This window comes from Stenotrophomonas sp. YAU14D1_LEIMI4_1, from assembly GCF_003086815.1.
GTDB lineage: Bacteria > Pseudomonadota > Gammaproteobacteria > Xanthomonadales > Xanthomonadaceae > Stenotrophomonas.
This window is the reverse complement of the sequence record NZ_CP025997.1, coordinates 2,534,906-2,586,537: the sequence shown is the minus strand read 5'-3', so window position 1 is coordinate 2,586,537 and position 51,632 is coordinate 2,534,906. Positions and strand designations below refer to the sequence as shown.

Annotated in this window: 71 protein-coding genes and 1 tRNA gene (2 of these 72 running past the window's edge); 52 read left to right on the top strand and 20 right to left on the bottom strand. The window is 64.9% G+C overall.

What is annotated here, in order from left to right:
- The 3 genes in view from hutC to C1932_RS12150 are tightly spaced (at most 17 nt apart) and all read left to right on the top strand, a layout consistent with a single transcriptional unit that may run on beyond the window.
- Window positions 1-566: the 3' portion of a histidine utilization repressor gene (gene hutC / locus C1932_RS12160; protein ID WP_108762356.1), read on the top strand. Its footprint begins 163 nt before the window's first position; the window shows 566 of its 729 coding nt (coding positions 164-729); its start codon lies off the left edge, out of view; it ends in the stop codon at window positions 564-566.
- A gap of 17 nt (window positions 567-583) precedes the next feature.
- Window positions 584-850, top strand: a complete 267-nt coding sequence (locus C1932_RS12155; protein WP_325051526.1) for a type II toxin-antitoxin system HicA family toxin — start codon at window positions 584-586, stop codon at window positions 848-850.
- A gap of 8 nt (window positions 851-858) precedes the next feature.
- Window positions 859-1,251 (top strand): type II toxin-antitoxin system HicB family antitoxin, encoded by a 393-nt coding sequence (locus tag C1932_RS12150; RefSeq protein ID WP_108756549.1) that lies wholly within the window; start codon window positions 859-861, stop codon window positions 1,249-1,251.
- 112 nt (window positions 1,252-1,363) lie between these two features.
- Here C1932_RS12150 and C1932_RS12145 read toward each other — a convergent pair whose 3' ends face one another.
- The 3 genes from C1932_RS12145 to C1932_RS12135 form a co-directional block, all read right to left on the bottom strand.
- A complete protein-coding gene (locus C1932_RS12145) occupies window positions 1,364-2,395 on the bottom strand; it encodes a restriction endonuclease (protein ID WP_108762355.1) in 1,032 nt (343 codons plus the stop codon).
- A 236-nt stretch (window positions 2,396-2,631) separates the two neighbouring features.
- Window positions 2,632-3,120 (bottom strand): phasin family protein, encoded by a 489-nt coding sequence (locus tag C1932_RS12140; RefSeq protein WP_108749972.1) that lies wholly within the window; start codon window positions 3,118-3,120, stop codon window positions 2,632-2,634.
- A gap of 80 nt (window positions 3,121-3,200) precedes the next feature.
- Window positions 3,201-3,476, bottom strand: coding sequence for a polyhydroxyalkanoic acid system family protein (locus tag C1932_RS12135; RefSeq protein WP_108749971.1), 276 nt, complete (start codon window positions 3,474-3,476; stop codon window positions 3,201-3,203).
- A 125-nt stretch (window positions 3,477-3,601) separates the two neighbouring features.
- On the opposite strand from C1932_RS12135, the gene C1932_RS12130 reads away from it, so the two are divergent.
- The 4 genes from C1932_RS12130 (at window position 3,602) to aroA (ending at window position 8,462) form a co-directional block, all read left to right on the top strand.
- Window positions 3,602-4,411: an FHA domain-containing protein gene (locus C1932_RS12130; RefSeq protein ID WP_108762354.1), complete on the top strand. Its 810-nt coding sequence runs from the start codon at window positions 3,602-3,604 to the stop codon at window positions 4,409-4,411.
- Window positions 4,412-4,760: 349 nt separating this feature from the next.
- Window positions 4,761-5,846, top strand: coding sequence for a 3-phosphoserine/phosphohydroxythreonine transaminase (gene serC / locus C1932_RS12125; RefSeq protein WP_108762353.1), 1,086 nt, complete (start codon window positions 4,761-4,763; stop codon window positions 5,844-5,846).
- Window positions 5,847-5,897: 51 nt separating this feature from the next.
- Window positions 5,898-7,082 carry a prephenate dehydratase gene (gene pheA / locus C1932_RS12120; RefSeq protein WP_108762352.1) on the top strand — a complete coding sequence of 395 codons (1,185 nt, stop codon included), beginning with the start codon at window positions 5,898-5,900 and terminating at the stop codon, window positions 7,080-7,082.
- A 72-nt stretch (window positions 7,083-7,154) separates the two neighbouring features.
- Window positions 7,155-8,462, top strand: a complete 1,308-nt coding sequence (gene aroA, locus C1932_RS12115; protein WP_108762351.1) for a 3-phosphoshikimate 1-carboxyvinyltransferase — start codon at window positions 7,155-7,157, stop codon at window positions 8,460-8,462.
- Window positions 8,463-8,625: 163 nt separating this feature from the next.
- Here aroA and C1932_RS12110 read toward each other — a convergent pair whose 3' ends face one another.
- Window positions 8,626-9,186, bottom strand: a complete 561-nt coding sequence (locus C1932_RS12110; protein WP_108762350.1) for an energy transducer TonB — start codon at window positions 9,184-9,186, stop codon at window positions 8,626-8,628.
- A gap of 118 nt (window positions 9,187-9,304) precedes the next feature.
- Window positions 9,305-9,943 (bottom strand): energy transducer TonB, encoded by a 639-nt coding sequence (locus C1932_RS12105; RefSeq protein WP_108763435.1) that lies wholly within the window; start codon window positions 9,941-9,943, stop codon window positions 9,305-9,307.
- A gap of 113 nt (window positions 9,944-10,056) precedes the next feature.
- On the opposite strand from C1932_RS12105, the gene serS reads away from it, so the two are divergent.
- Entirely contained in the window at window positions 10,057-11,337 is a 1,281-nt protein-coding gene (gene serS / locus C1932_RS12100) for a serine--tRNA ligase (protein WP_108762349.1), read from the top strand.
- 278 nt (window positions 11,338-11,615) lie between these two features.
- On the opposite strand, the gene C1932_RS12095 is transcribed toward serS, so the two are convergent.
- Both C1932_RS12095 and C1932_RS12090 read right to left on the bottom strand, forming a co-directional pair.
- Complete coding sequence (locus C1932_RS12095; RefSeq protein ID WP_108762348.1) at window positions 11,616-12,002, bottom strand: ligand-binding protein SH3; 387 nt, start codon at window positions 12,000-12,002, stop codon at window positions 11,616-11,618.
- Window positions 12,003-12,149: 147 nt separating this feature from the next.
- Entirely contained in the window at window positions 12,150-12,734 is a 585-nt protein-coding gene (locus C1932_RS12090; RefSeq protein ID WP_108753482.1) for an NAD(P)H-dependent oxidoreductase, read from the bottom strand.
- A 124-nt stretch (window positions 12,735-12,858) separates the two neighbouring features.
- Between C1932_RS12090 and C1932_RS12085 the strand changes: the two genes are divergently transcribed.
- Both C1932_RS12085 and C1932_RS12080 read left to right on the top strand, forming a co-directional pair.
- Window positions 12,859-13,851 carry a LysR family transcriptional regulator gene (locus C1932_RS12085; protein ID WP_079222336.1) on the top strand — a complete coding sequence of 331 codons (993 nt, stop codon included), beginning with the start codon at window positions 12,859-12,861 and terminating at the stop codon, window positions 13,849-13,851.
- 102 nt (window positions 13,852-13,953) lie between these two features.
- Window positions 13,954-14,043 (top strand) — tRNA-Ser (locus C1932_RS12080).
- A 77-nt stretch (window positions 14,044-14,120) separates the two neighbouring features.
- Here the strand turns inward: C1932_RS12080 and C1932_RS12075 are convergent.
- From C1932_RS12075 to C1932_RS12060, 4 genes are read right to left on the bottom strand one after another with little or no spacing between them, the layout of a single operon-like run.
- Window positions 14,121-14,324: an AlpA family phage regulatory protein gene (locus C1932_RS12075; protein ID WP_074724826.1), complete on the bottom strand. Its 204-nt coding sequence runs from the start codon at window positions 14,322-14,324 to the stop codon at window positions 14,121-14,123.
- On the bottom strand, window positions 14,311-14,622 hold the full coding sequence (locus tag C1932_RS12070; protein ID WP_108762347.1) for a hypothetical protein: 312 nt from the start codon (window positions 14,620-14,622) through the stop codon (window positions 14,311-14,313). The genes C1932_RS12075 and C1932_RS12070 overlap by 14 nt, the downstream gene beginning before the upstream one ends.
- Window positions 14,619-15,209, bottom strand: a complete 591-nt coding sequence (locus C1932_RS12065) for a hypothetical protein (RefSeq protein WP_108762346.1) — start codon at window positions 15,207-15,209, stop codon at window positions 14,619-14,621. The genes C1932_RS12070 and C1932_RS12065 overlap by 4 nt, the downstream gene beginning before the upstream one ends.
- The gene (locus C1932_RS12060; protein ID WP_108762345.1) at window positions 15,206-15,919 is read right to left on the bottom strand and encodes a hypothetical protein; all 714 of its coding nucleotides are present in this window, start codon (window positions 15,917-15,919) and stop codon (window positions 15,206-15,208) included. The genes C1932_RS12065 and C1932_RS12060 overlap by 4 nt, the downstream gene beginning before the upstream one ends.
- Between C1932_RS12060 and C1932_RS19845 the strand changes: the two genes are divergently transcribed.
- Window positions 15,900-16,274, top strand: a complete 375-nt coding sequence (locus C1932_RS19845) for a hypothetical protein (protein ID WP_159094546.1) — start codon at window positions 15,900-15,902, stop codon at window positions 16,272-16,274. The two genes, C1932_RS12060 and C1932_RS19845, sit on opposite strands and share 20 nt — an antisense overlap.
- Before the next feature lie 25 nt (window positions 16,275-16,299).
- Here C1932_RS19845 and C1932_RS12055 read toward each other — a convergent pair whose 3' ends face one another.
- From C1932_RS12055 to C1932_RS12030, 6 genes are all read right to left on the bottom strand, one after another.
- The gene (locus tag C1932_RS12055) at window positions 16,300-16,989 is read right to left on the bottom strand and encodes a hypothetical protein (protein ID WP_108762344.1); all 690 of its coding nucleotides are present in this window, start codon (window positions 16,987-16,989) and stop codon (window positions 16,300-16,302) included.
- Window positions 16,986-17,198, bottom strand: coding sequence for a hypothetical protein (locus tag C1932_RS12050; RefSeq protein WP_108762343.1), 213 nt, complete (start codon window positions 17,196-17,198; stop codon window positions 16,986-16,988). The genes C1932_RS12055 and C1932_RS12050 overlap by 4 nt, the downstream gene beginning before the upstream one ends.
- A 3-nt stretch (window positions 17,199-17,201) precedes the next feature.
- The gene (locus C1932_RS12045) at window positions 17,202-17,585 is read right to left on the bottom strand and encodes a hypothetical protein (protein WP_108762342.1); all 384 of its coding nucleotides are present in this window, start codon (window positions 17,583-17,585) and stop codon (window positions 17,202-17,204) included.
- Between the two features lie 82 nt (window positions 17,586-17,667).
- A complete protein-coding gene (locus tag C1932_RS12040; protein WP_108762341.1) occupies window positions 17,668-17,910 on the bottom strand; it encodes a hypothetical protein in 243 nt (80 codons plus the stop codon).
- Complete coding sequence (locus C1932_RS12035) at window positions 17,910-18,134, bottom strand: hypothetical protein (RefSeq protein WP_108762340.1); 225 nt, start codon at window positions 18,132-18,134, stop codon at window positions 17,910-17,912. Before C1932_RS12035 ends, C1932_RS12040 begins: the two co-directional genes overlap by 1 nt.
- On the bottom strand, window positions 18,131-18,358 hold the full coding sequence (locus tag C1932_RS12030; protein WP_108762339.1) for a hypothetical protein: 228 nt from the start codon (window positions 18,356-18,358) through the stop codon (window positions 18,131-18,133). The genes C1932_RS12035 and C1932_RS12030 overlap by 4 nt, the downstream gene beginning before the upstream one ends.
- Before the next feature lie 171 nt (window positions 18,359-18,529).
- On the opposite strand from C1932_RS12030, the gene C1932_RS12025 reads away from it, so the two are divergent.
- The 3 genes from C1932_RS12025 to C1932_RS20130 all read left to right on the top strand — a co-directional run bounded on the left by C1932_RS12025 (window position 18,530) and on the right by C1932_RS20130 (window position 20,178).
- Window positions 18,530-18,796 (top strand): hypothetical protein, encoded by a 267-nt coding sequence (locus tag C1932_RS12025; RefSeq protein WP_108762338.1) that lies wholly within the window; start codon window positions 18,530-18,532, stop codon window positions 18,794-18,796.
- Between the two features lie 752 nt (window positions 18,797-19,548).
- Entirely contained in the window at window positions 19,549-19,905 is a 357-nt protein-coding gene (locus C1932_RS12020) for a type II toxin-antitoxin system HicB family antitoxin (protein WP_108762337.1), read from the top strand.
- A gap of 3 nt (window positions 19,906-19,908) precedes the next feature.
- On the top strand, window positions 19,909-20,178 hold the full coding sequence (locus tag C1932_RS20130) for a type II toxin-antitoxin system HicA family toxin (protein WP_108762336.1): 270 nt from the start codon (window positions 19,909-19,911) through the stop codon (window positions 20,176-20,178).
- A gap of 67 nt (window positions 20,179-20,245) precedes the next feature.
- On the opposite strand, the gene C1932_RS12010 is transcribed toward C1932_RS20130, so the two are convergent.
- The gene (locus C1932_RS12010; protein WP_108762335.1) at window positions 20,246-20,926 is read right to left on the bottom strand and encodes a S24 family peptidase; all 681 of its coding nucleotides are present in this window, start codon (window positions 20,924-20,926) and stop codon (window positions 20,246-20,248) included.
- 73 nt (window positions 20,927-20,999) lie between these two features.
- Here C1932_RS12010 and C1932_RS19930 point away from each other — a divergent pair, with 73 nt between their 5' ends.
- From C1932_RS19930 to C1932_RS11970, 8 genes are all read left to right on the top strand, one after another.
- Complete coding sequence (locus C1932_RS19930) at window positions 21,000-21,452, top strand: hypothetical protein (RefSeq protein ID WP_199911961.1); 453 nt, start codon at window positions 21,000-21,002, stop codon at window positions 21,450-21,452.
- A gap of 110 nt (window positions 21,453-21,562) precedes the next feature.
- Window positions 21,563-22,093: a phage regulatory CII family protein gene (locus C1932_RS12000; protein WP_108762334.1), complete on the top strand. Its 531-nt coding sequence runs from the start codon at window positions 21,563-21,565 to the stop codon at window positions 22,091-22,093.
- On the top strand, window positions 22,090-22,401 hold the full coding sequence (locus C1932_RS11995; protein ID WP_108762333.1) for a winged helix-turn-helix domain-containing protein: 312 nt from the start codon (window positions 22,090-22,092) through the stop codon (window positions 22,399-22,401). The genes C1932_RS12000 and C1932_RS11995 overlap by 4 nt, the downstream gene beginning before the upstream one ends.
- 1 nt (window position 22,402) lies before the next feature.
- A complete protein-coding gene (locus tag C1932_RS11990) occupies window positions 22,403-23,299 on the top strand; it encodes a helix-turn-helix domain-containing protein (RefSeq protein WP_108762332.1) in 897 nt (298 codons plus the stop codon).
- The gene (locus tag C1932_RS11985) at window positions 23,289-23,960 is read left to right on the top strand and encodes a hypothetical protein (protein ID WP_108762331.1); all 672 of its coding nucleotides are present in this window, start codon (window positions 23,289-23,291) and stop codon (window positions 23,958-23,960) included. Before C1932_RS11990 ends, C1932_RS11985 begins: the two co-directional genes overlap by 11 nt.
- A complete protein-coding gene (locus C1932_RS11980; RefSeq protein ID WP_108762330.1) occupies window positions 23,957-24,151 on the top strand; it encodes a hypothetical protein in 195 nt (64 codons plus the stop codon). The genes C1932_RS11985 and C1932_RS11980 overlap by 4 nt, the downstream gene beginning before the upstream one ends.
- A complete protein-coding gene (locus C1932_RS11975) occupies window positions 24,151-24,516 on the top strand; it encodes a Ref family recombination enhancement nuclease (RefSeq protein WP_108762329.1) in 366 nt (121 codons plus the stop codon). The genes C1932_RS11980 and C1932_RS11975 overlap by 1 nt, the downstream gene beginning before the upstream one ends.
- A 59-nt stretch (window positions 24,517-24,575) precedes the next feature.
- On the top strand, window positions 24,576-24,716 hold the full coding sequence (locus C1932_RS11970; RefSeq protein ID WP_159094545.1) for a hypothetical protein: 141 nt from the start codon (window positions 24,576-24,578) through the stop codon (window positions 24,714-24,716).
- 96 nt (window positions 24,717-24,812) lie between these two features.
- Here the strand turns inward: C1932_RS11970 and C1932_RS11965 are convergent, their stop codons facing one another.
- Window positions 24,813-25,298: a hypothetical protein gene (locus C1932_RS11965; protein ID WP_108762327.1), complete on the bottom strand. Its 486-nt coding sequence runs from the start codon at window positions 25,296-25,298 to the stop codon at window positions 24,813-24,815.
- Window positions 25,299-25,477: 179 nt separating this feature from the next.
- Between C1932_RS11965 and C1932_RS11960 the strand changes: the two genes are divergently transcribed.
- Genes C1932_RS11960 through C1932_RS11950 form a run of 3 tightly spaced genes read left to right on the top strand, consistent with a single transcriptional unit; the run spans window position 25,478 to window position 26,790 of the window.
- Window positions 25,478-25,852: a hypothetical protein gene (locus C1932_RS11960; RefSeq protein WP_108762326.1), complete on the top strand. Its 375-nt coding sequence runs from the start codon at window positions 25,478-25,480 to the stop codon at window positions 25,850-25,852.
- Between the two features lie 39 nt (window positions 25,853-25,891).
- Window positions 25,892-26,083 (top strand): hypothetical protein, encoded by a 192-nt coding sequence (locus tag C1932_RS11955; RefSeq protein WP_108762325.1) that lies wholly within the window; start codon window positions 25,892-25,894, stop codon window positions 26,081-26,083.
- On the top strand, window positions 26,080-26,790 hold the full coding sequence (locus tag C1932_RS11950; RefSeq protein ID WP_108762324.1) for a hypothetical protein: 711 nt from the start codon (window positions 26,080-26,082) through the stop codon (window positions 26,788-26,790). The genes C1932_RS11955 and C1932_RS11950 overlap by 4 nt, the downstream gene beginning before the upstream one ends.
- 102 nt (window positions 26,791-26,892) lie before the next feature.
- On the opposite strand, the gene C1932_RS11945 is transcribed toward C1932_RS11950, so the two are convergent.
- On the bottom strand, window positions 26,893-27,432 hold the full coding sequence (locus C1932_RS11945; RefSeq protein WP_108762323.1) for a hypothetical protein: 540 nt from the start codon (window positions 27,430-27,432) through the stop codon (window positions 26,893-26,895).
- Window positions 27,433-27,504: 72 nt separating this feature from the next.
- Here C1932_RS11945 and C1932_RS11940 point away from each other — a divergent pair, with 72 nt between their 5' ends.
- The 27 genes from C1932_RS11940 to C1932_RS11810 form a co-directional block, all read left to right on the top strand.
- Entirely contained in the window at window positions 27,505-27,993 is a 489-nt protein-coding gene (locus C1932_RS11940) for a glycoside hydrolase family 104 protein (protein ID WP_108762322.1), read from the top strand.
- A gap of 8 nt (window positions 27,994-28,001) precedes the next feature.
- A complete protein-coding gene (locus tag C1932_RS11935; RefSeq protein WP_234412125.1) occupies window positions 28,002-28,445 on the top strand; it encodes a hypothetical protein in 444 nt (147 codons plus the stop codon).
- Window positions 28,442-28,924 carry a hypothetical protein gene (locus C1932_RS11930; RefSeq protein ID WP_108762320.1) on the top strand — a complete coding sequence of 161 codons (483 nt, stop codon included), beginning with the start codon at window positions 28,442-28,444 and terminating at the stop codon, window positions 28,922-28,924. The genes C1932_RS11935 and C1932_RS11930 overlap by 4 nt, the downstream gene beginning before the upstream one ends.
- A 1-nt stretch (window position 28,925) precedes the next feature.
- Window positions 28,926-29,213 carry a hypothetical protein gene (locus C1932_RS11925; RefSeq protein WP_108762319.1) on the top strand — a complete coding sequence of 96 codons (288 nt, stop codon included), beginning with the start codon at window positions 28,926-28,928 and terminating at the stop codon, window positions 29,211-29,213.
- Window positions 29,203-29,415 carry a hypothetical protein gene (locus C1932_RS11920; RefSeq protein WP_108762318.1) on the top strand — a complete coding sequence of 71 codons (213 nt, stop codon included), beginning with the start codon at window positions 29,203-29,205 and terminating at the stop codon, window positions 29,413-29,415. The genes C1932_RS11925 and C1932_RS11920 overlap by 11 nt, the downstream gene beginning before the upstream one ends.
- Before the next feature lie 494 nt (window positions 29,416-29,909).
- Window positions 29,910-30,335 carry a hypothetical protein gene (locus C1932_RS11910; protein ID WP_108762316.1) on the top strand — a complete coding sequence of 142 codons (426 nt, stop codon included), beginning with the start codon at window positions 29,910-29,912 and terminating at the stop codon, window positions 30,333-30,335.
- A complete protein-coding gene (locus tag C1932_RS11905; protein WP_108762315.1) occupies window positions 30,328-32,022 on the top strand; it encodes a terminase TerL endonuclease subunit in 1,695 nt (564 codons plus the stop codon). Before C1932_RS11910 ends, C1932_RS11905 begins: the two co-directional genes overlap by 8 nt.
- Before the next feature lie 2 nt (window positions 32,023-32,024).
- The gene (locus C1932_RS11900; protein WP_108762314.1) at window positions 32,025-33,329 is read left to right on the top strand and encodes a phage portal protein; all 1,305 of its coding nucleotides are present in this window, start codon (window positions 32,025-32,027) and stop codon (window positions 33,327-33,329) included.
- The gene (locus C1932_RS11895; protein ID WP_108762313.1) at window positions 33,326-34,012 is read left to right on the top strand and encodes an HK97 family phage prohead protease; all 687 of its coding nucleotides are present in this window, start codon (window positions 33,326-33,328) and stop codon (window positions 34,010-34,012) included. Before C1932_RS11900 ends, C1932_RS11895 begins: the two co-directional genes overlap by 4 nt.
- 9 nt (window positions 34,013-34,021) lie before the next feature.
- Window positions 34,022-35,269 carry a phage major capsid protein gene (locus C1932_RS11890; RefSeq protein WP_108762312.1) on the top strand — a complete coding sequence of 416 codons (1,248 nt, stop codon included), beginning with the start codon at window positions 34,022-34,024 and terminating at the stop codon, window positions 35,267-35,269.
- Window positions 35,270-35,326: 57 nt separating this feature from the next.
- Window positions 35,327-35,725, top strand: coding sequence for a hypothetical protein (locus tag C1932_RS11885; RefSeq protein ID WP_108762311.1), 399 nt, complete (start codon window positions 35,327-35,329; stop codon window positions 35,723-35,725).
- A gap of 3 nt (window positions 35,726-35,728) precedes the next feature.
- Window positions 35,729-36,016, top strand: coding sequence for a head-tail connector protein (locus tag C1932_RS11880; RefSeq protein WP_108762310.1), 288 nt, complete (start codon window positions 35,729-35,731; stop codon window positions 36,014-36,016).
- Window positions 36,016-36,342, top strand: a complete 327-nt coding sequence (locus C1932_RS11875) for a phage head closure protein (RefSeq protein WP_108762309.1) — start codon at window positions 36,016-36,018, stop codon at window positions 36,340-36,342. The genes C1932_RS11880 and C1932_RS11875 overlap by 1 nt, the downstream gene beginning before the upstream one ends.
- On the top strand, window positions 36,335-36,838 hold the full coding sequence (locus C1932_RS11870) for an HK97-gp10 family putative phage morphogenesis protein (protein WP_108762308.1): 504 nt from the start codon (window positions 36,335-36,337) through the stop codon (window positions 36,836-36,838). Before C1932_RS11875 ends, C1932_RS11870 begins: the two co-directional genes overlap by 8 nt.
- Window positions 36,838-37,197, top strand: a complete 360-nt coding sequence (locus C1932_RS11865; RefSeq protein WP_234412124.1) for a DUF3168 domain-containing protein — start codon at window positions 36,838-36,840, stop codon at window positions 37,195-37,197. The genes C1932_RS11870 and C1932_RS11865 overlap by 1 nt, the downstream gene beginning before the upstream one ends.
- A 78-nt stretch (window positions 37,198-37,275) precedes the next feature.
- Window positions 37,276-37,746 carry a hypothetical protein gene (locus tag C1932_RS11860; protein ID WP_108762306.1) on the top strand — a complete coding sequence of 157 codons (471 nt, stop codon included), beginning with the start codon at window positions 37,276-37,278 and terminating at the stop codon, window positions 37,744-37,746.
- Between the two features lie 127 nt (window positions 37,747-37,873).
- Window positions 37,874-38,248, top strand: coding sequence for a hypothetical protein (locus C1932_RS11855; RefSeq protein ID WP_108762305.1), 375 nt, complete (start codon window positions 37,874-37,876; stop codon window positions 38,246-38,248).
- 56 nt (window positions 38,249-38,304) lie between these two features.
- Complete coding sequence (locus C1932_RS11850; RefSeq protein ID WP_234412123.1) at window positions 38,305-38,541, top strand: hypothetical protein; 237 nt, start codon at window positions 38,305-38,307, stop codon at window positions 38,539-38,541.
- Between the two features lie 3 nt (window positions 38,542-38,544).
- Complete coding sequence (locus tag C1932_RS11845; protein ID WP_108762304.1) at window positions 38,545-40,518, top strand: hypothetical protein; 1,974 nt, start codon at window positions 38,545-38,547, stop codon at window positions 40,516-40,518.
- A gap of 64 nt (window positions 40,519-40,582) precedes the next feature.
- Window positions 40,583-41,287: a hypothetical protein gene (locus C1932_RS11840; protein WP_234412122.1), complete on the top strand. Its 705-nt coding sequence runs from the start codon at window positions 40,583-40,585 to the stop codon at window positions 41,285-41,287.
- 57 nt (window positions 41,288-41,344) lie between these two features.
- Entirely contained in the window at window positions 41,345-41,512 is a 168-nt protein-coding gene (locus C1932_RS19835; protein ID WP_159094543.1) for a hypothetical protein, read from the top strand.
- A gap of 65 nt (window positions 41,513-41,577) precedes the next feature.
- Window positions 41,578-45,339, top strand: coding sequence for a phage tail protein (locus C1932_RS11835; RefSeq protein WP_108762302.1), 3,762 nt, complete (start codon window positions 41,578-41,580; stop codon window positions 45,337-45,339).
- Between the two features lie 6 nt (window positions 45,340-45,345).
- Window positions 45,346-48,183: a hypothetical protein gene (locus tag C1932_RS11830; protein ID WP_159094542.1), complete on the top strand. Its 2,838-nt coding sequence runs from the start codon at window positions 45,346-45,348 to the stop codon at window positions 48,181-48,183.
- A gap of 11 nt (window positions 48,184-48,194) precedes the next feature.
- Complete coding sequence (locus tag C1932_RS11825; RefSeq protein WP_108762300.1) at window positions 48,195-49,490, top strand: hypothetical protein; 1,296 nt, start codon at window positions 48,195-48,197, stop codon at window positions 49,488-49,490.
- Between the two features lie 2 nt (window positions 49,491-49,492).
- Entirely contained in the window at window positions 49,493-49,972 is a 480-nt protein-coding gene (locus C1932_RS11820) for a hypothetical protein (RefSeq protein ID WP_108762299.1), read from the top strand.
- A 1,232-nt stretch (window positions 49,973-51,204) separates the two neighbouring features.
- A complete protein-coding gene (locus tag C1932_RS19830; RefSeq protein ID WP_159094541.1) occupies window positions 51,205-51,375 on the top strand; it encodes a hypothetical protein in 171 nt (56 codons plus the stop codon).
- An 81-nt stretch (window positions 51,376-51,456) separates the two neighbouring features.
- Window positions 51,457-51,632 carry the 5' portion of a BLUF domain-containing protein gene (locus C1932_RS11810; RefSeq protein ID WP_325051525.1) on the top strand. It continues 289 nt past the right edge of the window, so only the first 176 of its 465 coding nucleotides appear in the window; the start codon lies at window positions 51,457-51,459; its stop codon lies beyond the right edge, outside the window.

Here is a 51,632-nt window from a genome sequence, read left to right as displayed (position 1 = left end):
CGCTGGCCGAGAGCGGCATGATCGAGCGTCGGCGCCGCGCCGGTTCGTTCGTGGCCAGGCAGCCGCCGCACCTGGAACAGGTGGCGCTGGAAATTCCCGATATCGCGATGGAAGTCGGCTCGCGCGGCCATCAGTACACCTACCGCCTGCTGCAGCGCGAACTGCGTGGGGCCAGCGCGGGCAATGCCGGCGAAGAAGAGCTGGCCGGTGCGGGCTCGCTGTTGGCGATGCGCTGCCTGCATCTGGCCGATGACCGGCCGCTGGCGCTGGAACATCGCCTGATCAGCCCGGTGGGCGTGCCCGAAGTGCTGGAGGTGGATTTCAGCACCACCGCGCCCGGCAGCTGGCTGCTGCAGAACGTGTCCTGGACCCGCGCCCAGCACCGCATCAGTGCCTGGGGCGCCGACGCCGCCGCGGCCAAGCTGCTGCAGGTGGCGCCGGGCACCGCCTGTCTGGTGATCGAGCGCCTGACCTGGCGCGGCGATCAGCCGATCACCCGGGTGCGGCAGGTGTTCCTGGGCGATGCCTGGGACCTGGTGGCGCGCTTCGCGCCGGGCGGGCGCTGAGGCGGCCAATCCACGCCATGCGTGGATGGCGTTCCTTCAACCGGCAGATCTGTCGCCTTGAACTCTGTCGGGGCGTGTGTACGATGTGTATCGTCCCCGGCATGAAGAGCGGGGACCTTATCCGGGAGCTGCGCGAGGCGGGTTGGACCTGTTGTCGAATCCGTGGCTCCCATCATGTATTCGTGCATCCGCATTGCCCGCACATCGTTACCGTGCCGCATCCCAGGAAAGATCTGGGAATTGGCCTGGTCAAGGCAATCCGGAAGCTTGCTGGACTGAAGTAGAGGCTCCCATGCGATATCCAGTCTTGATCGAAGCCGGTGATGAACACACTGCTTGGGGCGTGGTGGTGCCGGATCTCCCGGGCTGCTTCTCTGCCGCGGACACGCTCGATGACGCACTACGTTCGGCCGAAGAGGCTGCGCTTGCCTGGATTGACGCCGCACTGGATGCCGGGCACTCGATCCCAACACCGTCGGCACCACAGAAACTGGTCGCCGACGCGGCAGGTGGAACGCAATGGATTCTTGCCTATATCAGCATCGATCCCGCACTGCTGGATGACACCATCGAGCGGGTGAACATCAGCCTGCCGCGTCGGATCCTGTCGAGGTTGGATGCGCAGGCCAAGGCGGCCGGGGAAACACGTTCAAGTTACATCGCCCATCTTGCCGCGTTGGCTTGACGGCGGCGGGCGGCGCAACCATCCACGCATGGCGTGGATCTACTGGGTGAGACCACGCAGGTTGATCCACGCAACGCCAGGTAGATCCACGCCATGCGTGGATGCCTCACCCTCAATACGTGGCGCACTGCCGCCAGCGCACCGGCTCGTCCACGCCCGGGCGGGCGTTGAGCTGCACGCGCACGGTGCGCAGGGCAGGGTAGCGCAGCACTTCCTGGCAGACGCGCGGCCAGACCTGCTCCAGTTCGCCGGTGCGGTTGATGGCCAGGGTCTGCCGGGTCAGCCAGACGCCGCTGGCAATGCCGCTCTGGCCGGCCAGGGCGCGGGCCAGTTCGGCCTGGTAGCGCTCCAGCGTGGCCGCATCGGGGTTGGGATTGCTGCGGCTGTCGTCGCCAGCCTTGGCTGTCGGCACCACGGGCGCGCTGGCCGGGGGCGCATCCGCCGCTGGTGACGGCGCCGGCGCTGCGACGGGCGCGGCCGGTGCAACCGCTGGGCTGGCAGTCGCCATGGGCGCGGGCGCAGGCTCGGCCACGGCAACCGGTGCATCGGCGTGCAGCCCCTGCAGGCTGACCCCGACCAACAGGCCCACGGTCACCGCACCCAGGGCGGAAATGGCGATGCGCCGCACGGCCTCGTGGCGGGCGCTGGCACGCACGCGGCTTTCGATATCGCCGGGCAGGTAAGGCTGCAGCAGCGGCCACAGGCGCGGGCCGTCCAGCACTTCCACCGCCTGCTTCTCGGCGGCGGCCAGCCCATCACGCTCCACCCGCCCTTCGGTGATCAACAGGCCACCCTTGGCCCCGCCAAGCCGCGCAGCCGCGCCCAGTTCGTTCACCGCCGCCGTACCAATGCGGTAGGCCAGGCCGTGCTTGCACCAGACCATCCAGGTGTTGGGGCCGTCGGTCAGCACGAAATCGCTGCGCGGCTCGCGCGCATCCTCGTCCGCGTCATGCGCCTCGCGCAGCCCGCGCTGCTCGCTCAGCATGCGCTTGATCAGCGTGGAAAACTCACGCCAATGCATGCCGGCCAGGGCCTGCAGGCCCAGTCGCATTTCCGTTCGCCGCCGCTTCACCCACCACAGATAGACAACAGCCAGGGTGCAGATGAGCAGGGCCGACAGCAGGGCCAGAATCCAAGGGAGCATGCAGGTGCGAACGGAAGGAAAAATTCAGAAGCCGACAGTGTAAAGGCCACACTGGGCGATTGCGTCAGGGTGTTCCCGACAAGAAGCGTGATGCAGCGCGCAGATCAGCGCTGTGCAGACACGAAAAAACCCGCCAATCCTGAAGCCGTGAGGGGAGGGAACAAACGGCAGGCGAAGCGATTGGCGGGTTCTCGCGATTGTCAGACAAATTTTATTGCATTGCAACAATCAACCGGTCAGGCGGCGCCCGGCCCCTGGTGGCTGCCGGGGGCGGGGGCATCAGTGCCCGATGCGGCACGGTTTTCCAGCTTGGCCAGGCGCGCATGCAGTGCATCCAGGCGAGCTTCCAGTGCAGCCACATCCTGCGCGGTGGGCACATGCATGCGTTTCAGTACGCCCTGCACCTGCTCGTCGAAGGCCTTCTCCACCTTCGTCCAGGTGCCCGATGCCTTTTCGCGGGCCTCATCCAGCGACTGTTCCACATTGTCGCGCCAGCCCGGGCCCTGTTCGCCGCTGCGTTCGCGACGGCGGGCTTCCCACGCTTCGCCTTCCTTCACCAGGCCATCGAAGAAGCGGTTGCCTTCGGCCTGTGCCCGGCCCAGTGCGCCCAGCCCGGCCAGCCAGACCTGTTGTGCCGAATCGCTCAACTTGCGCGAAAAGCGCCCGGCCTGTTCGCCGAAGCTGGCGTCGTCGTCGCGGCGGTCGTCGTTGTCGTAGGTGTTCATCGCACTCCCGGGGAGGTTGGGCCTGCCCCGAGAGTAGCGCGGCGTTGCGTTGCTGGGCCGTGATGGCCCGGCGCCGGGGTTCAGCCCAGCTTTTCCTTCAGCACGCGCTGGATCTCGCTTTCCACCATGCCCTTCATGGCCGACAGCAGGAAGCCGAGCTTGGCGGTCACCCGCACCGCGCCCGGCTGCAGCTCGATCGCACCGTCCACGCCGCTGCCGCTGAAGTTCAGCACGTCGGCCGCCCAGCTCGACTTCAGGCCGAAGCGCTCGGACAGCTTGGCGGCCACCTGTTCGATGGCTTCGCGCGCCTGCGCGTCGGGCAGGGAATGGGCGTGGCGGACGTCGATGCTGGACATGCAGGCTCCTGGCGCAGGGCCGGGTTGTAGGAAGAGGGCGGCCATTGTGCGCATCGGCGGGCGCGGCGCCAAGCACTCACGCGGGGTTCTTCTGCGTTGGCGGCCAACCTGCTAGTCTGCGCCGCGTGCAGAACCTGCTTGTTCACTTCAGTCAACACCAACAGCCCGACCAGCCGCTGCGGCCCGGGGTGCAGCGCATCGTGCGCCAGGCCAATGGCAGCGTGCGGCTGGGCGATGCCGGCAACGGCGCCCTGTTGCTGGCGCAGTTCTGCCTGGATGATCGCGGTCTGTGGCTGCAGGTCGGCAACGGTATCCGTGGCATCCACGTGAATGGTCGCCCGGTGCGGCGCATGGCCCTGCTGCGTGCGGGCGATGCGGTGTATGTGGACGGCGTGGAAATGGTCCTGCAGGGCGAGGTGGAGACCCTGCTGCAGGCACCGGCGCCGACGGCGCAGGCCGATCCGGGCATCGACGAACAGCGCGTGCTGCGTGGGGTGGGCGGCCTGCACCATGGTCGCGGTTTCACCCTGGCACGGCCGCGGCTGATCGGTCGCGGTGACGATGCCGACATCGCCATTGACGAGCCGGCCTTCGCCGACCAGCACGCTCGGGTCGAACTGCATGGCGAGCGGGTACTGCTGCGTGACCTGGGCAGTGCCGAAGGCAGCCGGGTGAACGGCGTGGCCGTGCGCCACTGCTGGCTGCAGGCCGGCGACCAGCTGGTGTTCGATGGCCAGCATCGCTTCGTGCTGGAAGTGCCGCACGACCCGCGCCGGCGCCCGGCGCCCAGCGCGGACGACGAGGCGGCAGACAGCGAACAGGCGCCGGTGGCCCCGGCGGCGCCGCGTCACGTGCGCCGCTGGCCGTGGCTGCTGGCCAGTGCCCTGCTGCTGGCTGGCGTGCTCAGCCTGCTGCTCTGGTTCGGCGCGCGCTGAACCCGTCCCGCCGGGCATGGCCCGGCGCTACCGCCCGACCCAACCCGCTTCGGTAGGTGCCAACCTTGGTTGGCACGATGCCCCCGGCCGCATGACGCCCTGACCGCTTCGGTAGGTGCCAACCTTGGTTGGCACATTGCCGCCGGCCGCATGACGCCTGACGGCGTACGCCGACCAAGGTCGGCGGCTACCAGCGCAGGACACGCCCCGCTTCGGTAGGTGCCAACCTTGGTTGGCACATTGCGCCGGCCGGCGATTGGATACGAATGCAACCAAATTTCCCTTGCGCGACAAGGCCGCAAGGCTGGTGCGCTGCGGCATACTAGGGGTCTTGCCCCACAGGTGTGACATGACGCGCGCGTTCAACTTCAGTGCCGGCCCTGCAACCTTGCCGGAATCGGTCCTGCGCCAGGCGCAGGCGGAAATGCTGGACTGGCACGGTGCCGGCGCCTCGATCGTGGAAATGAGCCATCGCGGCCCGGAATTCATGTCCGTGGCCGCCGAGGCCGAGGCCGACCTGCGCCGCCTGCTCGATATCCCCGACGACTACGCGGTGCTGTTCCTGCCCGGGGGTGCCACCACCCAGCAGGCGCTCATCCCGCTCAACTTCGCCAAGCCCGGCCAGCGCGCCGACTATGTCGTAAGTGGCCATTGGGGAAAGACGGCGGTCAAACAGGCCGGCCCCTATGTGGATGTGAACATCGCCGCCAGCAGCGAAGCCAACGGCTATCGCGAACTGCCCGCGCGCGCGGGCTGGCAGCTCTCGGCCGATGCCGCCTACGTGCACATCACCGCCAACGAGACCATCCACGGCGTCGAATTCCGTGATGTGCCCGATACCGGCACTGTGCCGCTGGTGGCCGATTTCAGCTCGTCCATCGCCAGCGAACCGCTGGATGTGCGCCGCTACGGCATCATCTATGCCGGTGCGCAGAAGAACCTGGGCCCGGTCGGCATTGCGGTGATGATCATCCGCCGCGACCTGCTGGAGCGCGCCGGCCAGCCGCGCGCGGACATCTTCGATTACCGCTCGCACGTCGCGCGCGATTCCATGCTCAACACCCCGCCCACCTGGAACTGGTATCTGGCCGGCCTGGTGTTCAAGTGGATGCTGGCCGAAGGTGGCGTGGTCGAATTCGCCAAGCGCAATGCCGCCAAGGCCGCGCTGGTGTACGGCGCCATCGATGCTTCCGGCGGCTTCTATCGCAATGAAGTCGCGCCCTCGGCACGCTCGCGGATGAACATCCCGTTCTTCCTGCCCAGCACCGACCTGGACGCGCGTTTCGTGGCCGAGGCCAAGGCCGCCGGGCTGCTGGCGTTGAAGGGTCACAAGGTGGTGGGCGGCATCCGCGCTTCGCTGTACAACGCCATGCCGCTGGCCGGGGCTGAGGCGCTGGTCGCCTTCATGGCCGATTTCCAGCAGCGTCACGGTTGAGCACTGAACGGCGCGCACCGCCCGGTGCGTGCCCTGCAACAAGGAATTCCAATGGCAAGCAAACCCGCCAAGAAGGCGCCCGCCAAGGCTGAAACGGCCAAGGGCAGCGCGGCCCTCAAGGGCAAGAAGACCGCCACTGCGGCCCCCACGCTGGCACCGCTGGCGCTGGCCGACGTGCGCGCCAAGATCGACCAGATCGACCGCGACATCCAGGGCCTGATCGCCGAACGCGCGCAGTTTGCCCACCAAGTGGGCAAGGCCAAGGGCAAGCTGGCCGCCGCCGTCGATTACTACCGCCCCGAGCGCGAAGCCCAGGTGCTGCGCATGGTGGTGGACCGCAACGAAGGCCCGCTCAGCGACGAACTGCTGGTGCACGTGTTCCGCGAAATCATGTCGGCCTGCCTGGCCCAGCAGGAACCGCTGAAGATCGGTTACCTCGGCCCGGAAGGCACCTTCAGCCAGCAGGCCGTGCTCAAGCACTTCGGCCGCTCGGCACTGGGCCTGCCGATGGCCAGCATCGAAGAAGTGTTCCAGGAAGTGGAAGCGGGCAACGCCGATTTCGGCGTGGTGCCGGTGGAAAATTCGGGGCAGGGCACCATCCAGATCACCCTGGACATGTTCCTGACCTCCAACCTGAAGATCTGCGGCGAAGTGGAACTGCGTGTGCATCAGTACCTGATGTCACGCAGCGGGCGCATCGAAGATGTCGAGCGCGTCTACGGCCACCCGCAATCCTTCATGCAGACCTCGGCCTGGATGCGTGCCAACCTGCCGAAGGCAGAGAAGATCCCAGTGTCCAGCAACGCCGAAGGCGCGCGCCGTGCACGCAATGCCGACGATGCTGCGGCCATCGGTGGTGAAAGCGCCGGCCACGTGTACGGCCTGAAGAAGGTCGTGACCAAGCCGATCCAGAACGATGCCGACAACACCACCCGTTTCCTGGTGGTGGGCCGCAACATCTTCCCGACTTCCGGCCACGACCGTACCTCGGTCCTGGTGTTCATCCATGACAAGCCCGGCGCGCTGTTCGATGTGCTCAGCCCGTTCGCCCGCCACGGCATCAGCATGAACCGCATCGAATCGCGCCCGTCGCACCACGGCAAGTGGGAATACGGCTTCTTCATCGATCTGGCCGGCCATATCGACGATGCCCCCATGCAGGCCGCGCTGGCCGAACTGGAAGCGCACTCGGCGCAGATCAAGGTGCTGGGTTCCTACCCGGTGGCAGTGCCCTGATTGCTGTGGCGGCCACGTGCCGCGCCCCTTGAAGCACCGCTGGCCCGCCGGCGTTTACGGAACGATCGAACGATGAGCAACGCGCAACACTGGATTGCCCGCAAGGGCCAGCCCCTGCAGGGCAGCCTGACCATTCCCGGCGACAAGTCGGTGTCGCACCGCTCGGTGATGTTCGCCGCGCTGGCCGATGGCACCTCGCAGATCGACGGCTTCCTGGAAGGCGAAGACACCCGCGCCACCGCGCGCATCTTCAGCCAGCTGGGCGTGCGCATCGAAACCCCCAGCGCCTCGCAGCGCATCGTGCATGGCGTCGGCATCGATGGCCTGCGGGCGCCCAGCGCGCCGCTGGACTGCGGCAACGCCGGCACCGGTATGCGCCTGCTGGCCGGTCTGCTGGCCGGCCAGGCCTTCGACTGCACGCTGGTGGGCGATGAATCGCTGTCGGGCCGTCCGATGCGCCGGGTGACCGGTCCGCTGTCGCAGATGGGCGCGAAGATCGACACGCAGGACGATGGCACCCCGCCGCTGCACGTGCACGGTGGCCAGGCGCTGCACGGGATTGATTTCGCCTCGCCGGTGGCCAGTGCGCAGGTCAAGTCGGCGGTCCTGCTGGCCGGCCTGTATGCGCAGGGCGAAACCAGTGTGGTGGAGCCGCACCCGACCCGCGATTACACCGAGCGCATGCTGTCGGCATTCGGTGTGGACATTGAATTCTCGCCGGGCAAGGCCCGTCTGCGCGGCGGCCAGCGTCTGCGTGCCACTGACATCGTGGTGCCGGCTGATTTCTCCTCTGCCGCATTCTTCCTGGTCGCCGCCAGCATCATTCCCGGTTCGCACATCCGCCTGAAGCAGGTGGGCCTGAACCCGCGCCGCACCGGTCTGCTGCACGCGGTGCGCCTGATGGGCGCGGACATCATCGAAGAAAATCCGGCCGAGCAGGGCGGGGAAGCGGTGGCCGACCTGGTGGTGCGCCATGCCCCGCTGAAGGGCGCGCGCATTCCCGAGGAACTGGTGCCGGACATGATCGATGAGTTCCCGGCGCTATTCGTTGCCGCCGCGGCCGCCGAAGGCCAGACCGTGGTGACCGGCGCGGCCGAACTGCGGGTGAAGGAATCGGACCGCCTGGCGGCCATGGCCACCGGCCTGCGCGCGCTGGGCATGCAGGTGGACGAAACCGAAGACGGCGCCACCCTCCACGGCGGCGTGACCCTGGGCAGCGGCACCATCGAAAGCCACGGTGACCACCGCATTGCCATGGCGTTTGCCATTGCCGGGCAGATCAGCAGCGGCGAGGTGCGCATCAACGACATCGCCAACGTCGCCACTTCGTTCCCGGATTTCGACGGCCTGGCCCGCAGCGCAGGCTTCAATCTGGCCTGACGGTAGAGTCGAGCCACGCTCGACTGTTGCACACCTGTAGAGTCGAGCCATGCTCGACTGCTGCGCACCGTCAGTCGAGCATGGCTCGACTCTACAGGGCGGTGTGCTGCAAAAAAAGGCGGAGGCCGAAGCCTCCGCCACATCACGAACCCCTCGTCCGCGATCAACGCTGTTCGGTACGGAAATCCACCGGCACGCGCACCACACTGGCCACGGCGCGCCCCTCATGCATGGCCGGCTGGAACTTCCAGCCCTGCACGGTATTGATCACGGCGCGGTCCAGGTCGCGGCTGCGTTCGCCGCTGCGCGACACGATGCTGGCCTGGGTTACGTTGCCGCGGGTATCCACGTTCAGGCTGGCCACCACGCTGCCCTGCACGCCGCTACGCAGCGCCGCAGCGGGATAGGTCGGCTTGGCATTGCTGGCCAGCGGGCGCGCCTCACGGTTGTTCACGGCCGGAGCGCTGCGTCGGGTGGCGTTGGCCGGTGCCGCGGTGCGGGCCGCTGGCGCCGTGGTGGCAACCGGGGTATCGGTGGCTGGCAGCATGCGCTCGCCCACCGGGGCCGGCGCCACGTCTTCCTGATTGGCAAAGCGCAGCCAGACGAAGGCCGCTGCGAACATTGCCACGATCAGCGCCATCCACAGCCACGGCGACGTCGGCCGGTGCGGCACATCCTGCTGCAGCTGGGGCGAATGAAGGTTTTCGTGGGTAGTAGCCGTCATTGCTTGCTCCTCGCGTCTGTAACGACGCCCCGAGTCTGGACCGGGCAGCAGTGGCAATGTGTCAGCGTTGCGTCAACGCAACCGGCAGGGTTCAGGTTGCCTGCCGGGCACCGTTCAGTTACTGCGGCTTGAAGTCGAACGGCACTTCAATGCTGCCCGGCACGGCCTGGCCGTTGCTCTGCGCCGGGGTGAAACGCCAGCGGCGCACGGCGTCGGTGGCCGCACGGTCCAGGTCACGCGAACCGCTGCGCTGGATCACCGTCACGTTGTTCGGGTAGCCGGTGGCATCCACGTCCACGCGTACCACCACGCTGCCGGCCTCGCCACGGCGCAGGGCGGCGGGCGGGTAGCTGGGCGCGGGCGACTGCTCGGCAATCGGCATCGGCTGCGAGGTGGCTGCAGCCGGCGCGGCCGTGCCCGGCGCAGGGGCGGCCGGGTCCACTGCGGCCGGCGGCGGCGGGGCGGTTTCCACCAGCTTCGGCGCCTCGTCCTCGGGCAGCGGCGCCGGCTTGGCATCGGGCATGTCGCTGGAGCCCGCCGCGGCCGGCAACGGCTCGGGCAGCGGCTCGATCTGTGCCGTTTCCTGCGGGGTGGCCGTGGCCGGGTCGGCGCGGAAGAATTCCTTGTCGCGGCCGGTCAGCCAGACCACCACGAACAGCGCGATGCCCACGCCGAAGGCGATGCCGGCGATCTTCAGGGCGTTGCGCGGAATGTGCACAGTGAACGACTTGGCAGAGGACGAGCGAGGTGCAGACATGGACCAGACCAGCGTGAAGTACCCCGATTCTGCCACGCCCGGAATGAACCGGGCGGCAGAAATCCGTATAACAGGCGATAATCCCGTCCCTGTTACCCACCACGACACCTGCCATGCTTGATCCAGCCCTGCTCCGCCACCAGCCCGCCGACCTCGCCGAACGCCTGCGCACCAGCCGCGGCTTCGAGCTCGACGTGTCTGCCCTGGAGTCCCTGGAGGCCGATCGCAAGCGTATCCAGGTGCGTACCCAGGAGCTGCAGAGCCTGCGCAACAGCCGTTCCAAGGCCATCGGCCAGGCCAAGGCCAAGGGCGAGGACGTCTCGGCCATCATGGCTGAAGTGGCCGCGTTCGCCGACGAGCTGAAGGCCTCTGAAGTGGCTCTTGACGAGCTGCGCGAGAAGATCGACACCATCGCCGCCGGCATTCCGAATTTGCCGGCCGATGACGTGCCGGCTGGTGCCGACGAGAACGACAACGTCGAGCAGGCGCGCTGGGGCAGCCCGCGCAGCTTCGATTTCCCGGTGCTGGACCATGTTGAACTGGGCGCGCGCAACGCCGGCCTGGACGCGGAAACCGCGGCCAAGCTGTCCGGCTCGCGTTTCACCGTACTGCGCGGCCAGGTGGCCCGCCTGCACCGTGCCCTGGCCCAGTTCATGCTGGACCTGCACGCCGGTGAGCACGGCTACGAAGAAACCAACGTGCCGCTGCTGGTCAACGCCGATTCGCTGCGCGGCACCGGCCAGCTGCCGAAGTTCGAGGACGACCTGTTCAAGACCGCCGTGGGTGATTCCACGCGCTACCTGATCCCGACCTCGGAAGTGCCGCTGACCAACCTGGTGCGCGACGAGATTGTCGACGCCGAGCGCCTGCCGCTGCGCGTGACCGCCCATTCCATGTGCTTCCGCGCCGAAGCTGGCAGCGGTGGCCGCGACGTGCGCGGCATGATCCGCCAGCACCAGTTCGAGAAGGTGGAACTGGTGTCGATCTGCCGCCCGGAAGACAGCGACGCCGAGCACCAGCGCATGACCCGTTGCGCCGAAGTGGTGCTGGAAAAGCTGGGCCTGCCGTATCGCAAGGTGCTGCTGTGCACCGGCGACATGGGCTTCTCGGCCATCAAGACCTACGATCTGGAAGTCTGGCTGCCATCGCAGAACACCTACCGCGAAATCAGCTCGTGCTCGAACACCGGTGATTTCCAGGCCCGCCGCATGCAGGCCCGCTGGCGCAACCCGGCCACCGGCAAGCCGGAGCTGGTGCACACCCTGAACGGCTCGGGCGTGGCCGTGGGTCGCGCCATGATCGCGGTGATGGAGAACTACCAGAACGCCGACGGCACCATCACTGTGCCTGACGTGCTGCGCCCCTACATGGGCGGTATCGAAACCATCGGCTGAACCCGCTGGGGTGGGTGCCATGTTTGCATGGCACTGCTCCTGCTTTGGTAGGTGCCTTGCTTGCATGGCACTTCTTCAGCCTTGGTAGGTGCCTTGCTTGCATGGCGCCGCTCCTGCTTTGGTGGGTGCCTTGCTTGCATGGCACCGCTCCTGCTCTGGTAGGTGCCTTGCTTGCATGGCACTGCTTCAGCCTTGGTAGGTGCCTTGCTTGCATGGCGCCGCTCCTGCTTTGGTGGGTGCCTTGCTTGCATGGCAGCGCATCCACGCATGGCGTGGATCTACCGCATCCACGCAGGGCGTGGATGAACCCCGCGATCACCCCACCACCGCACCTTCTCCAACGGCACCCACCCGGGCTCGCCGTCTTCCGGCACGCACCACGCCCATCCATTCAGCGTGCGCAGCCCGCGCAATCGCTGTCCCGGGTCCACATCCAGCTCCCGCGCGCAGTAATCCTGCGTGGCAAATGCGCCACCGTGCGCATCGCGCCCGATCACCGGCGCCGGCACGAACCCCGGCTCCTGCCCCTCGGCCTGGCATAGAAACCAGTCTTCCCAACCCTCAGGGCCTTCATAACGTTCGCCCACCACCAGCGCCTGCCCACGGCGCAGGGTGATCGGTTGCGGAAATTCGCTGCGGTGCGCAGTGGTCACGATGTAATCCATACCCCCAGCCTACCGGCCGCAGGCAACAAAAAACGGCCCCGCAATGCGGAGCCGTCAGGGTGGGCCGGGATGGGGGAGGGGCTCCCGGCCCGCAATCAGCGCCCTCGACGAGGAGGGGGGAGGGCGCCGATCGCTGGAACGCTGTACTTACGCAGCCACTTCTTCGGCAGCGTGCGACGGCAGGGCCGACAGCGCGCCGGCAATGGCGTCTTCGCGGTGCTTGGGCGAATAGGCAATGCCCTCGGCGCGCACGAATTCCACATTGTCGATGCCCATGAAGGCGAACACCTGGCGCAGGAAGGGTTCCTGGAAGTCGGCCGGCGAATCGGTGTAGATGCCACCGCGGGCGCTCACCACGATCACGCGCTTGCCACCGGCCAGGCCCACCGGGCCGTTCTCGGTGTACTTGAAGGTGCGGCCGGCCACGGCCACGCGGTCAATCCAGGCCTTCAGCGTCGACGGAATGCTGAAGTTGTACATCGGCGCGCCGATGACAAGGATGTCGGCGGCCAGGAACTGCTGCATCACCTGTTCAGCATCGGCCGCCTCGGCGGCATCGGCGCCGGCCAGCGAACCGCTGCGCAGATGGGGTACCGGATTGGCGTCCAGATCGCGATAATCGACCTGCAGGCCGTCGATCTGGTCCTTGAACTGGGCGACCACCGCCGCAGTCAGCTGGCGCGAGACGGAGTTGTCGCCAAGCACGCTGGCGTCGAGATGCAGAAGCTTCATGGCAGTCACCTATGTTCGGGAAGGAGGGGCGGGTTCGCCGCCGACGGAGAGAACGATAGGTTGTTGCATGGGCGGGATAAAGGTGGTTCAATGCCACGAATTGTTCTAGATATGGAACTCGGGTATGCATGACCTGAATGACCTGTACTACTTCGCCATGGTCGTGGACCACGGCGGTTTCGCCGCCGCCGAGCGCGCCCTGGGTATTCCCAAATCGCGCCTGAGCCGCCGTATCAGCCAGCTGGAAACCGACCTGGGCGTGCGCCTGCTGCAGCGTTCCACGCGCCGGTTCGCGGTCACCGACGTCGGCACAAGCGTGCACCGCCACGCGCAGACCATGCTGGCCGAGGCCCAGGCCGCGCGCGAAGTGGTGGACCGCCTGAGTGCCGAGCCGCGCGGCGTGGTGCGCGCCAGCGTGCCCGTCTCGTTGGCGCAGATGCAGCTGCCCAAGCTCCTGCCCAAGTTCCTGGAGCAGTACCCGAAGGTGCGCCTGCAGCTGAACATCAGCAACCGCCGCGTGGACATCATCAATGAAGGCTACGACGTGGCCCTGCGCGTGCGTTCGCGCCTGGACGACGATGGCAGCCTGGTCATGCGGAGCTTCGGCCAGGTACAGGAACTGCTGGTAGCCAGCCCGAAGTACCTGGACCGCGCCGGCCGCCCGAAGGACCCGGAAGAGCTGACCCAGCACGTCACCCTCAGCATCAGCGAAGACGAGGCGCGCCAGCGCTGGGAACTGCATGGCCCGGAAGGCGAAGTGCGCCGGGTGGACCTGCAGCCGCGCGTGGCCGGCTTCGACTTCCCGCTGCTGCAGAGCATGGTGAAGGACGGCTTCGGCATCACCATGCTGCCCGAAACCGTGTGCGCCGAAGCCGTGCGCAACGGTGAACTGGAAGTGGTGCTGCCGGACTGGTCGCTGCCGCAGGGCGTGTGCCATGCCGTGTTTGCCTCGCGCCGCGGCCTGCTGCCGGCAGTGCGCGTGTTCATCGACTTCCTGGCCGAACACTTGCCGCCGCAGCTGGAGGCCTCGCGCCTGGATTGTGGTGGCGCGTGCGAGAAGGCCAAGGAGAAGATCAAGGCCAGCGCCCTGGGCGCCCTGGCCGTGGATGCGGGCTGAAGTCTGCCGATAGCGCTGGGTCACGCCCGGCGTTACGCCGGTCTTGGGCAAATCGCCCGGCCGTGCGAGAATGCGTGCCCGGCCAGCAGGCTGGGCCGATACGGAGAGATGGCCGAGCGGTTTAAGGCACCGGTCTTGAAAACCGGCGAAGGGTTAAACCTTCCGTGGGTTCGAATCCCACTCTCTCCGCCAGAATTCTTAAAAAGCCCCTAGAAATAGGGGCTTTTTTGTTGTCTCAGCTATTGCTACCCGCCCAGCTACCCATCCACCTACAGCGGTCGATTCTGCGCGATCTGCTGCCGAACCCAACCCTGCACCTCGGATTGTATCCACAGTGCACGACGGCCGATGCGGATCGAGCGAGGGAACCGCCCAGCTTTGATCTCGCCGTAGATGAAGGTAGTGCCCATTCCGGTCATCTGCCGGACGCGGTCGAGCGACAGCAGCTCTTCCAGCCGTTCAGCGGCGCCCATGATTGCCTCCCGTGCGCTGTAGCTGAGTGGAGTCTGCCAGGCCGAGCTTGAACTGCACCACGTTGTCGGCGGTTGCCGGCGCCGGCACCGGGCGCGTGCTGCGCGCGGGCCGGTTGATCCGGCGCCACTCGGCCAGCGCCGTGTCGGGGTTCTCGCTCTTGCTGGTCGCCCGGCATGCGCACTCGACCAGGTGGCCACCGCCGGCGCTCGGGCGGCGCTCGTCATGGATGTGGCGCGCGCGGTGCCCGGCGGCGCAGTTCGGCAGGCCTTCGGGATGGCTGATCTGCTTCTGGGTCATGGCTTCTTGCACTCCGGATATTGGGCTTCCAACTTCTCGATCAGGAAAGCGGCCTGTCTGGCGCGGTACTCGCGGTCGTAGCGGTTGAGCCCGCCGGGGCGGGCGTCGCGCAGCCACCGCAGCGGCTCAAGTAGCCATCGGGGGTCGAAAGGGAGCGTGGCGCGCGGGTCCGCAGCTTTCACCAGCGGCACGCAGTCGGGGCCGGCCCAGTCCTGAGGATCGCCGCACTTGGTACAGGTGCCGTCCTTGAAGTAGTGGTCAAGGTCGGGCTTCTGCACGCGCGGGGCCTCCCACAAGGCGCGCACGATCCAGCCGCGCTTTGCGGCGTGGTAGACGTGCTCAGGGGTGGCAGTGATCCAGCAGCCAGGGGCGGAGTCGCCTTGGTTGCGGTACTCCCAGCGCACGGGCGGCTGGGAGTACAGCTGCTGCAGCAGCGTGTCGCCCCATTCGCGGACCTGGTCGGCCGACACGGGCGCGCCAGCGGCGCCCAGCCTGCGCATGGTGGCGATGACCGCGGCAACGGGCGACGATGCTTGGCTGGCTGCAACGGCGGCCGCAGGGGTGGCTGGGTAGGTGGCGGCGTTCAAGCGGCATGCTCCAGTTGCAGTGGTACAGAGATACGGGTGGCACTCTTGGCGCTGAGGATGTGGCTACCCCACTGCTGCGCCATTGCCGCAGCGATGGCGGGGTCGAAGCGCGAGCGTTCCTTTTCACGATCCGCGCCGGGCGGCATCAGGTGGCATCGGGCCTCGATCTTCCCGTGCTGCTCGATCACCTGCGCCTTCGTGTGGCTGGGCACCAATGCCGGCAGATTCCTCAGCCAGAGCGTTGCCGCCTTCGTAAAGGGGTTGCCGAAGTCGTAGGGCTGAACGGTCTGCGTCGGCCGCCCCAACACGCTCATCGCCAAGCCGTGTGGCTTCGAGTTCTCTGCCGCGATGAATTCCACCGGTGCGGCCATCAGGTCGGCGAACAGCAGTGCGCCCTCCAAGAAGTCACGCATGCGGTTGGGGTACTTTGGATGCCGGCGGCGGTCAGGCTGCGCCAGCGCCGTGTCATCCGGGTGGTACATCCAGCGAATGCCCGCCAGCGTGTTGTAGGTGCAATAGGGATGGGCCACCATCGCCAGCCAGCGGCCGGCTTGAAGGTGGTTCCGCACATCTTCCTGGATGTGCCAGCGCGGATCGCCCTCGGTGGGGCGCAGGTCGCACGAGTAGACATCGAAGCCGAAGGCGCGGAACGCCGACGCCACGGTGTCGCTGTACTCGCAGGCAACGAGGATGGGCAGCAGCTTAGCCATTGCCTTCGCCTTCCTGCACCCGATATCCAGCAGAGCGATAGATATGGCGGAATCGGTCCGCTACTCTTGGTTTCTTCAAAGCGATTGTGAGAATGCGATGAGCTACAAGGAAGTTCCGAACGTAGGCTGGGGCGATGTCTATCGCGGGGCTAAGTACTCGGTTACCGCTGCTCTGGTTTCGGTAATTGGCGGGCCTGACGACGGGAAGTACCAAGGTATTTATCGAATCGGCGGAGCACCTACTGCTGGCACTCGCTGTCTCGACAAACTCGACACTATTCAGCTTGCTATGGATGACGCTGAGAAATCGGCAAAACAAGAGATCGATCGCCGACTCGATTCGGTGAAGCCGTAGGAGTGAGCGCGGGGCGCGGCTTGTTTTAGACATTCCGTACCACCTGGCTATCGATAAGCGCCAGCAGGCGTAGCGCCTCGGCATGCTTCTCAGGGCTGCCGGTCGGCCATTCGGGATTTGCGTGGCCGCGCTCCTGCCATTCCATCAGCTCAACGCATTCGCGGAACTGCCCCAGGTCCACGGCCTGCGCCGCCGCATCAGCACGGGCTGCGTTCCAGAACGGCTCCGCCCAATGACCGGCCGGCGGCGGCGTGTGGCCCTGCGCGCCGACCATCAACGTGCCGGCGATAACGTCGCACACGCGGGCGCGGATGCCTGCCGGATCGGCATTGAGCGAGTAAGGAAGGTCCACGGCCTGCGCGGGCGGGGCGGCGAGGGCGGCAGCCCCCATCGCGGCGTCGATCACGTCATCGATCAGGTCACCATCCGAGCAGGCCAGATGCTCAATAGCCTGCGGGCTCTGGTCGATGAAGTCGCGCAGCCAGCGATAGCGCGCGGCATCGCGCTGCTGCATCGCATCCACCTGACCGGCCGGGAAGGGCTGGGCGGCGAGGTGCGTTGCCAGCGCGCAGGCGAAGTCGGCAGCCAGACGCGTGGTGATGTAGGCGCGGAAGTCGTGGCGGCCCACTTGGTTGGCAAAGTACTCGGCAACGTAGGCGCGGGCGCCTTCGCTGGTGTCCAGATTGTGGCCGGTGGACCTCTTGTCGTTGCTCATGCCTGGATGTCCTTGCTGTTGGTGGAGCGCGCGCCGCGCGCCCTGACTTCGAGTTGTTCGGCCATGCCGAGGTAGTAGGCGTGCCGTTCCAGGCGGATCGATTCGGAGAACTGGAAGTGCCTCAGCGACTCTTCCGCCTGCACGCGCCAGGCGGCTGCCTCGCGCGCTGGGTCGTCATCGAAAATGTCCATCTGGACCGGCTTGGCCATGGATCAGTGCTTGTCGACGGCGCGATGGCGGCTGTAACCCATGCCTTCGATGGGGATTTCGCCCCAGGTGAGGGTTGCGCCGGGGATTGGCTCCGGCTTGGCTTCACGCCAGGGCTGCGTGGAGCCGGCCTTACGCCTCTCCTGCCACTCGGCCTTCGCCTTGTCGCGGTGGGGCTTCTGCATGCGTGCCAGGATCCGGCGCACGCAATGCTTGAGGTCTGTGGTCTGGACGACGATGCGCGGAGGCCGGTTGCCTTTGGCGGTCGTGTAGCCGGAGACGAAGCCGGCGACCTGCTCGCGGATCAGTTCGATGCGGGGCAGCTCGCCGTTTTCCTTCTTGGCGAACTCGGGTTCATGCTGGAAATCGACAACGACGGAATCGGTCATGGCGGATCTCTGAGGAATAGGTTGCCGGCTGTGTGGAAGTCCCGCCGGCGTGGGAGGCCGGTTGCGCCGGCCGGGCGGTTGCTCAGTGCGTGTCGTCAGCCGGCAGGGCCGGACGGCGACGGGCGGCGCTCTTGCGCTGCATCTCGGCGCGGAAGGCCGGCCAGCAGCGGCGGGTGTCCCGGATGCCAGACCCGCCGAAGTAGGCGATGCCGAATAGGCAGACGAGGACGAAGGAATCGGCGCCGGTGTAGATGGCGCGCGCAAGCAGCGCCATCAGGAGGCCGACGATCACGGCGCAGTAGAAGGGCAGGGCGAGGTGGCGCATTAGGCCTGGCTCCACGCGCGCTGCGGTTCACGGCGCAGCGACTTCTTCATGCGGCTGATGGCAGCAGCGGCACTGCCGCCGCGCAGGAAGTCGAGCCGTGCCAGGTCGGCGACGGTGTTGGCGAAGGCCGGGCGGTGACCGATGCGCAGTGCGGCGAGGCGGACGGCGTCGGCTACGGCGCGGCCGCGCTGCTGCGGGCCCACCAAGATGGCGACGGCGCTCATGCGGCCCCCTTGCCGCTCAGGGCGTCGGTGTACTGCTTGGCGGTAGTGCCGCCGATGCGCAGCGCCTGGGCGGCGCGCATCAACTCACGAGCCAGTTGGTCGGCCTCTGCCGCATCGACGTGGATGCGGGAACAGCCAACGGTGATGGTGATGACGCCCTGGTCGGGCATCGGCGCGGCGGAAGGGGTCAGGTCTTTGAAGGCGCCGAGGGACAGGCTGGCCATGTGTGATCTCCTGCGCCCGGCCCCGGGATGGGGCTGCGTTGGGCGACGACCGTAGATTAGGAGTGGCTAATCTAGGAGTCAATAGGAGTGGCTAATAAATTTCTGAACTCGGGACTCGTCCGCGCGGCGCATGCTACGGTGCCGCGTCAAAACTACAGGAGGGGATCTGCCATGGAGTGGGCTTTTACGGGGGTGACGCTGTTCCTAGGGCTGTTGGGCCTGGTCCTCACCGTGTTGTGGATCTTCGTTCCATTCGCAATCTTCGGGATCAAGCCGCTGCTGCAGGACATTCTTGCGGAGCTGCGCAGGGCCAACGCTATTGCAGAGGCCCGAACGCCCCCCGCACCTGGCCACGTGGCGCCGCAGACGGAAGGGGATGAGCCACAGGGCGCATTGGCGACCATCCGTGCCGCCGTCAGGCAGGCTGATCGGCCCTGAGGAGGGCCAAAAGCAGCTGCTGGAATCGCCGCCGGCTAATATTTTTATGAACGGATCTGGGCGGCTATCCCAGCAGCGAGTCTGCATGGGTGCCCGTAGAAGGGAACTTTCCCCCAAAGGTGCACGGCCAGGCCGCACGCTGGAGCCGTGGATTGGTAGCCAGTGGCAGCACCTGCTGACACGCCACTATCCAGTGATACTGCCGAGTTCACGTCCGGCGCAAAGGCCGGCTTCGTGGGGTGCTGACCGTCCACGTTTAACGTTAAACGGAAGGGCTTCTGCCCTCATTGGTGAGGGCTGGACATCCCCAGCGCGAAGATGAACGAGATTTCAGCTTCGCGCGCCGAATCTGGACCGGGCGCCGAATAGCGCGCTGTTCAGCAACCGATCGATGGACGATCTGCGCAAACTGAATGCTTAAAGATCATCGTGGAACTAGTGGGCCGACGGGCCTTCCCCGAGTTCTCGGACGGGATGCGAGACACCGAAAAGCATTGGCGCTATTGGCTTCACTAAAGTTTTACGGCCAAAGGCCGACAGTGTTTACGAGGGTAGAGTTGGTGTGACAGGTTTCACGGAACGCGACCAAACATGACTGCCAGTTTTGTGTCAACCAACAAGTTGTTGTTTTCGCGGAAGTGAAACCCTAAGATTACGCCAGAGGTCGCGTAGCCGAGGCTACTCTGGACTTCGCGGCCGCCTAGATAGGCGGTCTTTTGTTTGCTCATTGAAGAGCTACTGAGGAAATTCACATGTCTATTCGTGAAATCAAGATCCAAGTTCGTGGAGTCATAGAGCGAGATGGAGACTTGTTTCATGCGTACGCTCCTGACCTGAAGGGCGTGCATGCTTGCGGCTCAACTGCGGAAGAGGCTGCGAAGGGTCTTCATGAAGGGATCTCTTACTACTTCATGTCACTTGCGAAGCACAACGAGCCGATGCCAGTCGGCTTGATCACCCTTGATCGGGAGCATTCGAGCGATCTCGCGATGGCCTGGACGCTTTTGAAGGAACAGGTGAAGGAGCAGGTCCTTGGCTCCAAAAGGAAAAAGAAGTACATCGAAGAGGTCACTCTCCCCACTCGTGAGGGCGCTTTGGCGACGTGCTGATAAATGGGATATCCAGGGCCTGTATGGAAGCAGCTCAAGTCCCTCACCGCTGATGACTTAGAGCGTGCCCTAAAGAAAGACGGATGGCTGTGCGACATGGATGGGGGGTCCATGCGCATCTATGTCCATCCGGACGCGACGATCAAACCACGTCCGCGCGTGTCGATTCACTACCATCCTCACAAGACATACGGGCCGAAGATGCTCCAAGCTCTTCTGAGCGATATCGGATGGTCTGAAGATCAGATGCGTGATCTCAAGCTCATCAAGTGAAGAGCCCCGCTCAGGCGGGGCTTTTTCGTTGTCCCAACTTGGGACGCTAGGGTAGTTTCTTCGCCACTTAGAACTTCCGCAGACCTGCGTGGATCAACGCCTTTCCCAGGATGCTCATGTCGCCAGGATCCGGACGGTAGGCAGGGAAGTCGGTGTTGACGCTTACGACGTAGAGACCGTCGCCGCGTTTCTGCAGCATCTTGATCTGCGTCTCGCCACCGACGTTGATGAGGTAGTAATCGTCGCCGTCGAAGTAGTCGCAGCTGGTGTCGATCCAGACAATGTCGCCGTCTTCCAGCTTGGGCCGCATGGACGGGCCTCGACCGGTGATGATCTGGATCCTGCCAGGCTGGGGCAGGTAGCCGAGCTTCCGGCGGACCTCCCACTCTGCCACCTCGATGGTCTTTACTACCTCGGGGTAGTCCTGGTTGACGATCCCTACACCCATTCCTGCGCCCCCTTCAAACAAGTCGAAGCGAACATAGCCCGGAGGCGTCTCAGAGGGAGCGACCCACTCGACGGGCTCAGCGCCGGAGAGCATCTGCCCCTTGCCCGTGGCCAGCCAGGTCTGGTCTACGCCTAGGGCCTTAGCCGCGGCGAGCAGGTTCTCCCCGCGCAGGAACTTTGATTTGCCGCTGAACCATCCATTGACGCTGGGTGCGGAGATTCCTACCCGCCTGGCGAGCTCGGCTTTAGTGATCTGGGCGTGCGCGATGGCAGCCGCCAAACGTTCGGCAAGAGTAGTCATTAGGAAAGGCTAACTGCATTTGAGTTAGGACTGGCTATTGACTGGGTCATTAGCTAGTCCTAATCTTGCCGATATGGACAACCTTACCGCTTCCGAGATCATCGATCGCCTGGGTGGAACCACCGAGGTGGCCCGCCTCTGTCGGATCAAGCCGCCGTCCGTGAGCGAGTGGCGCGCGACAGGCATTCCGCCCGCGCGACGGCAGTTCCTGGAACTGCTGAGGCCCGACGCGTTCGGCGCAGCTGGCCCGGCGCGAAGCCAAGTGGTCGCCGAAACCCGCGCGCTGGTGGACAGCCGCATGAACAAGCGCTCGCTGCGCGCCCGGTTGGGCCTGAGCAACGACAAGCACCTGGCGAAGGTGCTGGGCCTGCCGGTGGAGCAGGTCAGCGGCTGGGCTGACGAAGACATGGTTCCGGCATTGCCGCAGGTAATGAAGCTGCTGGGGCATACCGAGCAGGACGCCCCGGCCACCCGGATCAACGACGACCCCGACGCGGACCGCATTGGCCCGGTCGATACCGCCTGAAAGGCCATCCCTGGCCGTCGTCCCTGAGTTGTCTCTGTCCATGGCGCCCATCGTGCGCCGCCCGGGCCCAGCCCGAAACCCTGAAATGCCGTACCTCCCAAGGTGACCCGATGACCTGCCGCACCTCACCCCTCAATTGGCTCGATGCCCTCTACAACTCCGTGCGCGAGACGCCGGGCGGCGTTGAAGCCGCAGCTGCCTTCCTGGCCCAGCGCCGGGGCAAGTCGATGCACCCGGAAACGCTGCGCGCCAAGCTGCGCGGGCTGGAGGGTGAATCGGTGACGCTCCAGATCGCGGAGCTGCTGACCGAGTGGATGCAGGAGCAGACCGGCGGCAGTGAGCGCGCGCTGGTCTGGCTGCAATCGCTGGTGGCCCGCTTCGGCATGGCCGCCGACGTGGTGCCGCCGGCGCCGGAGGGCGGCTGGTCCGACGAGATCGGCGCCATCCAGATGAAGCTGCTGGAGATCACCAGCCGCGTGGGGAAGTTGTCCGGCACGGCCGTGGACGCGATCGCTGATTCGACCATCACGAACGCCGAAGCCGAGCAGATGATCGCGGAGATCCGCGCGCTGCGCACGATGGCCAACCGCCTGGAGCGCAACGTGGCGCGCGCTGCGGCGAAGGGGAGGGCGGTGCGATGAGCCATCTGGCCCGTTCCAACGATCCCAACAGCAGCCACGCGGCTGCGGCGGAGCTTATCTCCACCGGCAAGCTGCTGGACCAGCAGACGCGCGCTGCAGCGGCAGTGCATCGCCACCCTGGGCAGAGCAGCCTGCATCTGGCCGCGCTGACTGGCCTTGACCGCCACATGCTCGGCCGTCGCCTGCCGGAGCTGGCCCGCCAAGGGAAGATCTGGCGCGGCCCTGCAGCGCCGTGTGCCACGACGGGCAAGAGCGCCTGCACGTGGTTCCCGGTAGCCCCGGGCGAAAACCTGTCGCTGGGGCTCTGACATGTCGACCATCATCATGTCGCAGTGCTGGCCGCTGCAGGGCCTGAGCGTCACGCAGAAGGCGGTGCTGATCTCGCTGGCCGACCAGGCGAACGACGACGGCGTGTGCTGGCCGGCAGTTGGCACCATCGCAGCGCGCTGCTGCATGTCCCCGCGCGCTGTGCGCACCGCCATGGATCATCTGGAGGTCGTTGGCCTGCTGACCCGCGACCGCAGGTTCAACAGCAGCACGGTCTACAACGTCACCCCGGCCAAGTTCGACAAGGACGCTGCACCGTCGAAGGGCGCTCGCAAGGCTGGTAAATCGGGTGCTGCACCGGGCGCAGGCGCTGCGCCCCATGCAGGGGGTGCGCCCGCTGCAGGTGGGGATGCGCCCGCTGCAGGAGGGGATGCACCGGGCGCAGGTCTGGAGGTGCGCCCCGTGCCGCCTAACCGTCATATAACCACCAATGAACCGTCAGAAGAACCGTCATCTCCGGCGGGCCTGTCGGCCGCGCCGCTGACGAAGGCGGAGCAGGAAGAGCAGATGCAGCTGGCCTGCAAGGCGACGTGGTCCGCCTACCGGGCTGCCTACCGCATCCGCCACGGTGTGGACCCCGTCCGCAACGCGAAGGTCAACACCAACGTTCGGGATCTGGTGAAACGGCTGGGCCGCGAAGAGGCGCCGCTGGTGGCCGGCTGGTTCCTGAGCGTCAACGAGCATTACGCCGTGAAGCGCATGCACGACCTTGGCGTTCTGCTGGCCGGCGCCGAGGCGTACCGCACGCAGTGGGCGACGGGGCGGCAGGTGACCGACACCAGCGCCCACCAGCAGGATCAGACGCAGGCCAATGCCAACGCGGCCAACGACGCCAAGGCGCTGCTGCGCCGTTTGAAGGGGAACGCCGATGCTCAGTGATGCCGAGCAGGACACGCTGGTCGAAATGCTGGTGGCCACGGCCGAGGTGATGGGCGAGCAGATCCGTCCGACCGCTGCGGCGTACATGGTCACCGACCTGGCGACGTACCCCCTGCGCGTGCTGGCCGAGGCGCTGACCGCGTGCCGCCGCGAGGTAAAGGGCCGGCTGAGCCTGGCCGCGATCATGGAGCGCATCGACGACGGCCATCCGGCCCCGAACGAAGCGTGGGCCGTGGCCATCCGCGCTACTGACGAGGCGGTGACCCTGGTGTGGACCGAGCAGACCCGGGACGCATGGACGGCGGCGCTGCCGCTGGTCGAGGAGGGCGACAAGATCGCAGCCCGGCAGGCGTTCCTGGAGGTGTATGCCCGGTTGGTGAAGTGCGCGCGCGCTGTGGGTGGCTGCGCCGTCTACCAGCCGTCGCTGGGTCACGATGCCAGCGCCCGGGCCGCAGCGCTGCAGCTGGCGGTCGACGCCGGTCGCCTTGCGCATCAGCAGGTGGCCGAGCACTTGGCACTGCCGGCGCCCACGCCCGCGTTCAACCCGCTGGCGCTGCTGGCCGGCCGAGTGGAGGCCAGCCCGGAAGCGAACGAGCGCACCCGGAAGCGGCTTGCAGAGATCGCCGAGCTGTTCGGTTCCGCTCAGGACGCCGCGGCATGAGGCAGGACCACGTCGAACTGGAAGTGCGGCCGGCGTCGGAGCCGGTAGCCGAGGCCGGCTGGTATCTGGCCTATGGCTACGGGATCAAGCCGCTGGTGCTGTACGCGACCCGTGGGATGACCGTGTGGCGCGACGGCATGCGCCAGATCCCGATCACCCGCTATGCCGGCCCCGTGCCGGAGCTGCGCTGATGTGGTCGAAAGCCCCGCCGCCGACCAAGGAAGAAGCGGCCCGGATCGAGCTGGCGAAGACCGGCCCCTGCATGGCCTGTCTGGTGCGGTACTCGCAGGGCCTGATGGCGCAGCGCTACGTGGTCTACGGCTGCGAATACAACCACGCCAAGTCGGGAAACATCCGGCGCGGCCACTTCTACGGGTACGCGCTGTGCCAATGGCATCACCAGCGCTACCGCCGCGAATGGATGACCCAGCAGCAGATGGTGGACCGATGGGGGCCGCCCCTGCATTGGTCCAAGAAGTTCCATGACGCATTCGGCTCAGACGACGAGCTGATTGACCAGCAGACCTACATCAACGAACTGAGGGCAGCAGCATGAAAAACCGGAAGGCCCTAGCGCCGACGACCAACCCCCAGCGCACCCCGCGCGAGCGGCGGATGGATCACAACACCGTTTCCCGACCCAAGCGGGTGAAGGCCGCGCGGTCCGCCACGGGTCCGGCAATGACGGTGGACGAGTTCGTAGCGCAGGGCGGGGTGGTGCAGCGCCTGGCGGCCAGCTGGGAGCAGGCAGCATGATCGAGCTGGCAACGGCTGAGCACGAAACCGTCTGGGGGCGCAGTGAAGAACCGGCCGCGCGGGTGACTGCTGCAACCAGCGTTGCGCTCCGGCGGGTTATGTCGGGAAAAGAATGTTTTGAAGCAGTGGCAGTGCTTTGTGCCAGTTCTCAAGGCCAGCATCCACAAGCTTCAAAGCCAGGTGTTTGGTCGTCTCGCCCGGCAGCTCTCGGAGCTGATCAAGGTATCGCTTCTTTTCAGCCTGCGGGATCTCTGATTCCTGAATTTTCGACGCGATTAGAGACTTCAAGGTGTCCTCATGAAGCTTGATCGTAATCACTCCAAGAATCGCGGACAGGCCACCGTCGTCGGCAAGGAAATCGATTCCCTTTGCGGTAATGACCGCCCCAATGGGAGATGCCCTTCGGCCGTGATTGCCAGGGTAGACGCCATGGATCAGGCCGTGTTCGTGCAGGTAGGCAATGTTCACTCGCAGCCTGCGGTCATCACCGCGAAAGGGTTGCATGTCCGCTGCTGCGGGGTACGTGGCCGCCGCGCACTGAAGAATTTCTCGCTGAAAGCCGCGATCAAGCAGTTCTGCCATGTGGCCGTCTCCGGTAGTGATTGCGCTGGCTGGCTCTCCCAATGCTATCGGAAGGCGGGCGCCCACCGAAAAGGGAGGGCCTTTTACGGAACTGCCTTCATGGATGGCAGCAAGCCTTTCCACAGGGAATTCGGCAGCGACGCCGATCTCCTAGAGATGCTAGGCAACGGGGAGACTACATGAAGGAGCTAATCCTGCCGTGGCCGAGCAAGGACCTGTCGCCGAATGCCCGCGTGAACCGGTGGCGGAAGGCTGAGGCAACGGCCAATGCCCGCCGGACGGCCGCGATGCTTGCGTACAACGCGGGCTGGAAGGGCATGCAGCTGCCCGCCGGCCGTTTGTATCTCTGGATCGATTGCTACCAGGCGCCGGGCAAGAAACTGCCGGACGACGACAACATGGTCGGCCGCTGCAAGCCCTATAGGGACGGCATCGCGCAGATCCTGGGGATAGACGACGGACGCTTCCTGTCGCGGCCTTTCGTCCACGATGAACGCCGGCCGGGTGGCCAGGTTGTGATCCGCATCACGGGTGGGCCCGAGCCGGGCAGGTAGGTCGCGGGCTGTGCGACGGATGGGGAACAAGCTGGCTGGATGGACCTGACCCGCTATGACGACAAGGCGCTGGAGCTGCTGAGCGGCATCCAGCAGGAGATAGCCGAAATGCGATGGACCCGGGCGTGGACGGCACCGGGCCAACGCGGCAAGGCCGAGCAGGCGCTGCGCCGATCACGCGCGCTGCGCCGCGAAATCAACCGACGAGATCGATTAAGGGGGAAGGGATGAAAGACGCACGCGAGTTGCTGTCCAGCCGCACAGGCGCGAAGACGGTCAATTTTGAATCCAGCGGCGGTGGTGGAAAGCCCACCCTGACCAGCCAGGACGTTGCTGCTGCTTTGGCATATGTGCCAGCTGGGCTCGGGCGAGAGTTGCTTGAGGCTCTGTGGTGGCCCGAAAGCGGCGCAAGGCGGCGTGACGCGCTGCGCCAAGCCGTGATCGGGTTGGTTGCACCCGAGTTCACCAGGCAGATGCACCACCTGGCCACGGTGCGGACTGAGTTCGGCATCGCCAAGGCGTGCATGGGGTGGGGGGGCAACCAGGTGACGGACACGCAGCGTCGCGAGCTGCTGAGGACCGAACACGCGCTAGATGAGGCGCGCGCTGCGGCCTGGCCGAACAACACCATGGAGCAGCTTGGGGTGCTGGCCGGCGCGGTCATTGCGGAGATGGCCAGCTGTGGCTGCTGCAAGACCTGCGAAGGCACGCGTGTTCAGGCTGCGACGACGGGGAGCGGAGTCGTTGAATGCGAGGCGTGCGGCGGCATGGGGCTGGAGCAGCTCAGCGGCCGCAAGCGTGGGGCAGCGATCGGTGCCGACGACGCGGCGTATCGGCGGTTCTGGCGTCCGGTGTATGAGTGGATGCTGCAGCGCATGCGTAGTGCGGAGCATGTTGCTGCCGAGCAGTTCTCCCGGGCGCTGAATCGCGCTGCGTAGTGAGGACTTGCAGGGTCCGCAGAATGGCGGGCAAATTGATCACCATTCAAACGCAAGCCCCGGCCCAGCCGGGGCTTTGCTTTTTTGGGTGAAGCCCTCTGATCAGTGACTTGCCCAAGTGCTGTAGATGTACCAGCCAATAAGCCATAGGCCGGATCCGAATCCGAGTGCGACGGTTGGTATGAGGACCAGCAGCCAAGCCCTGTGTGCGCGGCGATTGAAGTCCAGCAAGGACGCCTTGAACTGCGCTACGCCTGCAGGTGTGGGATTCTCATTGAGGCGTTGGTTCGCTAGTTGAACCGCGAATCCCCTGCGTACTGACATGTAGACCTCATAGCCGATGTAGCAGAGCAAGGAAAGTAGGAAAAGAGTGCCGATCCACGCGTGATGTGGCTGGGGTATCACCTGAGCGGACTTTCCCCAGAACGTTAGAAAGCCGGCGTAGCCAGCCGCAATGATCAGCTTGGTGTAGGTCTCATTGGCTGATCGTTCCTTGTCCATCGCCTTGTTGAGCGCCTCGGCCTCCTTCTCCGACTCTACGGTTCGCTGATGGTTCTGCAGGCCCTCAAGGCCCTTTTCTAGAGTCGCTAAACGGCGCTGAGTAAGTTGTTCGGTGTATCGGGCTTCCGGCGATTGATTCATATACCCCCCAGGTGGTTTGTTCGCTGATTATGCGCACGTCGCCGCCAAATACTGGAATTGAGGACACACCCAATGGCTGAGATCACTCGCCAAGAGGCTGGCGGCATGAACGTTGTGGCTTTCCTCGACATGCTGGCCTGGTCCGAGGGGACCGATAATGGTAAGCAGCCGACGAAGAACCGTGGCTATGACGTGATCGTCGGCGGCCAGCGGTTCAGGAGCTACGCCGATCACCCGCGAGTGCTGGTGGACCTGCCCAAGCTCAAGATCCAGTCAACTGCCGCAGGTCGCTATCAGCTGCTGCGCAGGTACTACGATGCGTACCGGAAGACGTTGGGCCTGAATGACTTCTCCCCACTGAGCCAGGACAAGATCGCGCTCCAGCAGATCCGGGAGCGCCGCGCGCTGCCCCTGATCCAAGCCGGCAAGATCACGGAGGCCATCAAGGCGGTCAGCAACATCTGGGCGAGCCTGCCCGGCGCTGGCTATGGTCAGCACGAACACAAGCTTGCCGACCTGTTGGCCGTTTACCGAAAGGCCGGCGGGGCGGTGGCGCCGTGACTGAGCCCGTGAGCACCCTAAAAACCATAGTCGGAACGTTCACCGCGGCAGTGGTCGCGCCAGCGACGGCCGACGCACTGCGCGAGGCCGAGCGAATCATTCTTGGCGTTCCGCAGTCGGTGCTGCTGGTCGCTATGGCAGGGGCGCTGATTGGCGTCCTTCTACTGCCCGAGAAGGACGCCGAGCGCGTGGCAGCTGATGCCACCCGCCGGGCCGGCCATCGCCTTCTGCAGACCGCCGCGCGCTGGGCGGCCCTGGCCGTGGCGGTCGTGGCCTACGCCATCGTGGCCGCATGGGTCATAGCCGTTGCCGCATCCATCTGGCCGTCACTGGCTGGCGCCCCACAGCTGCCGTTGGCCGGATTGTCCGGCGTCCTGATCCGCCGGCTGTTGCCCGGCTACGTGCGCATGGTGGAGAGGGCGACCGGCGCCATCGGAGGCGAGAAGCCATGAGCGAGATGATCCGATTCCTGCACGAGCTGTGGGCGCTGGTGGTCGGCGCCGCTGCCGACGCGCTGCGCTGGCTGAGAAAGCCTGGCAGCAAGGTCAAGTTGGTGTGCGCGGTGTTGGCTTTCAGCTGCATGGTGTCCGGCCTGACCGCATGGGAGAAAGAGCAGAAGATCCGGGACCTGAGCGCCCAGGTCATCAAGGTACAGGCCGACTGGAAAGCGGATGCTGCCCGGCTGCAGTCTGATGTGGACACGCGCGATCAGCGACTGGCCGAGGTGGCCATTGCCCTCCGGGCGGAGGCCGAGAAGCTGGAAGCCCTCAAGGCAGAGAGCGCGGCAGCCCTTCAGGAGTTGGCCGGAAAGATCGAGGCGTCCGAGAAGGAGGCATCTACCTGGCGCGGTCGCTATGAAACGCGGCCGGATACGTGCAAGGCCGCGCTGGAGCTGCTCGATTCCGCCTGCCCAGCACTGAAGGGGTACTGATATGCGCGTCATCGTCGTCTTGACCGCAGCGCTGCTGGCCGGGTGCCAGGCGGCGCCTACCAAGCCGAATCCGCCGCCGGCGACGGTAATAGCTGTTCCGGTGGCAACGTACGTTCCCATCGATCCCCAGTTGCGCAAGCGGTGCAAGTGGGTACGGGACGCCGCTCCATCGGCCGTGTTCGACGTGAGCAATGGCCGGAAGCGTTGCCTCTTGCAGTACGAAGCGCAGCTGGACGCCATCGATCAGATCGAAGGCAACCCGGTGCCAGGTGGAAGTGATGGCCGATAACCGTCTGGATCGCCTGTTGGCGTTGGTCGAGAGACAGCACGCGATCATCGAGGAACAGGGCAAGCAGATTAGCCAACAGTCCGAAAGCATCGCGCTGCTGACACAGTCAGTGGCCATGCTACTGGGCGAGGAATTTGGCACACCGGTCTCTGATGATGCAAAGCCAGAGCGGCGTGCGGATCTGGACGGGAATACCTACTGATGCCCGTCCGACCGCCGAAGCATCGACCACACGGGCGGGCGGGAGCGGCGTACGCACCTCCCGCTAGAGACCGACAGGCTGATCGTGCATTGCCAACGAACTCAACCCCTTGGCTTCGACTGCGAGCGAAGGTGCTGGCCGCATCGCCGCTGTGTGTGAGCTGCCAGGCGCTGGGGCGAATCAAGCCGGCCACCCACGTCGATCACGTCGATGGTGATAGCCGGAACAACGAGTTGACCAACCTCCAAGGCCTATGCGCGCAATGCCACAACGCTAAGACGGCGCGCGAGGACGGCGGATTCGGCAATCGGCGGCGGAAGCCTGTCGTTCCAAAAACGGAACGAAATATAACGAAAAATTAATAGTTCGTGGTGGGGGAGGGGCAAAAGTTCAGTCGCCTCCCGCTTCGATACGTGCGCCCCCCTGTTTTTTTCCACCGTCAGTTGGGAAAAACCATTTTTTGAGGTGCAGCCGTTGCGCTGCTGGAACGAGCCATGGGCAATCCCCGCAAACCGACATCGCTAAAGGTGGTGGCGGGGACTGATCGTCCGGACCGCGACGCACCGCTGGCAGTGGATCTTCCGCTGGTATCTGATGTGCCGCTGGCACCGGACTGGCTACCGAACGCCCACGCCATCAAAGAGTGGGATAGGCTCGCGCCAATCCTTCATGCCAACAAGCTGCTCACCGAAGCCGGCCTGTCGGCGCTCGGGCAGCTGTGTGCGCTGCACGGGAATACAGTGCAGATGTATGCCGCCGGCCTGGCGCCCGTCGCTTCCATGGTGTCGCAGCTGCGCGGCCTTATGAATGACTTCGGCCTGACGCCAGTTGCCCAGGGCAAGGTCCGGCCAGCTGGAGATTCTGCGAAGCAAGGCAACGCCTTCGCGAACAACGGCCAGAAGCGGAAGAGTCGTGCGTGACTATGTCGGCATCGCCAAGGCCTACGCAGAGAAGGCGATAGCCGACAAGAAAGGAAAACGGTTCGGAAAGCTGATCCGCCAGGCGGCAAAGCGCTTCCTGACTGACCTCAAGCGGGCAAGCAGGAAGCGACCGCCCTTCCTGTTTGACGAGTGGCATGCATGCGACCCATGCGACTTCATCGAGAAGTTGCCTCACGTTGAGGGTAAGTGGGCACGCCCCGAGATCGAGCTGCACGAATCCCACGTCTTCTTCGTGGTTCAGCTCTTCGGCTTCCGCAACCATGACGGAAGCCGGCGCTTTACATCTGCGCTTTTCGCTGTGGCCAGAAAGAACGCAAAGTCAACGCTGGCCGCTGCGATCCTGCTTTACTGCCAATGCTGTGAGGAAGAGGAAGGCGCGCAGATCATCTCCGCGGCGACCACCGGCAGCCAGGCGCGAATCATCTTCAACGTCGCCAAGCGCATGACAGAGAAGACGCCGGATCTGCAGGAGGCATTCGGATTGGCCTGCTGGGCCAATGCGATCAGTCGGGTGGAGACGGGAGCGACCTTCAAGCCCATCAACGCCAAGGCAAGCACGCAAGACGGCCTCAACCCGTCCCATGTTGGGCTGGACGAGATCCATGCGCATAAGTCAGCCGACCTCCTGAACGTCCTTACATCGGCTGCCGGCGCACGCAGCAGCCCTCTCTGGCTGTACACCACTACGGAGGGGTACACCAACCCAGGCCCTTGGGGTGAGCTGCGGCAGTTCGCCAAACAGGTGTTGGCGGGAATTCTGGGTGATAGTGCCGACCACTTTCTGGTGGTCTTCTATGCTGTCGATGAGGACGATGACGAATTTGACGAGGGCGCTTGGCAGAAGGCCAACCCTCTGATGGACGCAAATCCGCACCTGATAAAGGCGATCCGAAAGGAGGCTGTTGAGGCGCGGCAGATGCCGTCCAAGCTTGCTGAGTTCAAGATCAAGCGGCTCAACAGGCCGGCTTCTTCGGCCACTGGCTGGGTGGACCTGACCAAGTGGCAGAGGTGCGGCGGGCATGTGGATCTGGCTTGGCTCGAAGGTCACCCATGCTGGGGGGCGCTCGACCTTGCGAGTACCACTGACCTGACGTCTTGGCGCCTGGTATGGAAGGTGGAGGGCGTGTACTTCACCTGGGGCCGTAGGTTCGTCCCCGAGGACGCCGTGCGCGTGCGAACGGAGCGAGGGGTTGTGCCCTATGCCGGCTGGGTAGCCGCAGGCCTGATCGAAGTGACGCCTGGCGAAGTCACCGACTACGAGGTGGTTGAGGCGCGGATGCGCCAGGATATTGAACTTTTCAAGCCAGCGGCTGTCGCCTATGACCGATGGAATGCCCAAGAAATCAGCCAGCGCCTTCTGGCCGATGGAATCCCGCTGGTCGAGTTCAACCAGACCACGAAGAACTATCACCCGGCGATGCAGGAGCTTGAGCGGCTCTACATCAAAAAGGCCATCCAGCATGGAAACGATCCCGTGCTGAATTGGTGCGCGTCCAACCTGTTGGTGGTGAAAGACGGGAATCTCAATCAGAAGCCCGACAAGAAACGCTCGCCCGACAAGATCGACGACATGGTTTCGCTGCTTATGGCGATTGGCCTCTCCATTACCCCTGAAGAAGACGACGGCGACCTGGACGGCTTCTTCTCAAATCCAATCGTGGTGTGAAAATGACGAAGGACGCAAAGCAGAGAGGGCCCGGAAAGATCAAGTCCTCGGTCCTGCGCTGGCTCGGCGTGCCCATAGGCCTAACCGATGAGGCCTTCTGGGCCGCCTGGTCCGGCGGTGGCTCCAGCGCAGGAAAGGCCGTGAATCAACGCACGGTGCTTCAACTGTCTGCCGCCATGGCATGCGTGAGGCTGCTTGCACAGGTTATTGCAACTCTTCCGGTTGGGTTCTTCGAACGGAAGCCAGATGGAACGCGGGTGTCTGCCAACAGGCATCCGCTTTACGAGATCCTGCACAACCAGCCGAATGCTGATATGACGGCCGTGCAGTTCTGGGAAGTCGTGATGGTCAGCTTGCTCCTGTGGGGCAACGCGTACGCAGAGAAGACCGTCAGCTCAGGACGCCTGGTCAACCTAGAGTTCCTGCAGCCGCAGAGAATGGCTGTGAGGCGGCTTCCAACGGGGGAGCTTGAGTATCGGTACTCCGGCGCCGATGGGCGCCAGCGAGTGATCCCCGAAGAGCGAATGTGGCACATCCGTGGGTTCAGCACGGACGGGACGATGGGGATATCTTCCATCCAAGCCGGCGCCCACGTGTTCGGTGCGGCCATGGCCGCAGACGAGGCCTCATCGAAGGTGTTTGCCAACGGGATGAGTGTGGGCGGCGTGCTGACCACCGACCAAATCCTGACCGACAAGAACAGGACCACTTTCCGCGAGAACATGAAGGCCGAGTTTGCAGGCGCCATGAACGCCGGCAAGACGATGTTGCTTGAGGCGGGAATGAAGTATCAGCAGGTCCCGATGAACCCGGAGGACGCGCAGCTTCTGGCCACCCGTTCCTTCAACGTGGAAGAAATCTGCCGCTGGTTTGGCGTGCCTCCCTTCATGGTTGGCCACGCCGAAAAGTCCACCAGCTGGGGCACCGGCATCGAGCAGCAGATGATCGGCTTCCTGACCTTCTCCCTGGCGCCATGGTTGCGGCGGATCGAGCAGTCGATCCGGAAGGACTTGATGGCGCCCGCTGAGCGGGCCAGGTACTTCGCCGAGTTCGCAGTGGAAGGACTCTTGCGCGCCGACAGTGCAGCCCGCGCGTCCTTCTACAGCACGATGGTCCAGAACGGGATCTATTCCCGCGATGATTGCCGAGAGCGGGAGAACTTGCCTCGCAAGGGCGGCAAGGCCGCCGAACTGACAGTGCAGTCCAATCTTCTGCCCATCGACATGCTGGGCTCTAACACCGGTGACCAGCAGGCCCGTTCGGCGCTGGTGGCCTGGCTGCAATCTGACGATGGGAAAACGACATGAATCGAAAAAATGCGGCCCTGAAGATCAGGGACTTCGACCTCTCCGTGAAGGCCGTCAGCGATGACGGCCTTTTCTCTGGGTACGGTTCGGTGTTCGGGACGGTCGATTCCTACCGTGAGGTGGTCGCGCCCGGGGCGTTCAGCGAGAGCCTGGCAGAGATCAAAGCCAAGGGCCGGCCGGTGCCGGTCCTGTGGCAGCACCGCAGCGGTGAGCCCATCGGGGTTTACACCAGCCTGGTGGAGGATGCACACGGCCTGAAGGTTGAGGGCCAGCTCATCATCGACGGTGTGGCCCGCGCCAAGGAGGCGCACGCGCTGATGAAGGCCGGCGCCGTGTCAGGTCTGTCCATCGGCTACTACGTCCGTGAGGACAGCTGGGATGAGAAGGAGCGCGTACGCACGCTCAAGAAGGTTGAGCTGGTGGAAATCAGCTTGGTCACCTTTCCGGCGAACGACGATGCCCGCATCGACGCCATCAAGTCGAAGCTGGCGCATGGCTCCCTGCCGACCATGCCTGAATTTGAGCAGATCCTGCGTGAGGCAGGGTTCTCGAAAAGCCAATCCGCGGTGATCGCCAACCGCGGATTGAAGCATCTGCTGGACCGGAGCGAGTCCGGGAGCAAGGCGATTGAAGAAAACACGACCGTCCCTGTTCTGGGGCGGCTGACCCTCCCGACTTTCTGAGGTACAACTATGTCCCGCTACACCGCACTGGCCAGCTCGATTGGCCGCGAAATGAAGAATGCCCAGCACCTGGACGACACGCTGGATCTGAAGGGCCTCATCAGCCAGCTGAACGAGCGTGACAACGAGATCAAGCTGTTCGCCGAGAAGGCGAGCAACGAGATCAGGGAGCATGGCAAGGTCCTGGACGACACCAAGGGCGCGCTGGACCTGCTCTCCAAGGGGGGCATCGAGATCAATGCCCGCCTGCTGGAAGTGGAACAGAAGCTGGCGCGCCGCTTCTCGGCCAACGATCCCGTTGACCTCAAGAGCATCGGCGAGCAGTTCACCGAGCACGAAGGCTTCACCGACCTGGTTGCCAAGGGTCGTGGCATCGCCCGGATGAACCTGAAGGCGGTGACCTCGATCACCAGCGCAACCACGGGCACCGGCGGCGTCGGCGCGGCCATCCAGCCGACGCGGGTTCCCGGCATCGTCGCAGGTCCGGATCGCCCCTTCACCATTCGCGACCTCATCATGCCGGGCCGCACGGGCTCCAACGCAATCGAGTTCGTGCAGGAATCGGGCTTCCAGAACATGGCGGCCCCGGTGGCAGAAACTGCCATGAAGCCGCAGTCCGACCTGTCGTTCGAGCTGAAGACCACCACGGTCAAGACCTTGGCCCACTGGTTCCTGGCCTCCAAGCAGGTTCTGGCCGACGTGCCGCTGCTGCAGAGCTACATCAACGGCCGTGCAATCTACGGCCTGAAGTACGTGGAAGAAGAGCAGCTGCTGGCAGGCGATGGCACCGGGCAGAATCTGCTCGGCCTGATTCCGCAGGCAACCGCGTTCAATGAAACCCTGCGTAAGGCCGGCGATACCAAGATCGATATCCTGCGCCGTGCCATCCTGCAGGTCCGTGTTGCCGAGTACCGTGCCAGTGGTATCGCCCTGAACCCGGTGGACTGGGCAGACATCGAGCTGCAGAAGGATGAGCAGGGCCGCTACATCTGGGTGAACGTCGTGGAAGGCGGTCAGCCCCGCATGTGGAAGCTGCCCGTGGTGGACTCCACCGCGGTGCCGGAGGGCGAATTCCTGGTGGGTGCCTTCGATATCGCGGCCCAGGTGTTCGACCGCGAGGACGCAGCTGTCGAGGTTTCGACGGAGGACGGCGACAACTTCCGCAAGAACATGGTGACCATCCGCGCGGAAGAGCGCGTGGGCCTGGCCGTGTATCGGCCGGAGTCGTTCGTGCACGGGTCGTTCGAGGGCCCGTAAGGCTCATCACCGTTGATATGGAGCGGCGGGCTTCGAGCCCGCCGCTGGAGGACCAACATGGGATTCATCGCATTGAAGGGGTTCAATGACCCCAACGCCGAAGGTGGATATCAGAAGCGCGGCAAGCCCTGGAGCGGCCCGGAACAGCGAGCGAAGGATCTGCAGAATCTTGGCCTGATCGGCCACGCTGATGCGGGTGGCAAGTCGGCTCCGCTGCCGTCCAACAAGATGGCCCAACCGGCGTCCAACAAGGTGACGCAGACCGCCCAGGTCGCTGGCGCGGCCCTGGTGCGTCAGAAGGCCGAGAAGGTCACTACTGCCCTGGCGGGGGTGAGCGATCGCGCCACGCTGGAAGCTGCCCATGCGGCCGAGAGCGCCAAGGGCGCCAAGGCCCGTGAAGCGGTCCTGGCTGCCATCGACACCGCACTGGCCGCTCTGCCCGCAACGCAGGAGTGAGCCATGCTCATCGAACTGGCTGAGGCAAAGCAAAGCCTGCCGGTGATCCACGACGCCGACGACGCCCTCATTACCGGGCACATTGAGGCGGCGCAGGACTACATCGAGCAGTACATCGGTCGGTCGGTGCCCTGGATGGATGGATCGGAGCCGCCTGCAGCGGCTCCGATCCCGCCTGCGATCAAGCAGGCGGCCCATCTTCTCGTCGGCGATTACTACTTCAAGAAGGACGAAAGCGATCTGGCTGTCCGCCGATTGTTGAATCCTTATCGCCTGTCCTGGGGGGTGTGATGGCCGGCAAGTACATGCACCGGGTCACCTTGCAAGTGGAGGAACGGGTGCGCCTTCCCCTCGGCGGCGACCGAACGTCCTGGGTGGATTGGAAGATCGACGTTCCGGCCGAAGTAGTGCCACTGTCCGGCCGAGAGTTCACCGCGGCCACGGCGGAACACGGCCAGGTCAGTGCGCGTATCGAGGTGCCATTCCTGCCCGGCGTGGTCAATACCATGCGGCTGCTCTTCGACGGCCAGATTTACGCCATTCGTGCGGTGCTCCCTGACCCCACCGCGCGCCGCCATCTCAACCTCATGGTCGATGCAGGGATCTCCGATGGCTGAGCATCTGCAAATCAGCGGGCTCGACGGCCTGCTGGCTTCGCTCAAATTGTTGCCCGTCGAGCTGCAGGGGAAGCCATTGCAGGCGGCCATGCGTCGCGGCGGTAACGTGATCCGAGATGCCGCGCGTGCCCGCGTGCGGCGGGCTAGTGGCTATCTGGCACAGCAGATCGTGGTGCGCCGCGCGAACGCTAGGAACCGGAACAGAGCTGGCGTTGGCCCCGGCGGGGAGTACTTCACCGTCGGCGTGAAGACCGGTAAGCGGGTGAAGTACGCGAACACCAAACGGAACCGGCGCCAGCGGCGCGTCGGCAAATCCTACGTGCAGGCGGGGTGGGCCTATTACTGGCGATACCTGGAGTTTGGGACCAGAAAGATGGCTGCAAAGCCGTTCCTTACCCCGGCAGCGGAGGCTAAGGGAGCAGAGGCGGCGCAGCTGATTATCGATCAGACCCGGGCGGCCATCGACAAGGTGATGCGGGCAAAGGGGTGGCGTTGATGGTTCCTTTGATTCAGTCATTGCTGCAGGGCGATTCCGAGGTAAGGCGGGTGCTGGGCGATCCCATCCGTGTTTACCCCAGTACGGCCCCGCAGGACACGGAGCTGCCCTACGCCACGTGGCAGGCGGTCGGTGGGTCACCGCTCGGCGTGCTGTCTGAGCGTCCGCCCGCTGACGGCTGGCGCGTGCGGATTGCCGTATGGGGTGGGGACAGCGGCCAGGCCAACGAGGCTGCGCTGGCGGTCCGCGATGCCATTGAGGCCGTGGGCAGCATCGAGAGCTTCAATCCACCGCCGGATGACGACGACACCGGCGCCTTCGGCATCTCCTTCGACGTGCGCCTGCTGCAGATTCGTTAGCGATGCAGGTCACCTTCTATCCGCCGGCGCGAGCCGGCTTTTTCTTGCCCGGCACCGGGCCCCAAGCAGAGGTAGACCATGGGACAGGTTCTCAAGTCCAAGCACACCCAGCTGTTCATTGCCATCGGAGCGGCCGAGGTCATCAAGGTGACCCGCGTGCGCTCCGTCGGCTTCCCCGATGGCCAGGCGTCGGAGATCGATATCTCCGACTTCGATGACGACTGGGATCAGTTCGTCGCCGGCCGCAAGGCCACCGGCAGCACCACCATCGAGGTCATCTATGACTCGGAGGATTCCGAAGCGCTGGAAGAACTGCACCGCAGCGGCGCGGTCGTGAACTTCCTGGTGACGGCGCCGGCGTCGGAGACGGCCGGCGTTGCCAAGCCGGTCGCGGTGGATGGGGTCATCACGCCGCCCACCACCGTGGTCAGCAAGCAGTTCAACGGTTTCGTGCAGAACTTCGCCGTGACCGTGGCGGACAACGACGTCTGGAAGGCGACGCTGACCATCCGTGGTTCCGGTGCCGTCACCACGCACCGCCCGGACTGACCGGCACAACGGCGCTCTCTCGCTTGGCCCGCGGAAGCGGGCCACTCTCTTTGGCAGGGCGCGCGGATCCTCCGCGTGTTAGCCGTGCGCGGCCCGCGCGCCCTGCCGCCATATCTGGAAACGGCCAATGAGCAAGACCAACGAAACCAACGAAGCCCAGCCGCTGGAGCCGGTGAGCATCCTGCAGGCTTTCACTAACGCCGGCATGTTCGCGGCCAAGGATGTGCAGCCGGATACCATCGAGCTGCCGGATGGCAGAAAGGCGCAGTTCTACGTGCGCTCGCTGCCTGACACCGAGTTTCGCGACCTGTACGCCATGGGCGACCGCTCCAAGCTGATCGCAGCCACGATCTGCGACGCGGAGGGAAAGCGCGTGATGACCCCGAAGCAGGCCGGCGAGCTGAAACCCAAGGTGGCGGCCAGCCTGCAATCCATCGCGCTCAAGCACGCCGGCTTCGGCAGTGATGCCGTCGCCCTGCTGGAAGAAGCGGGAAACGAATAAGGAAGCGCGGCGAGGATTGGTTTTGGCACGTCCTCGCCGGGCACCTGCATCGTACGGTGGCAGAGCTTCGCGCCACCATGTCTCGGCGGGAGTTCCTGTGGTGGTGGGAGTTCCACAAGCGAAACCCCATCGACCCGGTGAGCATCCACCAGAAGCCAGCTGCGCTGATCGCGTACGTCACTGCTGCGCACAGCCAGGGCGGCACCAAGCGCAACATGCAGCACTTCCTGGACACGTTGGTGCCACGATCCGACGAGGACGAGGCAAACGACTGGTTCGAATCACTCGGATGACCCATGGCCGATACCTTCGGGCGCTTTGCCGCGCTTCCAATTGGCCCTCTGCTCGCGGCCCGCGACGGAGGGCTCACCCTGGCAACTACTGCGGCTGCCGATACGAACCGCTGCGCTCGCTCCGACTTCGCACTGGCCGACGGCCTTGTGGGGGTCGAGTTCGCGCTGTGGGGCGATGACGACCTGGCGGCAGTGGTCGGCTTCGTGACCGCCGCGGCCCCGCTGGATGAATCGCCTGGTTCCAATGGCGATGGCATCGGCTGGGAGCTGGCTACCGGGAGGCTGGTGCAGGGCATTGGCGCCATCGCCACCGGACTGCCGGCGGTAGCCCACGGCGATATCGTGGGCCTGCGCGTTGCCTTCGGCAGCCCCTCGCGGCTGAACCTGTACCTCAATGGCGTCCTGATCCACCAGCGCGACCTCCTGCTGGCCGGCCCACTGCATTTCGCTGCGGGTCTGGCTGCATCCAAGGCTGGCGGATTGTGTCTGGCCGTCAACGCGGGGCAGTGGGCCGCGCGTAGCGAGGCGGCGCTGGCCGGCTGGAAGCTCGATGCCAGCAACTCGGCCCAGGCGCCACTGAGGTTGGCCGACGCTGACTGGCTCAGCGCGCCTGGCGACAGCCCGGCCAACGCTCGATACGAAGGCCTTGTCGCCGAGGGCGTCAGCCTGGTGCAGGAGCTGAGCTTCTGGCCCTGGGGCGGCGATCCAGTTTCGCAGACGGCGGCCGCGCAGTGCTTGGTGGCCGACGCCGACGGGGTGCTGGACGCATTGGCACTTTCCGGTGGTTCGGGCGAGTCTGTCCGCATCATGATGGTGGACGAGTCCGCCATGCTGTCCGACGCGGAACCTGCGTTCCGCTGCGCAATCGATCAGATAGAGATCAACGACGACGGGAGCAAGACCCTGCACCTGCGGGACGCACACGACTACTTGAGCCAGACGCTGAACCGTGGCGTATTCCTGCCCAATATCGAGTCCCTTGCCTGGAAGCCCCAGCCCGTCGTGATCGGCGCGGTGGCCAGCGTGCCGGCCGCCGGCGGCAACTCGGATGCGACGGCGATGTTTCTGGCCGACGTGCCGGTGTTCGTCGAATCGGTCATGGACCGCGGCGACCTGATGGAGCCGGGCACGTTCAGCAGCTCGCCGGACGGGCAGCAGCTGCTGATGAAGTCGCCACCGGTGACCCCGGTGGTAGCCGACCTTTCGAGTATCGGACCCGGCATGGCGCCTGCAACGCTGACCGCTGCCGTCGCTGATGTGATGGGTAGGTTGGGGCAGGGCGCATGGTCTGCGGCCGACTGCGGGGCTGTGGACGCGGCCACCGGCTATGCGGGCGTTGGGTACTACGCTGGCACCTCGATCACCGGCCGGGATGCGTTGAACGCGATCCTGCCCAGCTTCGGGGTGGGGTGCTACCAAGACGCGGCCGGCATCCTTCGATTCGTCCAGGTCGTTGCGCCGGAATCGTTCACTGGGCCGATGGCGTTTGAACTGTCCGAAGCCGATATGGCCAGCGACCTGGTGGGGGTGCCGGACGAGGCGCCGAACCTTACCCGCCGCATGGCCTACCGGCCGAACGCGCAGGCGTTGGGTGCGTCCGACCTGGTGACGGACGTGATTGACGTTCCCCAGGCCCGCCGCGACGAACTGACGGCGCTGTACCGGGGCCAGGTGTACGCGGCTGGGCCGTTGGACCCGCACTACCGCCGGGCCGATGCGGCAGACCCGGTGATCTCGCTGTTCTGGCATGCGGCCGACGCCCAGGGGGAGATCGACCGGGTGGTGGCGATATACCAGCGGCAGCGTTTCTTCTACCAGGTGACCGTGCGAGGCGACCAGCAGCTGGCACCGCTCCCCGGGCAAGTCGGGCGGCTGACCTACGGGCGCTACGGCCTGGCCGATGGCAAGCCGGTGCTGGTGCGGCGCGTGGAGCGCAACCCTGCCACGGGTGATGTGGTGCTGACGGTGTGGGGGTAAGGGCGTGCTTATTGGATTTGGAATGCCGGCGGTGGAAACGGCCACCCTAACCGGTGGCACCTGGATGACCGCCGATCAGGGCAGTGCGCTTTTCGACGGAAAGCCCGCACGCGCCTCCCGTGTGAGACGCACGGGCGATCTCGCAATCACCATCACGCTTGCCCAAGCCATCGTGCCTGGGATCATCGCAGTGTTGGGCCTGAGCGTGCCGGCGGGAGTCGAGGTCCGCGCTGCTGGCGCAAGGGCTACGACGGTCAAGCTTCCGGACGGCAGCGTGTGCACGTGGCTCTTTCCGCCTCCAAGTGTGCCGCTGGCGGTGGTGTCGGTCGAGATCGACACCACCGCCGTCAACGTGGATATCGGCGAGATCGCCATCTTCCGATCAGTCGATGTGGGTATCAGCGATGGCTGGGGTGTCGTCACCATCGACACCAGCGCCCACACCCGCACCAAGGGGGCGCAGCTCAACACGGTCGTCGGCGCCACGTATCGCCGCCTGACCTGCAACCTGTCGGGCCGGCCAACCGAGCTTGTGCGCGGCGGCGGCCTGGCCGGCGGCGTGGACTGGGAAACGATTGCTGCCGCCATGGCTGGGCGCCGGCGGTCCTGTCTGGTGCCGCAGTTCAGGGATATCGCATCGAAGGTGTTCGACCCCGCGCTGGCGGCCAGGTCGGCGATGTATGGATATCCCACCCAGCTGCCGAGCGCGGAGAACATCAGCCGCAACTACTTCACCGGCTCGCTGGAGTACGAGGAAGTCCCGGCCTGACCCAGCCGTAGAACAATGGCATCATGCCCCGAATGACCGATCATAGGGGGGACGTGGATGTACATCTTTCTGGCCGTTGTGGGTCTGTTGGCCACGCTTGTGGGGGCCTTGATGCTCACCAAAGCAACCATGGGCGTTGGTGTGATTGCCTTCGGAATATTCCTGGCCGCCCTGGCCCGTATCATTCAGGCGGAGCGCCACCAGGCGCAACTGCTCGGTAAGTAAGCCGGATCCCCGGCGCCCGTCAAAAGCCCCGCCTTGTGCGGGGCTTTCTCGTTTCTGGAGCCGACATGTCCCTGTACACCCTCACCGTCGATCTGCTGATGAAGACCGGATCCTTCGTGAAGGATACCGGCAAGGCCGCCCGCCAGTTCGAGCAGTCGATGGATCGCATGCAGGCCACTGCGAAGCGTGCCGGGACCGCAATCGGGCTTGCGATCTCCGCCGGCATAACAAGCACCAGCGCAGCTGCTGTTGCTTGGTCGCGCCAGGTCGCGGACCTCAGTGTGCAGTACGAGCGCATGGGCACGCTGGCTGGCACCAGCTCCGAAGCCTTCCAGCGAATGGCTGCTGGTGCGAACGTTGTAGGGATCAGCCACGAGAAGCTGGCCGACATCCTCAAGGATGTGCAGGACAAGATCGGTGATTACGTCCAGACGGGCGGCGGCGCGATGGCCGACTTCTTCGACAACATCGCACGGCGCACAGGCGTCACTGCGGAGCAGATGCGAAAGCTGTCTGGTCCAGATGCGCTCGGGCTGTACTTCAACAGCCTGGAGCGGGCCAACCTGTCGCAGTCCGAAATGACCTTCTACATGGAGGCCATTGCCAGCGATTCCTCAATGCTGATGCCCCTGCTGCGGAACAACAGCGCCGGCTTCCGCCAATGGGGTGACGCGGCTGAGGCGGCCGGCGCGATCATCGATGGAAAGACCACGAAGGCGACAGTGCGTCTGCGCGAGATTACGCAGGAAGCGGATCTCGCGATGATGGGGTTGAAGGTCAGCGTTGCCGAAGAGCTGCTGCCGACACTGAACAACCTCACCGAGTTCATGGCGTCGCAGCAGACGCGAAACGCTTTTGCCTCCGCTACCAAGTGGGTAGCCGAGCTGACGGGGGAAATGGCGAATGGTGCTGTTCAGATAGTCAACCTGATTGGCCGCTATGCCGAGCTGCAGGCTCTGGAGGGTGCATCGTCCGACTCGCTCAGTAGCGCAACCGAAGACGCTCTCAACGAAAAGATGGGCGAGCTGGGGGCGCGTCGTCGCCTGCTGCTTTCCGTGGAATCGCCTTCCGCGGAGCGTGACAAAGAGGCCGAACGACTGCAGGCCGAGAGGGTGCGCATCCAGCGCGAGCTGACGCGCAGGTATGGCCCCCAGGTCACGCTGATCGACAACGGGCAGATGCTCCCCGACAGCGCGCTGAAATCGGCGTCCGTTGGCTACAAGCCAACCGGGAATATCGATAAGGGGGCTGGAGACAAAGCTGCAGATGAGGCCAAGCGGCGCGCCGACGAGATGGCGCGCTACAGGCAGCAGGCAGAAGAAGCCGCCGGCGCCATGGATGGTCCTCTGGCCGAGGCGATGGCCAAGCACCTTGGCAACATGGCCGAGTACAACGACCTGTTGTCGAAGGGCAACATTGCCCAGGCCGATGCCAATGTGCTGATGGGGCAGAGCGCCCTGGAGTACGCGAAGGTGGCGGCCGAGGTCGAAAAAGCCATGGGCGGGCCGGAACAGCTGTTGGCCACGTTCGATTCCGAGCTGGTGATGCTGGGCAAGGTTGGCCGGGCGCGCGAGCTGTACCGCCGCCAGCTCGTCAACGAGAAGGACATGCGCGACGAGCTGCAGAAGGCTGTGGAGGCAGCGGGCAGCAAGGAGGCGCTGGCCTTGGCCAAGGGCGCCTCCAGCTATGCAGAGTACGAGCGGGCCATGCTCGACGCCGCTGCAGCGGCGGCCGAGCTGTCGCTGCAGGTCGAGGAGTCGGCGGCCCATGCCGAGGCTCTGGCGAACGTGATCGTGTCCGGCCTGTCCGATGGCGTCGATGCATTCGCCGACTTCGCTGCCGACGGCCTGCGCAACTTCGACAACCTGTGGGATGACCTCAAGAACGTCGCCAAACGCGGGCTGCGCGACATGATTGAGGAGATCGCCAAGCAGAAGCTGATTATCCCCATTCAAACCCAGATCATGAACGGGATCAGCGGGCAGGGCGGCGGACTAAGCCTGCAGAGCATCATGGGACTGTTCGGTGGCAACGGCACCGCGGCGGGTGGCCAGAACGCCAGCACCATCGCCGGCCTGCTGTCACAAGGCCAGGGGCTGTTCGGTGGCGCATCTGCGGCCGGCAGCGCGACCGCGGCGAACTCCCTCGGGGGCAGCATGGCGAGCCTGGCCGCGTTGACGGGTGGCGGCACCGCCTCCACCGGTGCGGCGACCGGCGCCGCCGGCGCGGCAACCGGGGCGCTGGCCGGCGTCGCGGCGTTCGCGCCGTATGCCGCCCTGATCGCTATGGGCATGCAGATGGCCGGCAGCGCGTACAAGGAAGGGTTCGGGCTGGAGAATCAGAACAAGATGGACCTGTTGAACCGGGGCCATCTGGCATCTGGCGGCCTGCTCACGCCGGTGATGATCGACAGCATGTCGCTGGACTACCTTGGCCGCGCGCTGGGGATGAGCAGCAAGACCGCGGCCATCTTCTCCGGCAGTTCCCTGATGGGTAAGGCCTTCGGCCGCAGCGCGCCGAAGATCACCGGGCAGGGCATCACCGGCTCATATGGGTTCGGTGGCCTGGACGGCCAGAGCTACGCCGAAGTGAAGCAGAAGGGCGGCTGGTTCCGTTCGGACAAGAAGTGGACGCAGTACGGCACGCTGGATCCGGGCATTGATCGCACGTTTGATATGGCGGCGCGGCAGATCCGTGGGGCAACCACGGACCTGGCCAAGCAGCTGGGCGTGGATCTCACCCGGAAGCTGGCGTCGGTGAGGGTGGATCTGGGCAAGCTGCAGATGTCTTCCGATTCGGAGGAAGCGCAGAAGCAGCTGGAGGCCTACCTAGCCGACATGCAGGATCGGCTGTTCACCGAGGCGGTGAAGGCGTCCGGCTTCGGTGGGCAGTTGGATGGGTACTTCGGATCGGCGGACGTGTTCAACGCCCTGAGCGCATCCATCGAGCTGGCCGTGGGCAATGCGGACGACCTCGGCCGCGCGCTGACCGGGCTGGAGATCGATAAGGTCAACAAGGCCGTGGACTACTTCCAGGACCTGGCCAGCGTGGCTGGCACGGACCTGGCCACGCAGATCCAGAAGGTGACCGGGTTGCTTGGGAACTACGCCACGCTGATGGCGGACGTGTCCACGCAGCTGCTCACCGGTGACCTGTCCAGCTACCAGCAGCAGGCGCTGACCATCGAGCGGACCTACCGCCAGCAGGTGAAGGCGGCCAACGACTACGCCAAGGCGCTGGGCCTGTCCGGTGCAAGGGCTGAGGATCTGGCCAAGATCGAGGCCCTGCGGGCCATGAACATGGGCAAGCTGCAGGCGCAGATCGACAAGGACAAGAAGGCCATGCAGTACGGCCTTTCGATCAGCGACCTGTCGCCGCTGACGGACCAGGAGAAGCTGGGCGAGGCGATGAAGGAGCTGGAGCGGGCCGTGGCCGGCGGCGACACCAGCGCCGCGCAGGCGGCCGCGCAGGCCGCGCTGGACTTCGGTCGGAACCTCTACGCCAGTGGCCAGGACTACAACGGCCTGTACGACCAGGTCACCGGCCTGATCGACGGCATGAAGGTGGGCGACCTCGATATGGAGGACGGCACCAGCATGGGCGCGCTGGCCGATGTGATCGAGGCGCTGCCGGACAATTTCAGCCGCGCCGTGTTCGACCTGGTGGTGGACAGCAACGGGCAGGCGCAGACCACGGCCGCCGTGCAGCAGAGCAACGCGCTGCTGACAGATGTAAAGGGGCTGCTGCAGGACCTGCTTTCGACAACCACTCAGGGCGTGCGGGCTGCCAGCAGTAGCGATCTGCGCAAGGGACTCAACGCGAGGTAAACCGCAATGCAAGCAAGGAAACTCACGCTGGTGGAAATCGGCGTGGGCGCTCTGCCGTCTCCGACGCCGCCGGCGCCGCGCTTCTCGAATTGGTTCCCAGTTGCCTACCGGGCACCGGATGTGCCGCCGGTGGAGGGGGTGACCCCGACGCCGGTGGCCGATGGCGTCCTGCTCGAATGGCCTGCCGTAGACCAGGCTGGCGTCATCTACGTGATCGAGCGTGGCCCGGCCCAGGATGGGCCGTGGACGGAGATCTACCGGACCACCGAAACCCGCTACGTCTACAGCGACGCCAGCGGCACGCAGTGGTGGTTCCGGATCACCCCGACGGTGCGGGGCAAGCCAGGCGGCGGCACGGTGGTGGTGGCCACGCCGACCCCGGCCACCGCTGATCTGATCGAGCAGCAGCTGCGGTTGAGCAAGGAAATCTCAGACCGGATCGAGGCCGATGCGCTGGAAGCGGCAGCCCGTGCCGATGGCCTGGCCGCTGCTGCCCGTGATCTGTTGGCCGAGGCCGTGCTGCGAGAGCAGGACGTGGCCGATGCCATGGGCGCGATCGCGCAGGAGGCGCAGGATCGCGCCTATGCGGTGCTCAATGAGCGGCTGGAGCGCGAGGCGGCAATCAGCCTGGAGGCAGAGACGCGGCAGAGCGACATGGAGTCGCTGTCGCGCGCGCTGTCCGAAGTCGTGGCCGGCAGCGGCACTCAGTTCGACAGCCGCAAGATCTGGTACTTCGACACGGCCGCCGAGAACTGGATCGGCAATGGCGCGGATCCAACGGTGATGGATGGCTGGCTGCGGCCGGCCAACGCCGCCGATTCCCCGTGGGTACAGTCTCCGCCCGCTCTGGAGATCGATGGCAGCGCCTATCGATTCGCCAAGCTGCGGGTGAAGCGCGTAGGCACGCCGGCATGGAACGGCACCCTGCAGTGGATCACGGCAGACGACCAGGCTTGGGACGATGAGAAGCGCGTGCCGGTGCCTGAGCCGCTCTGGGACGACCACGGCGTGGCGACTGTGGACGTGGCCGATATCGCCTGGTGGCCCGGAGAGATCGATGCCATCCGGTTGCAGTTCGGCGATGAGCAGGCGGTGGCCAACTACTTCCTGCTGGACTGGGTGGCCATCGGCCGTCCGACCCCGGGCGCCGGGGTGGCCCTGGTGCAGGATGAGGCACGCGCCCGGGTGGCCGCTGACAGCGCCGAGGCCAGCCGAAGGGAGACGCTGGCCGCGCAGCTGCGCGGCGACTATGACGGCACGGACATTTCCCAGGTAGCCACAGGGCTTTTCGCTGTTGAACGGGATGCCCGCGTAAGCGCAGATGAGGCCAGCGCCTCCGCGATTGAAGTCCTTCAGGCCCGCATGCCGGTGGGCGACGGATTGCTGGCCACCGAGGCCAGCGTTACCGAAGAGAGCCAAGCCCGGGCCGACGGCGACAGCGCCAACGCTGAGGCCATCCAGCTGGTGCAGGCCCGCATGCCGGAAGGCGAGGGGGCCGTGGCGTCCGGAGCGGCGCTGGAATCCGTATCGGCAAGGGTGGAGGAAACCGAGGAAGGGCTGCGTGCGGTCGGTGAGCGCGTAACCTCGGTCACTGCGCAGCTGGAAGGTCAGCACGCAGGCGATGAGGATTCCTTCGCTGGGGATGAGGACGTGTACGCCGGCACGCGCACGGTGCTTTCCGCCATCGCGGAGGGGGATTTGGCTCAGGCCCAAAGCGTCACGCGGCTGGATGCCGAGCTGGGGCAGTTCAAGGCGCTGGCCACGCAGCAGATTGAAGCTGTCGCCACCGACGTTTCGGTGCAGGCGCAGCGCGTGGACGCGGTGCAGGTCGAGCTGGAGGGCAAGGCATCCGCCGAGGCCGTCTCCCAGCTTCGGGCATCGGTGGAGCAGAACGCCGATGGGATCGTAGCCGTGTCCGAATCCCTGCAGGGGGTCAAGGTCGAATTGGGCGAGAAGGCCAGCGCTCAGGTTGTGCAGGGCATGGAAGCCCGTGTGCAGGAGACCGAAGGTGGCTTGGCGCAGGTCATGGCCAAGGCCTTTCTGCACCTGATTGCCGATAGCGGGGCTGGGCCGCTGATCGGCGGCATGGAGCTGGGCAACGACGGCAACGTGGTCAGCCTGCGCTTCCTGACGAACAGCATGGAGATCGTCGCGCCCAATGGTGCAGCCGAGGGCATGGAGTGGCGCTCGGGCTACTTGCGGGTTTGGAAGGGCGCTGCGCAGCGAATCATCGGCCCTGGATTCGGCGCCGCCGGTGACAACTTGGTGGACTACTTCGGGCCGAACGTCGGCGCCGCGGCCGCTTCCAAGGCCAACGCCATGATGTGGATGGACGCCAGTGGCAGTGCCTACTTCGGTGGGCAGCTCTCCGCCGGCGTGCTGCGCAACGCCGTGCAGACCACGACCACCCAGGCTATCGGGACGGAGCTGGTCAACGGGCCGTTTTCCACCAATGGCCGGGTGCGCACCGTCACTGTCAGCTTCACCAGGCGGCACCGGCGGACGCAGACCATATCTGGCTCGACCGGGTTTGTTGCCGGTGCAGGCCAGAACACCGCGCGGGTGGAGGTCTATCGAAAGATCGGCAACGCCGGCGAGACGCTTTGGCAGGTGCTCAACGCCGCTGGCGGCGTGGTCATCAATAACGAGCGCGACGGTCCTGACGAGGCCGATTCGTCCTGGGGCGGAGCTTTCACCATCAACGACACCAGCCCCAGCTCCGATACGGTCCAGTATCGCGCGGTGATTACCGGCTTTACCGAGCAGACCGTGACGCACACCTCTGGCTCGTTCCAGGGGCAAACCCTCACGCAGAGCCTATCGATGATCTCGGTAGAGCAATAGCAGGAGCCGCAATGGCACTTCAACAGATCGATATCAATACGCCGCAGCCCAACGGCAAGTTCGGCGAGTCCACGCGCTCGGCGAACATCAAGATCAACGCGAACACGACGGAGATTGGCCAGCGGCTCGAATCTCTTGAGTCGAACACCGGCGGCGCCGGCGAGGCTATCGACGACCTCCGTTCGGGCCTGCAGCAGGAGGTGCTGGATCGACAGCAGGAAACCCAGGAACGCCTGGCGGTAGAAGCGGCCCTTAGTGAGCAGCTCGACGTTGAGCGAGTTGCGCGGCAGCAGCAGGCGGAAAGCCTTGGTGCTCGCATCACTGGTAGGAATCGTCTGGTCAATGGCAACTTCGATTTCAGCCAGCGTGGCAATTCAGGCATCGTCAGCAGCGCCGCGCTGTACACCGCAGACCGCTGGATTTGCTCGGCGGCTGGCGGTGTCCAATGCAATTGGGGCATTGGCTCCCCGGCTGTTGGAGAAATTCCTTGGGCACGCCGTTTCCTTGGCTTCAACATCGTGGCGGGCACAACGTCTGCATGGGTGGGGCAGCGCATTGAGAATGCCAGCACCTTTGCCGGTGGTAAGGCTACTGTTTCGTTCTGGGCGCGGAGCGGGGTAGCGGGAAAGAAAGTGGGCCTTCTTATTCAACAAGTGTTCGGTTCTGGTGGCTCGGCGATTGTGCAGGTGGACGGGCCTTTGTTCACCCTCGGAACCGCCTTTCAGAAGTTCACTGCAACCTTTGATGTGCCGAGTGTTTCTGGAAAAACGTACGGCGCAAACGATAATTTGCTGTTGTGCTTCTTCTACACGGACAACCGGGTCGAACTGTTTGGGGGGCAGCTTGTCGGACAAGCGGGGCTGTTCGAACTTGCTCAAGTTCAGTTCGAAAGCGGCGAGAAGGCGACGGAGTTCGATTTCCGGCCCTATGGATACGAACTAGCACTGTGCCAGCGCTACTACTGCAAATCGTTCCCGGTCGGCACAGTCCCAGCAACGGGTCTAGCGGCTGGTTCCGCGCAGAACGCCACCGCATTTAATGCATCGCAGGTGAGAACAGGCACAATAGCGTTCCCGGTGACCATGCGAGCAGCACCTGCTCTGCTTCTCTACACGACGTCGGATGCTAATCAGCAGGGCAACGGTGCTGCGCTGTGGAACGGTTCGGTATGGAATTCTGCTGCCAGTTGGGCGTTTGACCTTAGTACGCCCGTAGGATTCACGGTAAACGGAACTTTCGGCACAGGGCTGACCGTGAATGGCTCATACCTCACGCGTTTCAATTGGTCGGCAGACGCGGAGATCTAATCATGTATCAGCTAACCGAAAACCCCGACATCATTCGTTGTGTCGAAACCGGCGCCGACATTCCGCGCGGCCATCGCTGGTGGAGCGACTATGAAGAGTGGCTGGCCGAAGGCAACGAACCTGCCCAGATCGAGCTGGTTGGCCCGGCGCCACACTCGCCTGAGCATTACCGCGCGATCCGCGATGCCGCCTTCGCGTGGATGTCGAGCACGGTTGTGGCGCGCGGTTACGAGACCATCGAAAGTTGCGCCAGCTACTACAACAGTGGCGTTGAACGCTACCGACTGGAGGCGCGTGCCCTGGTTGCTTGGCGCGATGACGTGAACCAGACGCTGGAGCAGCTGGTGCTGGACCCGCCGCCGGGCGTCATTACGTGGGACCAGGTGCGCGCGCTGTTGCCGCAGCCAGAGGCGTACCCTTGGCCGGGTACAGTGGAGTTGCCTCTGAGCGCTGAGGCCGCGCCGCCGGTGGCTATCTCCTAAGCCACGGCCTGCAACAGACCCTCGCGGTTGTGGCGCGCTGTTCACGCGCCCTGCACCCTTTCCCTGAGATTATGAACAGGCACCGGACGCAACTCTCAACGGATTCGGGAGACTACTTCGGACTACCGGGATTCTTCATGCTCAGCCCCGCCAGGATGAGCTCTTAGTGATCTGATTGCGGCGCGCCACCCCCTCGTTTGTAGTCAGCTCCAACGGATACCGGTGGTCCGATCTAAACGCCAAGCGACGCTATGGCGTGTGTCGATGAAGACAAGGACGGTCCTCATCGGCACCACTCTTTTTGAACCAGTCGGAAGAGGATTGCAGCTCGGACTACTCGCTCCAGGAGTTGTCCTCGGAAGTTGCGCCGGGTATCCGCCAGCCAGCCCATACCTTGGGCCATCATTAAGCGAAGCAGGAGCTATACGAAATCCTGCAGCCGAGCTCTGCTGATTGCCTGCCTGTTATCGCAGCTGGGGCAGGACACGACAGCCGCGCCATCCACATCGTCCAAGCCACGACCAGCAGTGGCAGAGAACCAGCGCTGGCACTTTAGGCACGTCGCATCGATGCGGGTTACCTGGATGAGCGTTCCGTCGTCGCGCTTCATGCCGGCGACAGCGCTTAATTGGAAAAGACCGGTGTTGGGCATGATCTGCGTGTCGTGGGCAAACCCCATCTTGCACGCAGCTTGGACGAAGCGCCACAAGACCTTGGCCTAACGCTGGCAAGCAGTTGATGCGCCGTGCGTCATCTGAGCGACTGACGGAGCCTTTGGGCAACCTTCACGCACTCCCGAAGCGCCGATGACGCTGTGTTGAGCGCAAATCGGACAGGGTACGCGCTAGCCCGCCCACCAGGAATTTGTTCATGGCTTCGCAATCCCCACCCCGTAGTGCTGCCGGGGACACCGGTCGCTTTCATCTACTTCGGGTCGAATGCGAAAGTTTGGACCAGGGCAAAGTTACGAAAGTTCTAAAGGTGCAGGCTCACTGCAAGCACTGTGGCAGCGAATTCATGGCTTGCGAGCCTGTCGGCCTGGTTTCTGTGTCTGGCGGAGCGGTGCTCAGTTGCACCCGTTGCAGCAATCGACAAGCCATCAGCCAAGGGGTGTTTGAGACCTTTCCAGGCTCTGAATGCCTCGGCAAGGAGGGCTGAAGCATTCAGATATATGTGAGGGCGTCGTCACCAGGATCGGCTTAGATTCTCCAATGAGCGAAGCCGGAGCTACCATGACCTTGACCCTTATTCAGGCAACGATCCTCAAGGCGATTCAGCGGCGAATGGTGATTTCACCGGTCGAACGTGGCTGGGCTATCGGAGAGGGGTTCGCTGAAGGCACTTCAAGCGATGGCGTCAAGCTGACTTCGGCGGGGCGTTGCGCGCTTGCAGAGTTTGCCTAGTCGGGTGGCTTGCTGGTTTTCCGGGCACTGTCGTCCGGCTGGTGCGTGCAGTTGCTACCCTAATTTACGTTGGTCCATCAGGTGTTGGGGGAATTTGTGCCGCTTCGTGCCATTGCCTACGCAAGTGAGGCAGTCGAAGGTTTTTCATTTTGCGACACGGAGGAGCTAATACGTGCTGCTGCCAGCTTCAATAGCAGAGCAGGGGTGACGGGGGTTCTGCTCTTCGATGGAGTGCGTTTTCTCCAGTACATTGAAGG

Bases quoted from the DNA above. Each gene is read 5' to 3' on its own strand.
- C1932_RS12040 (WP_108762341.1), bottom strand. From the start codon at position 17,910: ATGCGCCACCTCGCCCTGCCCTTCTACTGCGCCGTGATCGTCGGCCTC.
- C1932_RS12045 (WP_108762342.1), bottom strand. From the start codon at position 17,585: ATGACCGATTCCGTCGTTGTCGATTTCCAGCATGAACCCGAGTTCGCC.
- C1932_RS19930 (WP_199911961.1), top strand. From the start codon at position 21,000: ATGGACAACCTTACCGCTTCCGAGATCATCGATCGCCTGGGTGGAACC.
- C1932_RS12050 (WP_108762343.1), bottom strand. From the start codon at position 17,198: ATGGCCAAGCCGGTCCAGATGGACATTTTCGATGACGACCCAGCGCGC.
- C1932_RS11925 (WP_108762319.1), top strand. From the start codon at position 28,926: ATGCGCGTCATCGTCGTCTTGACCGCAGCGCTGCTGGCCGGGTGCCAG.
- C1932_RS19835 (WP_159094543.1), top strand. From the start codon at position 41,345: ATGTACATCTTTCTGGCCGTTGTGGGTCTGTTGGCCACGCTTGTGGGG.
- aroA (WP_108762351.1), top strand. From the start codon at position 7,155: ATGAGCAACGCGCAACACTGGATTGCCCGCAAGGGCCAGCCCCTGCAG.
- C1932_RS12085 (WP_079222336.1), top strand. From the start codon at position 12,859: ATGCATGACCTGAATGACCTGTACTACTTCGCCATGGTCGTGGACCAC.
- C1932_RS12035 (WP_108762340.1), bottom strand. From the start codon at position 18,134: ATGAGCGCCGTCGCCATCTTGGTGGGCCCGCAGCAGCGCGGCCGCGCC.
- C1932_RS12135 (WP_108749971.1), bottom strand. From the start codon at position 3,476: ATGTCCAGCATCGACGTCCGCCACGCCCATTCCCTGCCCGACGCGCAG.
- C1932_RS11880 (WP_108762310.1), top strand. From the start codon at position 35,729: ATGCTCATCGAACTGGCTGAGGCAAAGCAAAGCCTGCCGGTGATCCAC.
- C1932_RS11910 (WP_108762316.1), top strand. From the start codon at position 29,910: ATGGGCAATCCCCGCAAACCGACATCGCTAAAGGTGGTGGCGGGGACT.
- C1932_RS11960 (WP_108762326.1), top strand. From the start codon at position 25,478: ATGAAGGAGCTAATCCTGCCGTGGCCGAGCAAGGACCTGTCGCCGAAT.
- C1932_RS11965 (WP_108762327.1), bottom strand. From the start codon at position 25,298: ATGGCAGAACTGCTTGATCGCGGCTTTCAGCGAGAAATTCTTCAGTGC.
- C1932_RS11890 (WP_108762312.1), top strand. From the start codon at position 34,022: ATGTCCCGCTACACCGCACTGGCCAGCTCGATTGGCCGCGAAATGAAG.
- C1932_RS12070 (WP_108762347.1), bottom strand. From the start codon at position 14,622: ATGACCCAGAAGCAGATCAGCCATCCCGAAGGCCTGCCGAACTGCGCC.
- C1932_RS12105 (WP_108763435.1), bottom strand. From the start codon at position 9,943: ATGTCTGCACCTCGCTCGTCCTCTGCCAAGTCGTTCACTGTGCACATT.
- C1932_RS12140 (WP_108749972.1), bottom strand. From the start codon at position 3,120: ATGAACACCTACGACAACGACGACCGCCGCGACGACGACGCCAGCTTC.
- C1932_RS11995 (WP_108762333.1), top strand. From the start codon at position 22,090: ATGAGCCATCTGGCCCGTTCCAACGATCCCAACAGCAGCCACGCGGCT.
- C1932_RS12055 (WP_108762344.1), bottom strand. From the start codon at position 16,989: ATGAGCAACGACAAGAGGTCCACCGGCCACAATCTGGACACCAGCGAA.
- C1932_RS11840 (WP_234412122.1), top strand. From the start codon at position 40,583: ATGACCGCCGATCAGGGCAGTGCGCTTTTCGACGGAAAGCCCGCACGC.
- C1932_RS11900 (WP_108762314.1), top strand. From the start codon at position 32,025: ATGACGAAGGACGCAAAGCAGAGAGGGCCCGGAAAGATCAAGTCCTCG.
- C1932_RS11820 (WP_108762299.1), top strand. From the start codon at position 49,493: ATGTATCAGCTAACCGAAAACCCCGACATCATTCGTTGTGTCGAAACC.
- C1932_RS11955 (WP_108762325.1), top strand. From the start codon at position 25,892: ATGGACCTGACCCGCTATGACGACAAGGCGCTGGAGCTGCTGAGCGGC.
- C1932_RS11855 (WP_108762305.1), top strand. From the start codon at position 37,874: ATGAGCAAGACCAACGAAACCAACGAAGCCCAGCCGCTGGAGCCGGTG.
- C1932_RS12150 (WP_108756549.1), top strand. From the start codon at position 859: ATGCGATATCCAGTCTTGATCGAAGCCGGTGATGAACACACTGCTTGG.
- serC (WP_108762353.1), top strand. From the start codon at position 4,761: ATGACGCGCGCGTTCAACTTCAGTGCCGGCCCTGCAACCTTGCCGGAA.
- C1932_RS11950 (WP_108762324.1), top strand. From the start codon at position 26,080: ATGAAAGACGCACGCGAGTTGCTGTCCAGCCGCACAGGCGCGAAGACG.
- C1932_RS11830 (WP_159094542.1), top strand. From the start codon at position 45,346: ATGCAAGCAAGGAAACTCACGCTGGTGGAAATCGGCGTGGGCGCTCTG.
- C1932_RS11945 (WP_108762323.1), bottom strand. From the start codon at position 27,432: ATGAATCAATCGCCGGAAGCCCGATACACCGAACAACTTACTCAGCGC.
- C1932_RS19845 (WP_159094546.1), top strand. From the start codon at position 15,900: ATGGGCAGCAGCTTAGCCATTGCCTTCGCCTTCCTGCACCCGATATCC.
- C1932_RS11920 (WP_108762318.1), top strand. From the start codon at position 29,203: ATGGCCGATAACCGTCTGGATCGCCTGTTGGCGTTGGTCGAGAGACAG.
- C1932_RS11860 (WP_108762306.1), top strand. From the start codon at position 37,276: ATGGGACAGGTTCTCAAGTCCAAGCACACCCAGCTGTTCATTGCCATC.
- C1932_RS12020 (WP_108762337.1), top strand. From the start codon at position 19,549: ATGTCTATTCGTGAAATCAAGATCCAAGTTCGTGGAGTCATAGAGCGA.
- C1932_RS11980 (WP_108762330.1), top strand. From the start codon at position 23,957: ATGAGGCAGGACCACGTCGAACTGGAAGTGCGGCCGGCGTCGGAGCCG.
- C1932_RS19830 (WP_159094541.1), top strand. From the start codon at position 51,205: ATGACCTTGACCCTTATTCAGGCAACGATCCTCAAGGCGATTCAGCGG.
- C1932_RS11875 (WP_108762309.1), top strand. From the start codon at position 36,016: ATGGCCGGCAAGTACATGCACCGGGTCACCTTGCAAGTGGAGGAACGG.
- C1932_RS11970 (WP_159094545.1), top strand. From the start codon at position 24,576: ATGGATCACAACACCGTTTCCCGACCCAAGCGGGTGAAGGCCGCGCGG.
- C1932_RS12095 (WP_108762348.1), bottom strand. From the start codon at position 12,002: ATGGATTACATCGTGACCACTGCGCACCGCAGCGAATTTCCGCAACCG.
- C1932_RS12090 (WP_108753482.1), bottom strand. From the start codon at position 12,734: ATGAAGCTTCTGCATCTCGACGCCAGCGTGCTTGGCGACAACTCCGTC.
- C1932_RS12075 (WP_074724826.1), bottom strand. From the start codon at position 14,324: ATGGGCGCCGCTGAACGGCTGGAAGAGCTGCTGTCGCTCGACCGCGTC.
- C1932_RS12000 (WP_108762334.1), top strand. From the start codon at position 21,563: ATGACCTGCCGCACCTCACCCCTCAATTGGCTCGATGCCCTCTACAAC.
- C1932_RS12110 (WP_108762350.1), bottom strand. From the start codon at position 9,186: ATGACGGCTACTACCCACGAAAACCTTCATTCGCCCCAGCTGCAGCAG.
- C1932_RS12025 (WP_108762338.1), top strand. From the start codon at position 18,530: ATGGAGTGGGCTTTTACGGGGGTGACGCTGTTCCTAGGGCTGTTGGGC.
- C1932_RS11940 (WP_108762322.1), top strand. From the start codon at position 27,505: ATGGCTGAGATCACTCGCCAAGAGGCTGGCGGCATGAACGTTGTGGCT.
- C1932_RS11990 (WP_108762332.1), top strand. From the start codon at position 22,403: ATGTCGACCATCATCATGTCGCAGTGCTGGCCGCTGCAGGGCCTGAGC.
- serS (WP_108762349.1), top strand. From the start codon at position 10,057: ATGCTTGATCCAGCCCTGCTCCGCCACCAGCCCGCCGACCTCGCCGAA.
- C1932_RS11865 (WP_234412124.1), top strand. From the start codon at position 36,838: ATGGTTCCTTTGATTCAGTCATTGCTGCAGGGCGATTCCGAGGTAAGG.
- C1932_RS12155 (WP_325051526.1), top strand. From the start codon at position 584: ATGCGTGGATGGCGTTCCTTCAACCGGCAGATCTGTCGCCTTGAACTC.
- C1932_RS11975 (WP_108762329.1), top strand. From the start codon at position 24,151: ATGTGGTCGAAAGCCCCGCCGCCGACCAAGGAAGAAGCGGCCCGGATC.
- C1932_RS11825 (WP_108762300.1), top strand. From the start codon at position 48,195: ATGGCACTTCAACAGATCGATATCAATACGCCGCAGCCCAACGGCAAG.
- C1932_RS11895 (WP_108762313.1), top strand. From the start codon at position 33,326: ATGAATCGAAAAAATGCGGCCCTGAAGATCAGGGACTTCGACCTCTCC.
- C1932_RS11845 (WP_108762304.1), top strand. From the start codon at position 38,545: ATGGCCGATACCTTCGGGCGCTTTGCCGCGCTTCCAATTGGCCCTCTG.
- C1932_RS11835 (WP_108762302.1), top strand. From the start codon at position 41,578: ATGTCCCTGTACACCCTCACCGTCGATCTGCTGATGAAGACCGGATCC.
- C1932_RS12060 (WP_108762345.1), bottom strand. From the start codon at position 15,919: ATGGCTAAGCTGCTGCCCATCCTCGTTGCCTGCGAGTACAGCGACACC.
- C1932_RS12010 (WP_108762335.1), bottom strand. From the start codon at position 20,926: ATGACTACTCTTGCCGAACGTTTGGCGGCTGCCATCGCGCACGCCCAG.
- C1932_RS11930 (WP_108762320.1), top strand. From the start codon at position 28,442: ATGAGCGAGATGATCCGATTCCTGCACGAGCTGTGGGCGCTGGTGGTC.
- pheA (WP_108762352.1), top strand. From the start codon at position 5,898: ATGGCAAGCAAACCCGCCAAGAAGGCGCCCGCCAAGGCTGAAACGGCC.
- C1932_RS11985 (WP_108762331.1), top strand. From the start codon at position 23,289: ATGCTCAGTGATGCCGAGCAGGACACGCTGGTCGAAATGCTGGTGGCC.
- C1932_RS11870 (WP_108762308.1), top strand. From the start codon at position 36,335: ATGGCTGAGCATCTGCAAATCAGCGGGCTCGACGGCCTGCTGGCTTCG.
- C1932_RS11885 (WP_108762311.1), top strand. From the start codon at position 35,327: ATGGGATTCATCGCATTGAAGGGGTTCAATGACCCCAACGCCGAAGGT.
- C1932_RS12145 (WP_108762355.1), bottom strand. From the start codon at position 2,395: ATGCTCCCTTGGATTCTGGCCCTGCTGTCGGCCCTGCTCATCTGCACC.
- C1932_RS12030 (WP_108762339.1), bottom strand. From the start codon at position 18,358: ATGGCCAGCCTGTCCCTCGGCGCCTTCAAAGACCTGACCCCTTCCGCC.
- C1932_RS20130 (WP_108762336.1), top strand. From the start codon at position 19,909: ATGGGATATCCAGGGCCTGTATGGAAGCAGCTCAAGTCCCTCACCGCT.